Consider the following 57,208-nt stretch of genomic DNA (forward strand, 5'->3'; position numbering starts at 1 on the left):
CCGCCAAGTCAAAATCGCCGACTCCGCCAACCCCAACACCGCCAGCTACTGGATCAGCACCATCAACCTCGCCAACTGGATGGCCACCCGCGGCTACAGCCACTAACACCACCAGACACCAAGCACCAGGCACCAGGCACCAGGCACCAGGCACCAGGCACCAGGCACCAGGCACCAGGAAGCAACAGCACGGCCGCAAGCAAGGGCCGGCCCCACCGAGGGGCCGGCCCTTCGGCGTCTCCGCCCTCCACTTCGGCCCTATCCGGAGACATCGACGATTGTTACCATCCAGTACCGAGTAAGTTTCATGTCTGCTCGTACCGGAGGGATCTCGGATGTCCCGACGTACCGTCGCGGTTTTCACCGCCCTGCTCACCGCGACGGCCGTCGCGGCCGTGCCCCCGGCGGCGCCGGCCAGCGCCGCCAGCGGGACCGCCCCCAGCAAGACCACCGCCGCAGCGGTTGCGGCGGCCCCGGACTACTGCCTGGACCAGTGCAACGACATCGTGCCGCCGGGCGAGAACGGCAACGCCACGCTCGTCGACATCCTGGCCCACCAGACCCTGGGCACCCGGCCGGCGCACTCGGCCGACCAGCTCGGGCCGTACGCGAATCTGGTCTCCGCCTACTCCGGGCTGACCGACGAGCAGATCGCGAACTTCTACAACGACTCGTCGTTCGGGGTGCCGGCCGGGCAGGTCGAACGCAGCTACTCGCCGCGCGACGACGTGACGATCGTCCGCGACAAGAGCATCGGGGTCCCGCACATCACCGGTACGTCCCGGGCGGGCACCATGTTCGGCGCCGGGTACGCCGGAGCCGAGGACCGGCTGTGGGTGATGGACCTGCTGCGTCGGGTCGGCCGGGGCCAGCTCACCCCGTTCGCCGGCGGTGCCCCCGGCAACCGCGAGCTGGAACAGAGCGTCTGGCGCAGCTCGCCGTACACCGAGGCGGACCTCCAGCGGCAGGTCGACACGCTGCGCACCAAGGGTAGCCGTGGTCAGCAGCTCTACGCGGACGTCGAGCAGTACGTCGCGGGGATCAACGCCTACATCACGCACTGCATGTCCGCGCGCAACTGCCCCGGCGAGTACGTCCTCACCGGCCACCTCGACGCGATCACCAACGCCGGTGGGCCCGAGCCGTTCAAGATGACCGACCTGATCGCCACGGCCGGAGTGGTGGGTGGGCTGTTCGGCGGCGGAGGCGGTGGCGAGGTGCCCTCGGCCATCGCCCGGATCACCGCGCGGGCCCGGTACGGCGTCACGGAGGGCGACCGGATCTGGGCGGCCTTCCGCGAACGCAACGACCCGGAGGCGGTGACCACCGTCCACAACGGCCGCAGCTTCCCCTACGGCGACGCCGACGACAACGCACCTGGGGTGGCGCTGCCCGATCCCGGCACCACCGCACCCGAACCCATCGTGACGAACCCGACCGGTTCGGCCGGCACCGCCAGATCCGCCAGCAACGCCGGGACCGCCGGCACCGCCAAAACGGCCGGCACCGCCAGCACCGCCAGATCCGCCAGCACCGCCAGATCCGCCGGGACCGCCGGAGCGGCCGAACCAGCCGGTACCGCCGCGCTGGCCATCGGGCCCGAGACCGCGGTCCGGCGCGGAATGTCGAACGCCGTGGTGATCTCGGCGGCACACTCGGCCACCGGGCACCCGATCGCGGTCTTCGGTCCGCAGACCGGCTACTTCTCGCCGCAACTGCTGATGTTGCAGGAACTGCAGGGCCCGGGGGTCAGCGCCCGGGGCGTCGCCTTCGCCGGCCTCAACCTGTACGTGCTGCTCGGCCGGGGCCAGGACTACTCGTGGAGCGCGACCTCCGCCACCCAGGACATCACCGACACCTACGCCGTGCCGCTGTGCAACACCGACGGCTCGGCGCCGAGCCTCAGTTCCACCGGCTACCGCTGGCACGGCCAGTGCCTGCCGATGGAACGCCTCGTCCGCAGCAACGCCTGGAAGCCCACGGTCGCCGACGGCACCCCGGCCGGCTCGTACGATCTGGTCTCCTGGCGTACCCGGTACGGTCTGGTCGCCTACCGGGGCACCGCCGGTGGCACCCCGGTGGCGTACACCCAGCTGCGCTCGACGTACCGGCACGAGGCCGAGTCGGCGATCGGCTTCCAGGCGTTCAACGACCCGGCCGCGATGGGCACGGCGGCCGACTTCCAGGCCAGCGCCGCCAATGTCGGGTACGCGTTCAACTGGTTCTACGTCAACTCGACCGACACCGCGTACTACAACTCCGGTGACAACCCGGTCCGGCCGGCGGGTGCCAATCCGAACCTGCCGACGCGGGCGGACCCGGCGTACGAGTGGGTGGGTTGGGACCCGGACGCGAACACCGCCCAGCTCACCCCGCCGGCGCAGCACCCGCAGGCGGTCAACCAGGACTACTTCGTGAGCTGGAACAACAAGCAGGCGCCGGGCTACGGCGCGGCCGACGGCAACTACAGCTTCGGCGCCGTACACCGGGCGAACCTGCTGGACCAGCGGGTCAGGGCGGCGCTCGCCGCCGGGAAGCCCGGCCGGGCCGACGTGGTACGCCTCGTCGAGGAGGCCGCCGTGACCGACCTGCGGGCCGAGAACCTGCTACCGGAGCTGCTGCGGATCCTCGACGGGCAGCCCGGTCAGGAGGCGCGGGTGGCCCTGTTGCGCGCCTGGCGGGCCGACGGGACGCGCCGGGTGGAGACCGCACCCGGGTCACACACCTACGCCCACGCCGACGCGATCCGGCTGTTCGACGCGGCGTGGCCCCGGCTGGTCGAGGCGGCCTTCGCCGACCAGCTCGGCCCCGAGCTGTACGGCGCAATGGTCGACGTGTTGCCGGTGAACGAGTCGCCCAGCGGCGGCCAGGGCAGCGGGGCGGGGCACGCCGGCGCCCGGCACGTGGGCTCGGCCTTCCAGTACGGCTGGTGGGGTTACCTGGACAAGGACCTGCGGGCCGTGCTCGGTGACCCGGTGACCGGCGGGCTCGGTCGGACGTACTGCGGTGGTGGTGACCTCGCGACCTGCCGGAAGGACCTGGCGGCGGCGTTGGACGCGGCGGCGGCCGAACCGGCGGCCACCACCTACCCCGGCGACGACGACTGCGCGGCCGGCGACCAGTGGTGCGCGGACACCATCGTCCAGTCCCCGCTCGGCGGCATCACCCAGGACCGGATCTCCTGGCAGAACCGGCCCACGTTCCAGCAGGTGGTGTCGTTCCCCGCGCACCGGGGCGACGACATCACCAACCTGGCCCGGGGCGCGTCGGTGACCGCGAACGGCACGTTCCTCGGATTCTCCGCCGGCGCGGCGGTGGACGGGGACCGCAGCACCCGGTGGAGCAGCTGGTGGAAGGACGACCAGTCGTACACCGTCGACCTCGGTTCGAGCCGGCCGGTCGCCCGGGTGGTCCTGCGCTGGGAGTCCGCGTACGGCAGGGCGTACCGGATCGAGACCTCGACGGACGGCCGGAGCTGGCAGGCGGCGTTCAGCACGTCGACCGGAAACGGCGGCACCGATGTGGTCACCTTCCCGACGACGAACACCCGGTACGTCCGGCTGGTCGGGGTGCAGCGCGGCACGTCGTACGGCTACTCCCTGTGGGAGTTCGAGGTGTACCCGCGCTGAGCTGTAAGGAAGGGGCCCTTCTTATCGTTTTCCGTATAGGAGGGGCCCCTTCTCAACGGCCGCCGGACCGTAGACTGCCGGTGGTCGTGACTGGCGCATCGGGTGGAGCACCACCGGGGAGCGGCCCGTCGCCCGGCTGCACCGGGCGCCGCCACCACCGTCGCGCGCCTGGGCGAACCGCGATGTGCGGTGCCGACTCAGGAGCAGCCGATGACCCCTTCCACCGATGGTCGCCTGATGGCGGGCACCGACCTGGCCCACGCGATCGTGGCCGCCGCGACGGCGCGAGCCGCCGACCTCACCAGCCGCACGGGGACACGTCCGTGTCTGGCCACCGTGCTGGTCGGCGACGACCCGGCGTCCGAGACGTACGTCCGGATGAAGCGCAACCGGTGTGCGCGGGCCGGGATCGACTCGCGGCACCTTGCCCTGCCCGCCGGTGTCGGCACGGCCGAACTGGTGGATCGGATCGGCGAGTTGTCCGGGGACCCCGCGGTACACGGCATCCTGGTGCAGCATCCGGTACCGGTCGGCATCGACGAGCGGGCCGCGTTCGAGGCCATCGCCCCGGGCAAGGATGTCGACGGGGTCACCATGCACTCGTTCGGCGCGATGACGTTCGGGCGGCCCGGCTTCGTCTCCTGCACGCCCGGCGGCATCCTGCGGCTGCTCGACGCGTACGACGTCCCGTTGGCCGGCCGGCACGCGGTGGTGCTCGGCCGCAGTCCGATCCTCGGCCGGCCGGTCGGGATGCTGCTGCTGGCCCGCGACGCCACGGTGACCTACTGCCACTCGCGCACCGCCGATCTGCCCGAACTGGTTCGCCAGGCCGACCTGGTGGTGGCCGCCGTGGGTCGGCCGGCGTTCGTCCGGGGCGAGTGGCTGAAGCCGGGCGCCGTGGTGGTGGACGCCGGCTACCACCCGGGCGGGGTGGGCGACGTCGATTTCACCTCGGCCCGGCGCCGTGCCGCGCTGATCACGCCGGTGCCCGGCGGGGTCGGGCCGATGACCATCGCCCTGCTGCTGGAGCAGACGGTGGCCGCCGCCGAGGAACAGGTCGGCGCCGGCCGGCAACCCTGACCGCCGCGAACCGCGACCCCAGCGAACCGCGACCGCCGAGAACCGTGACGCCGCGAACCGTGACGCCGCGAACCGTGACGCCCGCGAACCGTGACCGCCGCTGGGGACACCCGCCTGACCGGCAACCGACGGGTGGACGGGGCCGTTCCGGGCCTGGCGACACCCGTCGGTGCCGTCAGCCGGCGGTGGCGTCCGGGTCGGCGTCGACGGCGTCGACGGTGGCGCCGGTGCGCAGCACGGCCGCCGGGTCGCCCAGCACGGTCACCCGGTACGACAGGCCGAGGTTGGACCAGATGTCCCCGCGCAGTACCAGGCAGAGCCCCACGCCCTCCCCCTCGGGGTGTTCGTAGAACTCGGCGGCCGGCTCGGCGAGCGCGCCCACCAGGCCCTGGGTGCCCTGCGCGGTGGCGGCCACCTGGAGGAGCCCGGCTGTCACCTGGACCTCGACGTCGTCGAGGGCGTCCACGTCGTACCAGTGGGTGTCCGGCAGAAACAGTTGGCTGTCGACCCCGCGCCGCTGGTAGACCGGGCCGGCCAGCCCGGTCGTCGGGTCCGGCCGGTCGCCTATCCAGGCGATCCCGGCGTAATCGGTACGCAGCCGCCGGGCGCCGGTACCGAAGTCCTCCACGACGGTGTCGATGCGGGGCTGGGCGGCGAGATGTACGTCTGCGGTGGCCACGGCGGGCACCCTAGCATCGGCGCGCACCGGTACGGGCGCACAACCGACCGGTGCCACGCCGAGATCAGCGACACAGTCGTCCCTGGTACGTCGACGTGGGGCGATCAGGGGGCGAGGAACTCCAGCCGATTGCCGTGCGGGTCGTGGGTGTGGAAGCGACGAAGCCCGGGCAGTTCGTCGTTGCCCCAGGTCACGTCGTAGCCGGCGGTCGTGAGCCGGGCGGCGAGCGCGTCCAGATCGGGCCAGAGCAGTCCGGGGTGGGCCTTTCGGGCCGGTCGGAAGTCGTCCTCGACGCCGAGGTGCAGCTCGATGTCGCCCCACCCGTCAGGTCCCTCGGGTCGGCCGGGTGCCACGAACCAACAGCCGCCGCGCGCGGCCAGCGCCGGTGGCTTCGGCTTCTCCACCAGTCCGAGGATTCCGACGAAGTACGCCCGCAGCGCCTCCTCGGAGCCGCGCGGGCAGGCGATCTGTACGTGGTGAATCATCGGTGGGCTCCCTCTGCGCCGGAATCGACCGGGACCGGACCCGCAGGCCTCCCGGCGGTTTCGCGGTCCGCGTCGGGTCGAGCCTGGCACGGGGTTGCACGAATAGCAAGACGGACGTACGGTTTTGTAGGATCGGATCCGGCCGTCGGGGTTACCTCGGGCGGTCGGCGCGGTAACGGGTAGAACAGACTGCGGAAGGACCCGGCACGCCCGCCGGGCCCCGTCGGCGGACACAGCGTGAAGGAGTACGACGTGGCGAGCCTCGACACCTTCGGTGCGAAGAGTGAGCTGCGCGTCGGAGACGCGAGCTACGAGATTTTCAAGATCAGTAAGGTGGACGGGCACGACACCCTGCCGTACAGCCTGAAGGTTCTGCTGGAGAACCTGCTGCGGACAGAGGACGGCGCCAACATCACCGCCGACCACATCCGCCAGCTCGGCGGTTGGGACCCGGACGCGGATCCGAGCGTGGAGATCCAGTTCACCCCGGCCCGGGTGCTCATGCAGGACTTCACCGGCGTGCCCTGCGTGGTCGACCTGGCCACCATGCGGGAGGCCGTCCGCGACCTCGGCGGCGACCCCACCCGGGTGAACCCGCTGGCCCCCGCCGAGCTGGTCATCGACCACTCGGTGATCGCCGACCTGTTCGGCCGGGAGGACGCCTTCGCCCGCAACGTCGAACTGGAGTACCAGCGCAACAAGGAGCGCTACCAGTTCCTGCGCTGGGGCCAGAGCGCGTTCAACGAGTTCAAGGTCGTCCCACCGGGCACCGGCATCGTCCACCAGGTCAACATCGAGTACCTGGCCCGGACGATCATGGAGCGCAACGGGCAGGCGTACCCGGACACCGTCGTGGGCACCGACTCGCACACCACCATGGTCAACGGCCTGGGCGTGCTGGGCTGGGGGGTGGGCGGCATCGAGGCCGAGGCCGCGATGCTCGGCCAGCCGGTCAGCATGCTCATCCCCCGGGTCGTGGGCTTCAAGCTCTCCGGCGAGATGCCGGCCGGCACCACCGCCACCGACCTGGTGCTGACGATCACCGAGATGCTCCGCAAGCACGGCGTGGTGGGCAAGTTCGTCGAGTTCTACGGCCCCGGTGTCGGCGCCGTCCCGCTGGCCAACCGGGCGACCATCGGCAACATGTCCCCCGAGTACGGCTCCACCGTCGCGATCTTCCCGATCGACGACGAGACCGTGAAGTACCTCCGGCTCACCGGCCGGGACGAGCGGCAGGTCGCGCTGGTCGAGGCGTACGCGAAGGAACAGGGCCTCTGGCACGACCCCGACCACGAGCCCGACTACTCCGAGCGACTCGAACTGGACCTGTCCACCATCGAACCGTCGCTGGCCGGCCCGAAGCGCCCGCAGGACCGGGTGCCGCTGGGTAACGCCAAGACGCTGTTCCGGTCGGCGCTGCCCGACTACGTCGGCGACGGCGCGGCCACCGCGACCGGGCCGGCCGACGAGGCCAGCGCCGAGTCGTTCCCGGCCAGCGACCCGCCCGCCAACGGCCAGCAGGACACCGCCGACTCCCCGCGCGAGCTGGTCACCGCCGCCGTCGGCGCCGGCGGCCGGGCCAGCAAACCGGTCCGGGTCACCGGCGAGGACGGTACGGAGTTCGAACTCGACCACGGTGCCGTGGTGATCGCCGCGATCACCTCCTGCACCAACACCTCCAACCCGCAGGTCATGATCGGCGCGGCGCTGTTGGCCCGCAACGCCGTGGAGAAGGGCCTGGCCCGCAAGCCGTGGGTCAAGACCACCCTGGCCCCCGGTTCCAAGGTGGTCATGGACTACTACGAGCGGGCCGGGCTCACGCCCTACCTGGAGAAGCTCGGCTTCTACCTGGTCGGCTACGGCTGCACCACCTGCATCGGCAACTCGGGTCCGCTGCCCGAGGCGATCTCGGCGGCCGTCAACGAGAACGACCTGACCGTGGTGTCCGTGCTGTCCGGCAACCGGAACTTCGAGGGCCGGATCAACCCGGACGTCAAGATGAACTACCTGGCGTCCCCGCCGCTGGTGGTGGCGTACGCGCTGGCCGGCACCATGGACATCGACCTGGCCAACGAGCCGATCGGGGAGGACTCCTCCGGTCAGCCGGTGTTCCTGCGGGACATCTGGCCGAGCAGCGCCGAGATCCAGGAGGTCATCGCCTCGGCGATCGGCGCCACCGGTTTCGGCCAGGCGTACTCGGACGTGTTCGCCGGGGACGAGCGCTGGCAGTCGCTGCCCACCCCGACCGGTGACACGTTCGCCTGGGAGGGTGCGTCGACGTACGTCCGGAAGCCCCCGTACTTCGAGGGCATGGCCCGTGACCCGCAGCCGGTGGTTGACATCTCCGGCGCCCGGGTGCTGGCCAAGCTGGGTGACTCGGTGACCACCGACCACATCTCGCCGGCCGGTTCGATCAAGGCCGACTCGCCGGCCGGGACGTACCTGGCCGAGCACGGCGTACCGCGGCACGAGTTCAACTCGTACGGCTCCCGCCGGGGCAACCACGAGGTGATGATCCGGGGCACGTTCGCCAACATCCGGCTGCGCAACCAGCTCGTTCCGGGGGTGGAGGGTGGGTTCACCGTCAACCACGTGACCGGCGAGCAGACCTCGATCTACGACGCCTCCGTCGCGTACGCCGAGGCCGGGGTGCCGCTGGTGGTCCTCGCCGGCAAGGAGTACGGCTCGGGCTCGTCCCGCGACTGGGCCGCCAAGGGCACCATGCTGCTCGGTGTCCGGGCGGTCATCGCCGAGTCGTACGAGCGGATCCACCGGTCGAACCTGATCGGCATGGGTGTCCTGCCGTTGCAGTACCCGGCCGACGCCACCGCCGAATCACTCGGGCTCACCGGCACCGAGACGTTCACGATCAGCGGCGTCACCGCGTTGAACGACGGCGGGATCCCGCGCACCGTGCAGGTCAGCACCGACACCGGAGTCGAGTTCGACGCGGTGGTCCGGATCGACACGCCGGGTGAGGCCGACTACTACCGGCACGGCGGCATCCTGCAGTACGTGCTGCGCAAGATGCTCGGCTGAGTCGAAAGGACGGGGCCCTTCTTATCGCTTTCCGCGTAGGAAGGGCCCCTTCTCAACGCCCGTGAACCCCCGCCGGATCGGCGGCGACCCGCCCGACACCGGCAGTCCGGCCGTCAGCGGCGGCGCTCCCTGGCCTTCATCGCGTGCTCCAGCAGCGTGATCAGCACGTCCTTGGCCGACTCACGCCGGCGGGCGTCACAGAGCAGCACCGGAACCTCGGTGTCGAGGTTGAGCGCCTGCTGCACCTCGTCGAGGGCGTACTGGGTGGCGCCGTCGAAGCAGTTGACCGCCACGATGAACGGCGTGCCCCGGCCCTCGAAGTAGTCGATCGACGGGAAGCAGTCGGCCAGCCGCCGGGTGTCGGCCAGCACCACCGCGCCGAGGGCACCCAGGGCCAACTCGTCCCAGACGAACCAGAAGCGGTCCTGGCCCGGCGTCCCGAACAGGTAGAGCACCAGCTCGTCGCTGATGGTGATCCGACCGAAGTCCATGGCCACCGTGGTGGTGGTCTTCTCCTCCACCCCGGACAGGTCGTCGATGCCGACCCCGGTCTCGGTCAGCACCTCCTCGGTACGCAGTGGCGGTGTCTCGCTGACCGAGCCGACCAGCGTGGTCTTGCCCACCCCGAAGCCGCCGGCGATGAGGATCTTGATCGCGGTGGGTAGCCCGTCGCCGGTCCGGCGGTCAGAGCGCTCGTAGTCCATTGATAACCGCCTCGAATACGCTGTCGTCGGGAAGAACGGTGGTCGAGCGCGGCTCGCGCACCCGTACCAGGTCGCGTTCGACCAGGTCGCCGAGCAGCACGCGGATCGTGCCCAACGGCAGGTTGAGATGGGCGGCGACCTCCGCCACCGACAACGGACGCTGACAGAGCCCGACGATGGCGAGGTGTTCCGGCCCCATGCCCACCTCGACGGCGGGCGCGGCCTGCGTCGCGACCACCAACGAGATCAGGTCGAACGAACCAGCGACCGGGCGGGCCCGGCCGCGGGTTACCGCGTACGGCCGCACTACGGGGCCGGCATGCTCGTCAACCCACTGTTCCACCGCCGCTTCGCCGGACTCCACCATCGCCTCACCGCTCGCCGGATGAGGATTCGGAGACTCGGTTCGGCGAGCTGAGGAACTTGCCGACCCGGGTTACCAACATGGCCATCTCGTACGCGATCAGCCCGATGTCGGCATCCTCCGTCGCGAGCACCGCGAGGCACGCGTTGCGCCCGGCCGCGGTGACGAACAGGAAGGACGACTGCATCTCGATGATCGTCTGCTGGACCTGGCCGCCGCCGAACCGCTTGCCCGCGCCACGGGCCAGGCTCTGAATCCCCGCCGCCATCGCGGACAGGTGTTCCCCGTCGTCCCGCCCGAGGCCACGCGACGAGGCCAGCAACAGCCCGTCGGTCGACAGGGCGATCGCGTGCTCGGCCTGCTTCACCCGGCCGACCAGATCGTCCAGCAACCATGCCAGGTCAACGCTTGAAGCCGTCTGCTGCACCACTCGTTGTCCTCTTTCTACCGGCTGGAAACGCCGTCGTCGTTGGCGGCGGGCGGATTGGCACCGGACGGATCCGTGTCGGTTACCGCCCGGTCGTACGGTGCCTCCGTACGGGTGGAATCCGGGGCGGCCGGGAGGTGATGGTCGCCGGCCTCCGCCCCCGGGTCGTGGGTGTGGCCGCCGTCGTCGGCGCCGTCCTCGGTCAGCCGTGCCGCGTCGGTCCGGCCCCGCCGGGTGCCCGTCTGGTAGGAGCTCATCATCCGGCGGACCTGTTCGGGCGCCCGGGTCGGCGCGTCGGCCGACTCCGGCTCGGCCTCCGGCTCCGACCGCAGGGGGGCGGCGAGGCTGGCCTGCCGGACCCGGACCGGCAGGCCCGAGGAGGTCAGTGGGTTGACCGGGGCGGCGGGGCCGGTCGGGTCGCCGGCCGGGCTGGCGGCGACCGCACCGGGACCGGCCGGGCTGACACCGGCCAGGCCCGGACCGGCCAGGCCAGTGGTCGGCGGCGCGGCGTCGGGACCACCCGCGGCGCGGAGACCCCCGGCGGGCGCGCCGGCAGCCGCCGGACCGGCGGGTGGCAGACCAGCGACCGGGAAGACGTCGGGCGTCGGACCGGCGGGCGGGGGGCCGACCGGCGGGGACCCGGCGACCGGCGAACCGATGGTCTCGGGCTGTGTTCCGCGCACCCGGTCACGCCACATCACATTCCGCAGGTGGCCGCCCGCCATCCGGCGCTGCCGGGTGGGCAGCGGCGGATCGGCCGGTACCGTCCCGGCGCTCGGGTCGGCGCTGGCCGATTGCCCGACCGGGTCCGGTGCGGCGGCGAGGTCGGCCCCGGCCGGTCGGTCGGGAGAGCCCGCCGAACCGGCACCCGGCCGGATCGGCAACTCGGTGGTCGGTTGCATCATCGCCCGGACCGCCGCCGGGTCGAGCCCGTCCGGTGCGGTCGGCCAGTCCGTCGGTCCACCGGCGGGCTGATCGGCCACGTGGGGTCGGACCGGCTCGGTGTCCCCGGACGGACGCCGTACGGTGGCCGTCGATCCACCCGCCACCGCCTCCGCGGTCCCGGTCACCATGCCGGTGCCCGCGGTCGCCCCGGCCATGCCGGCCCCACCGGCCGCCCCGGTCACGCCCGTGCCGGAGGCCGGATCCGCGGTCACGCCCGCCGGGCCGGCGGACACCCCGGTCACGTCGATGCCGGTGGTCGCGCTCGACTCCCCGGCACCGACCGGTTGCCCGGCCTGCGCGGTGCCGACGCCCTCGGACACCACCCGGACGGGCGCCGCGGCCCCGCCGTTCCGTTCGGCCACCGCCACCGATCCGGCGGACGGTACCGCGGCCGGTTCGGTCCGGCCGGCCGATCCACCCCGCGTCACGGCGGGCGGCCGGGGACGGCCACCGTCCGGCTCACCGCCGGAGCTGTCCTCTTCGTCGGCGACGAGGTTCTGCGGGACGAGCACCACCGCGGTGGTTCCGCCGTACGCGGATTCCTTGAGCTGCACCCGGACGCCGTGCCGCTCGGTCAGCCGGCTGACCACGAACAGGCCGAGTCGGCTGGCACTGGCCAGGTTGAACTCGGACTGGTCGCCGATCCGCGCGTTGGCCGCCGCCAGCTCCTCCTCGCCCATCCCGAGACCGCGGTCCTCCACCTCGATCACGTAGCCGTTGGCCACGGCCTGGCCACGGACCTCGACCGGGGTGTGCGGCGGGGAGAACGACAGGGCGTTCTCGATGAGTTCGGCCAGCAGGTGGATCACGTCGCCGACGGCCCGGCCGGCCAGCGTCACCGATCCGAACGGCAGGACGGTCACCCGGGTGTAGTCCTCGACCTCGGCGACCGCGCCGCGCACCACGTCCACCATCGGGACGTTGCGCCGCCAGGCCCGGCCCGGGGTGGAACCCGACAACACGATGAGGTTCTCGGCGTTGCGCCGCATCCGGGTGGCGAGGTGGTCGACCCGGAACAGGTCCTCCAGTTCCTCGGCCTCGGCCTCCCGGCGCTCCATCGCGTCCAGCAGCGTGAGCTGCCGGTGTACCAGCGCCTGCGTCCGGCGGGCCAGGCTGAGGAAGATCTCCCGGACGTTGCGGCGCAGTTCGGCCTGCTCCACGGCGGTACGGATGGCGGTCTCCTGCACCGCGTTGAACGCCTGGCCCACCTGCCCGATCTCGTCCGAGCCGAATTCCAGGGGTGGCGCCTCGGTGGCCACGTCGACCTGGTCACCGCGACCGAGCCGCTCGACCAGGGCGGGCAGCCGCTCGTTGGCCAGCCGCCAGGCCGCCTCGCGCAGCCGTTCGAGCTGTTGCACCAGGGCCCGCGCGGTGGTGACGGAGATGACGACGGAGGCGATGACCGCGATCAGGCCGAGGCCGGCGGCCAGGATCATCCGGACCACCACCCAGATGGCGACCGGCTGGGCCCGGTCGACGACCGCGTCACCGTTGCTCAGGATCACCCGTTGCAGGTCGTCGAACGCGGCGTCGGTGGCGGTACGCCAGTCGGAGGCACTGACCGGAAGGGCGTTGCCGGGACGACCGTTCGCGATGGTCCGGTCCTCGAAGCTGCGGAACCGGCCGAACGCCGGGCCCCGGAACATCTGCTCGAACCTGTCCCGGTCCCCTCCCGACAGCCGGGTCATCGCCTCGTTCGCCAGGAACCGCTGGGCGCCGACGAGTTGGGTGAAGGAGGCGTACTCGCTCTCGGTGAAGCCATCCCCGCCAACGGCCCCGACGACCAGCGCGTCCTCCTCGGAGGCCAGTTCCCGAACCCGCTGCATCTGGGTCAGCGCGGTGGCGGTGTCGGAGATCGACTCGTCATCGAGACCACCCAGCTTGTCGTACACCCGGAAGATCGATTCGATGGCGGCGGTGAAGTCCCGCGTGGTGTCGGCCCGGTCGATGATCCGGCTGTCCACCGACCGGCGGGTGTTCGCCAGCGCGTCCAGCCGGCTCACCGCCGTGTCGATCCGGTCGGTCAGCTCGTCGTCGGCCGCCAGCTCGGCGCGCCAGCTGTGGACGGAGCCGGCGAAGTCCGTGGCCAGTCGCTCGGTCTCCTGCCGCTTCGCGTCGAGGTCCGCCTTCTGCTGCCCGCCGGCCCGGGCCAGGTACGCGACGGAAAGGCGGCGTTCGGCCTGCAATTCTGTCAACAACGGCTCACTGGGCTCGGCGACCTTGCTGTCCAAGGTCTGAACCCAGAGCAGGTTGAGCCCTTCCCGAAGGGTGACCCAGGCAGCGAATGCCCACAGCGCCGCGAGAGAGGCGAGCAAGGCGACAATCTTGGTACGCAGGCGGTAGCTGCGGGAAGCCATTACACCGTCCCTGAACGGGTCGTCACGAGCGTGAGCGGATTTGGGCGGCGCGGAGCGCATCGACCTCCGCGGCACGCTAGCAGTGTCCTGAGCGCCAACTCAAGCGCTCCTGATCATTCGATCATCACGGGGAGTGGGATCTCCATCACCCTCCACCCTGGACGGTCGGGCCAGATGCGTGGCGGCCAGAATCGCGGACCGGACGATGGCGGCGGGATAGTAGAGGTCTTTGTCGTGCCAGAGGGGCGGACCGTCCGAACCCGCCCCGTTTCGGCTCAGGAAAGACAACCCGCCGCGTACCGCGTCGTCCGCTTCGGAATTGATCACGGTCGTCCCAACCAGCAGGACGCGGATGGCGTAAGCGGTTTCCTCGGCGGTGGCGGTTCCGATACCCCAACCGCCGTCCGCGCCAACGGTTTCCAGCACCCAGGAAACCGCCCGCGCCACCGACTCCGCGGTGGCCGGACCGGGGGCGGACCCGACCAGCGCGAGCACGGCGCAGCAGGTCGCGTAGTACGGGGAGGCGTGCCAGCGGTCCAACCAGGAGCCGTCCGGCCGCTGCTGCCCGATCAGCCACCGCGACACCCCACGGATCGCGTCGGCGTACCGCCGCTGACCCGGTGCCCCGAACCGGTGATGCCAACCGAGTGCGTCCAGCACGTGCGCGTTGGTGGTGACCGAGGCGCCGTCCTCGCCGGGCCAGGTGCAGAAGTGGTCGCCGAGGTCGTACCGCCAGAGGCTGTCCGGCGGCACGGGCCGGCCGAGCAGTGCCAACGCGTGCAGGACGACGGCCGTCGTGTCCGCGTCGGTCGGCAGCCCCGGCCCGGTCGCCGCGCCCTCCGGCCCGAGGGCCGCGGCCAGCTCGTCGGCCAACCGGCCGGGCACCTCGACGGGTACGCCGGCGCCGGCCAGCGTGGACAGCACCCAGGCCCGCTCGAACACGGTGATCGGGGTGGCGCAGGGGGCCAGCTCGCCGTGTCGACGCCGGACCTCGTCGAGGTAACCGAGGGCACGGCGGTCCGCGTCCTCCGGCTCACCGATCCAGGCCGCGGTCGCGGCGGGTGACGCACCGACGGCGCCGGGTCCACGCGGCCGGACCCCGGCCGCTCGGCGGGCTCCGTCGCCCAGCACCTCCAGGGCGTGCAGGAGCTTGTCCGGCAACGGCCGGCCGGCGGCGTGCAGCCGGCGCACGTACTCCAGGCGGGCGGTCGTCAGACCGGCCGGCAACGGGAGCGGCCGGGCTGCCCGCCAGGCTTCCAGGGCACCGACCGGCCGGTCCGGCAGCCGCGCCAGCCGGTCCTCGATCCGGGCCACCAGCGCCGGGGCGATCAGATCCACCGCCGGGGTGTCCGGAAGCGACCAGTCGGCCACGGCCGTGAGAAGCCGTAGGCCGCGCTCCACTGCCCGGGCCAGCGTCGCCACCGGGACCGACACGGACGACGGATGCGACCACCGTCCGTCCGGGTCGGCCAGGGCGGTCGCCAGCAGGGCGTCGGTCGCGCTGAGCGTCGGCACCAGACCGTACCCGCCGGGCTGGCCCCAGCCGCCGTCCGGGCGCTGCCGGGCCAGCAGCCACCGCACCCGCTCGTCGTGACCGGGGAGCCACGGTGCCAGCGCCACCAGTCGGGCGGTCTCGTAGACCGACGGGGAGACCTCCCCCCACGGGTTCCGCTCCAGGCCGGTCAGCAGATCCCGGGCGGCGGCGACCACGCCGGCCGAACCCACCGCGCTGGCCGGATCCGTCGCACCGACCTGAGCCACCGTACCGGCCGAACCCACCGCGCTTGCCGGATCCACCGCGCCGACCGGGCCCGTCGCACTGATCGAACCCGCCGCCGAACCGGTCACCGCTCGCCCCAGAAGTCGCTGAGCCGGTAGAAGCCGGTGCTGAAGCCGAGCTGCCGGGTCAGGTAGGCCGCCTCGGCCGGATGGCTGACGCGCAGCCCCGCCAGCTCGGCCCGGCACTGGTCGACGAGTTCGTCAAGGTGCTCGCGGACCCCGGCCCGGTCACCCATGATCATGATGGAGTTCAGATCACCCCACCGGGCGTCCCGGTCGTACGTGCCGAGGTCGTTGACCAGCCGTAGCGCCCGCTGCACCGTGCCGCTCGCCGCGACCAGCGCGGGAAGGTCGTCGGCGAGCGTGGCGTCCCCGACCCGGATCCAGTACGAGACGTTCACCAGGGTGCAGGCCAGATTGTCCGCGTTCGCCAGGTAGTCGGCCATCGTCGGTGGCGTGGACGTTCCGGGCGGCGCGGTCTTCCAGGACCACTCCCGGGCCATCGCGGTCAACACCTTGGCCAGTTCGGCCCGCCAGTACGGCCGGGCCCGTGCGAAGGCGGGGCACGCCGCCAGTTCGTCCCGCTGTTCGGCCAGCAACTGCCCGAGGTCGTCGTCGGGAGCGGGCCGGCCACCGTCGGCGACCGCGAGGCAGCGGATCGCCAGCCGGTCTATCTCGTCCCGGGTGGTGGCGACGTGGTCGACCAGCCAGTCCAGCGCGAAGCCCCACAGCACGCAGCGGTTGGTGAACCGCAGCTCGGCCTCGGTGGCGTCCGGCGCCCCGAACCCGATGGCCAGGGCGATGGCGCCGAAGAGCGTGTCGTCGAACGGCCGGGCCGGGAAGAGCGCCGGTCGGGCGGCGGCGTACCGGGCCAGGTCGTGTTTACCCCGGGCGGCCAGGGCGCAGACGCGGCCCTGCTCGACCGCCGTCGAAATGTCGATCGCGGTGTCCGTCGGCATGGCGGTCAACCTCGGGCTGGCTGACGGTGGGCCTCGAGCGTCATCATGATCCGCTCCTTCGGCCGCAGCGACGCCGCCAGCTGCTTGTGCGGCATGCCCGGCTCGTGCGGCCGGAACCGGAAGCGGCTCAGCAGGGTGGCGATGATCAGCGGTGCCTCCAGCTGGAAGAGATACATCCCGATGCACTGGTGCACCCCGCCGCCGAACGGGAAGTACGCCCACCGGTGCGCCCGTTTCGGCGCGTCGGGCGCGAACCGCTCCGGGTCGAACACCTGCGGGCGATCCCAGAACTCGGACAGGTGCTGTGTCACGTACGGGCTCATCAGCATCGTGCTGCCGGCGGTGACCCGTACCCCGTTGATCACGTCGTCGCGGACGGCCGTACGCGGGACCAACCAGCCGGACGGGTAGTGCCGGACCAGCTCGTCCACCACCATCCGGGTGTACCGCAGCTCGCCGAGCTGTTCGTTGGTGATCGGCTTGCCGGCGACCACCACCCGGTCGATCTCGGCGTAGAGCCGGTCGGCGATGTCCGGCCGCTGGTGCAGCAGCGGCCACAGCCAGGCCAGCACCACGTACGTGGTCTCGGTGGTGGTGGCGAACGTCGCCACCACGTCGTCCCGGACCGGCTGTTCCGGGAGCGGTTGGCCGTGTTCGTCGGTTGCCCGGGCGAGGGTGGCCAGCACGTCGTCCCGCCCGTCCGGATGCGCGCGGGTGTGGCGGATGACCGGCAGCACCAGGTCGTCGATGGCGGCCACGGCACCACGGAAGGCCCGGTCGCCGGGCATCGGCACCGAGTCGGGGATGAACGGCGCGAGGATCCGCCAGCGCACCGAGCGGGCGATGACGTCCTGGTGTCGCACGATGCGCATGGCCTGGTCGATCGGGATCCGGTCGCCGAAGAGCACCCGGTTGATCGCCATGCAGACCATCCGGGACACCTCCCGGACCACGTCGACCTGCTGTCCCCCGGCGAGGTCGTCGGCCGCCTCGTTGAGCGCCTCGCTCATGCCGTCCACGAGCGAGGCGATCCGCTTCGCCGTGAACATCGGCTGGAGCCGATGCCGACTCGCGGCCCACGGCGTCCCCTCGCTCAATATGCCCTCTCCGAACAAACGTTCGAGTGCGCGCCACATGAGCGAGTCGCCGCCGCGGATGTAGTTCCCGGGATTGTCCCGCAGCACGTGCTGGACATGCGTCGGATGACTGATCAGATAGGGCCGGATGGCACCGAAGTTGAGTCGCACCAACTCCTCGCCCGCGTCGTCGGCGACCTCGACCAGCCGGTCGAGCAGATCCCGGTCACGACCCGGAAGCAGGCGTCGCAGCGGTACGAGCCGCGGGACACGAGCCGACTCCGGACCGCCGTCAGCCATGGCAGACCTGCACGGGTAACACCATCCCTGAGTATCGGAACAGTAATCGACAGTTATGATCCCGAGAAGCATTCCATTCCCGACGCTGAATTTCTAGAGCGGGGCATGTGAAATCAAAAGCATCGGGTCACCGTCCCGTCACGATTGCGCGCGCGACCGACCGCCCTGTGCGAGGCTCTGACCTATGGACGACAAGACGATCATGAGTCGGATCAACGAGCTGGTGGACGAGGAGCATCGCCTGCGTGGCCAGGCCCAGACCGGCGAGCTGTCCGGCGACGAGGAACGGGAGCGGCTCCGCCACCTGGAGGAGTCCCTCGACCAGTGCTGGGACCTGCTCCGTCGCCGGCGCGCGGCGCGGGCTGCCGGACAGGACCCGGAGACCGCCGGCGCGCGCAGCGTCGACGAGGTCGAGAAGTACCTGCAGTGACCGCCGGTCGGGCCGGCGCCACGCCCACCGGCTGAGCGTCGGCTCGATCAGCTGTCGACCCGGCCGAGCGCCCACCCGGTGGTCAGCCGGCCAGCACCTCCGCCACCGCCGGGATGACCCCGTCGGCGACCCGCGTCGGCGCGAAGCGCCGCTCCAGCCAGCTCCGCCCACGGTGCAGCCACACGCTCGGCAGGCCCATCGCCGCGGCGGCGCCGATGTCCGCCTCCGGACCGTCGCCCACGACCCACGCCTCCCGCAGGTGCATCCGGGACCGCTGCGCGGCCATCGCGAAGATCCGCGGATTGGGCTTGCTGACCCCGACCTCCTCGGAGATCACCCAGTCCGCCACGTACCGGTCCAGACCGGTATTGCGGATCTTGCGCTCCTCCCGCTGCACGGTGCCGTTGGTGACCACCACCGGGGCCCAGCCCGCGGTCGCCATGACCCGCAACGCGCAGGCGACCAGCGGATCCAGCCGGGTCCGCTCGATCACCTCGTCGTGCAGCGACTCCACCAGGTCGATGGACGGGATCCGCAGCCGGTACCGGGACCGCAGCGCGTCGGCGAGGTCCCAGCGATCGGTGAGCCCGTCCGCGTCCATCGACAACAGCCAGTCGATGTCCCCGTCGGGCGCGCCGACCCGGTCCAGAAACGCCCTGCCCCAGTCCCGGAACGCGCCGGTGCGGTCCAGCAGCGTGTTGTCCAGGTCGAGGAGCAGCAACGGCACGCGGGAACATTACGTGACCTCGACCACCCCGCGACAGTCCGGTCAGTGGGAAAACCGCACCATGCGCACGGCGCCGGCCCCGGCCGCCCGACCCGGAAGCGCCAGCCACCCGACCAGTGACCACCCAACCGCCCAACCGGTGATCACCCGGCCATCCCGACCGGCGGCCGCCTCAGCACCCAGACGGTGACCAACCGGTCACCCTCGACCGGTGACCATCCGCTCTCAGCCGGTCAGCACGGTCCGCGCGCCGCCCTGGTGCGGCAGCCGGTCGGCGAGCATGCTGTGCGCGGCGCGGACCGTGCTGATCACCTCCGGCCGCAGGGTGGCCACCACCACCGCCTCCCCCCGGTCGCCGGCCCGGCTCAGCGGTCGACCCTCCGGGTCGTACACCGCCGCCCCACCGTTGAACCGCCACGGCGCGGCACCGCCCACGGCATTGGCGAAGACCACGTACATCGTGTTGTCCAGGGCACGGGCCGCGTAGTAGAGATCCCGGCGATGCTCCGAGCCCGCAAGGTATCCGCTGGGGCACAGGTAGCCGTGCGCCCCGTCCACCGCCGCCGCCCGGCCGTGCTCGGGGAAGCAACCGTCGTAACAGACACCGAGGCCGAACCGCCAGCCGTCGACCAGCAGCGTCGCGCCCCGGTCACCGGGGACGAACAGCTCGTTCTCGTCGGGACCCCACAGATGCTGCTTGTCGTACCCGACCCGGACACCGCCGGAGGGATCCAGCACCAGCGCCGAACAGGTCCGCCGGCCGTCGACCCGGCGGACGGCGGCGCCGACCAGCACCACCGCGCCGCGCTCGACCGCGGCCCGCCGTACCGGGTCCAGGCGGGCGTCGTCGACCCGGTCCCCCGCCCCGGCCACCACGTCGGTGCCGGCCGGGTCGGCCCGCAGCGCCGGTGGGTGGTACGCCGGCAGGAACAGCTCGGGCAGCACCACCAGTCGGGCGCCGTCGTCGGCCGCGGCCTCCACCAGCCGGGCCGCGGTCGCGACGTTGCGGACCAGATCCCCGGGTACGGCCTCCGCCTGCACCGCGGCCACGGTCAGCGGGCCGGTCGGTTCCTCCAGCGCTCCCATCCCGGCATGGTAACGACCATCGGGCAGTGGTCCAGCTAACCAAGCCGTACGTACGGCTTGCTGGTGCCCGGTCGACCTGGCACGCTGGGGTGGTGCCCAGAGTAAGCCAGCACCAGTTGGACGCGCGCCGACAGGAGATCCTGGCGGCCGCTCGCGGCTGCTTCGCCCGGCACGGGTACGAAGGGGCCACGGTCCGCCGGCTGGAGGAGGCGACCGGATTGTCCCGAGGGGCGATCTTCCACCACTTCCGGGACAAGGACTCACTGTTCCTGGCCGTCGCCGAGGACGACGCGGCCGAGATGGCGGCCACGGTCGCCCGCAACGGTCTCGTCCAGGTGATGCGCGACCTGCTGGACCGGGCCACCAGCCCGGACACCGCCGGCTGGCTCGGCAGCCAACTGGAGGTGTCCCGTCGACTGCGCACCGACCCCGAGTTCGCCAAGCGCTGGGCCGAGCGGTCGGCGGCGATCTCCCAGGCCACCCGGGACCGGCTGCGGCGACAGCGGGACGCCGGGGTGCTCCGCGACGACGTACCCATCGAGGTGCTGACCCAGTTCCTGGAACTGGCCTATGACGGCCTGGTGCTGCACCTGGCCATGGGCCGCCCGGGCGGGGAACTGGCCCGGGTGCTCGACCTGGTCGAGGAGGCAGTCCGCCGGTCGTGACCGGACCGGCTCCCGGGCTGCTGACCGGCCGGTTTCCCTCCGCCGCCGACGCCGTCCAGTCGGCCCGTGGGGCCGGTACGCCCGATCAGTCGGATCCGTCTGGCCGGTGGGCCCGGATCAGGAAGCGCTGGGCGTGCGCCCGGAACGGGCCGTTCCGGGCGATGTGCTGGTGCAGGTCGGCCAGCCGCGGCCGATAGCGTTCGACGCTGAAGTCGGGCACCGTCCAGACCACCTTGCGCAGGAAGCACACCACCGCGCCGATGTCGTTGAACGTCGTCCGCAACGACTCGTGCCGCACGTCGTCGACGACCAACCCGGCCGCCTCGGCGGCCCGCGCGGCTCGCTGCGGGCTCCGGGCGTCGCTGATCGGGCGCGGGCCGGTCAGGAACTCGGCCAGTTCCCGGTTTGAGCCGGAGCCGATCTGCTGCGACAGGTACCGGCCGCCGGGCCGCAGGATGCGGGCGATCTCGGTCCAGAGCACCACGCTGGGGTGCCGGCTCACCACGAGGTCGAAGCCGGCGTCCGGAAACGGCAACGGGGCGTCCTCGGCCACCTCGACCACCAGCACCCCGCGCGGCTCCAGATTGCGCCGAGCCACCGGAACGTTACGTGGCCAGCCCTCGGTGGCGACCGTGGTCGGGGCGAGCCGGGGCACCTCGGCCAGCACCTCGCCCCCGCCGGTCTGGATGTCCACGGCGGACCCGGCCCGGGCCATCTCGGCCCACAACAGCCGGTGGTATCCCCAGGACGGGCGTTCCTCGGTGGCCCGACCGGCGAACCAGGAGAAGTCCCAGCCGTCCACCTCGGCGGATTCGCCCTCGCGGACCAGATCGTCGAAGCGCGGTTGGCCGTTCACGGAAGCCAACGTTCCAAAGCGTTCCCACCAGCACAAGCGAAATTCCCGGTGCGCGTGCTGCCACGCAGCGGACCGAACCCGGCCGGCTGCCGTCGCCACAATCGGCGATCACGGTGTGTCGGCGCCGGGAACCACCATCGGACCCGGGCTGGGTACCCGACCGGGCCGTCGATGGGGCAGGATCGCGGCATGGATCTCGGACTGGCCGACCGGACGTACGTCCTCACCGGAGCTTCCCGGGGCCTCGGCTTCGCCACCGCACGCTGCCTGGTCGAGGACGGCGCCCGGGTGGTCGTCTCGGCCCGCGACCCACGGGCGGTGTCCGACGCCGTACGCCGGCTCGGTCCCGAACGGGCGCACGGCGTACCGGCCGACCTCGCCGACCCGGAAGCACCGGACCGGCTCGTGGCGGCGGCCCGGGAACGCTTCGGCGGGCTCGACGGCGCGCTGGTCTCGGTCGGCGGGCCACCACCGGGCACCGCGGCCGGGGTCACCGACGAGCAGTGGCGGGCGGCGTTCGAAACGGTGTTCCTCGGCGCTGTGCGGTTCGCCCGGACCGTGCTCGCGGAGCTGCCGGCCGGCGGCGCGCTCGGCTTCGTCCTGTCCACCTCGGCCCGGTCTCCCCTGCCCGGCCTCGGCGTCTCCAACGGCCTGCGGCCGGGGCTCGCCGGGGTGGCCAAGGACATGGCCGACGAGTACGGGCCACGCGGTGTCCGCGTCTTCGGCCTGCTGCCCGGACGGGTGCTCACCGACCGCAACCGCGAGCTGTTCGCCGCCACGGGGGACGCCGACCGGGCCCGAGCGGAGGCCGAGGCGACCATCCCGCTGCGTCGGGTCGCCGAGCCGGAGGAGTTCGGTCGGGTGGCCGCCTTCGTGCTCTCCCCGGCGGCGAGCTATCTGACCGGGCTGACCATTCCGGTCGATGGCGGCGCCCTGCGCTCCCTGTGACACCGTAGGCTCGTCGGCCATGGGAGCCATCCGTCCGGTCACACTGCTGTTGTGCGCCATCTCCTGCCTGATTCTCGTGACCGCCGTCGTCGCGGTGACCGTGGCGCTGATCCGTCGCCGCCGCCGGTAGGTAAGGAAGGGCACCCTGTTATCGCTTTTCGTACAGCAGGGGCCCCCGGTCAACGCATCGCCGCCCGACCGACGGGGACGCGCCATCCGACCGCCCGGGGGACGCGCCATCCGGCCGGCCCCGGGGTCGCGCCATCCGGCCAGCCCGGGGTCGCGCCATCCGGCCAGCCCGGGGTCGCGCCATCCGGCCAGCCCGGGGTCGCGCCATCCGGCCGGGCGGGCCGGCGTGACGTGGGACGCCGTGCGGTCGGAAGCTGGATGGGCGACAGTGGATGGCATGCCCCATGCTGTCGCCACGCCCCGTCCCACCCGAGCCGAGGTCGAAGCCGCCGCCGGTCGCACCATCCCGGACATCGTCGCGCCCGGCCTGCGGGTGCTGTTCTGTGGGATCAATCCCGGCCTCTACTCCGGCGCCACCGGGCGGCACTTCGCCCGGCCCGGCAACCGGTTCTGGCCGGCGTTGCACCGGGGCGGATTCACCCCGCGTGAGCTGCGGCCCTGGGAGCCCGAGGAGTTGCTGGCCCGTGGTCTGGGGATCACCAACCTGGTGGCCCGGGCCACCGCCAGGGCGGACGAGTTGCGGACCGAGGAACTCATCGCCGGGGCCGCCGAGCTGACCGCGAAGGTCCAGCGGTACGCGCCGGCCTGGGTGGCCGTGGTCGGCGTGACCGCGTACCGGATCGGCTTCCGACGGCGGACCGCGACCCTCGGCGAGCAGCCGGAACGGATCGGTCCGGCGCGCCTGTGGGTGCTGCCCAACCCGAGCGGTCTGAACGCGCACTTCCAGCTCGACGCCCTGGGTGCCCAGTTCGCCGCCCTACGGGAGGCCGCAGAACGGTGACCATCAGCCGAGCGTGGTGAGACCTTGGAATTCTGCTGCCCCGCACGGGGTGGCGGAATTCCAAGATCTGCTCGGGGCCCAAGATCTGCTCCAGGCCCGAGCGGCCCGGAGCAGCGAGGATCAGCCGGGTGGGCCCGGGGCGCCCTCGACGGGTCCGAGCAGCGCGGCCGGGTCACCGGGATACCGGCCCGCCCGCTCCAGCAGCATCGCCCCGAAGACCCCGTTGGCGCGGTGGCAGTCCAGGCAGAGGAAGTTGTCGTCCAGCCGCCGACCGTGGCAGTACTCGCACCGACCACGGTCCCGCGGATCGTGGTACGCGGCGAGCGCGGCGATCAGCGCCCGGGCCACCGGCGCGCTCATCTCCAGGCGTACCGCCCGGTCGCCGGTCCGGACCTCGACGGCGCCGAGCGATTCGGCGGCGGGGTCGAAGGCGTCGATCTCGGCGACGAACCCCCGCAGCGCGGTGAGGACATCGTCCAGCTTCTCTCGGGCCATGCCTCACCGTACGCCGCCTGGCCCGTGTCTCCGGTTGCCACCCCGACGCGGTACCAGCCCGACACCGTCACCGTGGTCTCGCCGCCACCACCTGCCACGACAGCCCGGCCGAGGGCCGACCGACAACGCGCCGGCCGGTTGACCGACCGAGAGGATCTCAGAGGCCCCCGGAGGGGCAGTGGAAATCCAAGATCTCGACAGGCCAACCGGCCGCGGACCGGAGCCGGTTGGTCAGTTGGCGGCGGCCGGCGGCAGTGCCTCGTCGGCGACGACGTACTCGTGCATCGGGATGGTGGTCACCGACTCCTGCACGTCCGCCACCAACGGCGCCGGGGAATCCGCGACCGCGAACTGGGTGCGGTACAGCTCCGCGTAGAGACCCCCGACGGCCACCAGTTCCTCGTGCCGGCCCCGCTCGACGATCCGGCCGTCGTCCAGGACCAGGATCTGGTCGGCCTCCCGCACGGTGGACAACCGGTGCGCGATGACCAGGGCGGTACGACCCGACAACGCCACCGACAGCGCCCGCTGCACCGCCGCCTCGGACTCGGAGTCCAGGTGCGCGGTCGCCTCGTCGAGCACCACGATCGAGGGCGCCTTGAGCAGCAGACGCGCGATGGCGATGCGCTGCTTCTCCCCGCCGGAGAACCGGTAGCCCCGTTCCCCGACCACCGTCTCCAGCCCGTCGGGCAGCGAACGGACCAGGTCGGCGATCTGCGCGCCACGCAGCGCCGCCCACAACTCGTCGTCGGTGGCCTCCGGCTTGGCGTACCGAAGATTCTCCGCCAGGGTTTCGTGGAACAGGTGGGAGTCCTGGGTCACCACCCCGATCTCGTCCCGCAGCGAGGCGAGGGTGGCGTCCCGGACGTCGACCCCGCCGACCCGCACCGATCCGTCGGTCACGTCGTACACCCGGGACAGCAGCATCGAGGTGGTGGACTTGCCGGCACCTGACGGGCCGACCAGGGCCACCATCTGGCCCGGCTCGACGGTGAACGAGACGCCCTTGAGAACCGGCTCGTTGACCTGGCGGTCCAGCGCGGCGACGTCCTCCAACGAGGCCAACGAGACCTCCGCCGCGCTGGGGTAGCGGAACCGGACATCCCGGAACTCCACCCGGCCCTCGCCGCGGGGCACCGGTACGGCGTCCGGCTTCTCGGCGATCGACGGCTGAAGATCGAGCACCTCGAAGACCCGGTCGAAGGAGACCAGCGCGCTCATCACGTCCACCCGGACGTTCGACAGCGCGGTGAGCGGGCCGTAGAGCCGGGTCAGCAGCAGGGCCAGCGTGACCACGGTGCCGGCGCTGACCGCGCCGGTGACCGCCAGCCAGCCGCCCAGCCCGTAGGTGAGGGCCTGCGCCAGCGAGGCCACCAGCAGCATCGCCACGAAGAACGTGCGCGAGTACATCGCGGACTGGATGCCGATGTCCCGGACCCGCTCGGCCCGGCCGGCGAACCGGGCGGCCTCCACGTCCGGCCGGCCGAAGAGCTTCACCAGCAGCGCGCCGGACACCCCGAACCGCTCGGTCATCGTCGCGTTCATCTTGGCGTCGAGGTTGTACGACTCGCGGGTGATCTCGGCGAGCCGGCGCCCGACCCGGCGGGCCGGAATGATGAAGATCGGCAGCAGGATCAGCGACAGGAGCGTGATCTGCCAGGACAGGCTGAACATCACCCCGGCGGTCAGTACGAGCTGGATGATGTTGCTGACCACCCCGGACAGGGTGCTGGTGAACGCCCGCTGCGCGCCCAGGACGTCGTTGTTGAGCCGGCTGACCAGGGCACCGGTCTGGGTCCGGGTGAAGAACTGCAGCGGCATCCGCTGGACGTGGTCGTACACCTGGGTCCGCAGGTCGAGGATGATCCCCTCACCGATGCGCGCCGAATACCACCGCTGGGCCAGGGAGAAGAGCGCGTCGACGATGGCCAGTGCGGCGATCACCAGCGCCAGCCGGACCACTGTGGCGCCGGCCGTGCCACCACCCTTGGTGATCGCGTTGATCACCCAACCGGCCAGCACCGGGGTGGCGACCCCGATCACGGCCGAGATGACCACGGTGACCAGGAAGACGATGACGTCCCGCCGGTAGGGCTGGGCGAAGTCGATGATCCGGCGTCCGGTGTCCCGGTTGAGCCGGTGCCCGGTGACCTCGTCCTTGCTCCGTATCGACCGCAGCATCGACCAGCCGCCGCCTGCCATCGGGTGGGTCACCCGTCACCTCCGTGTCGCGCCGCCGCACCGGGGTGAGTCTCCCCGATGCCTACGACAACCCGGCGGTCAACCCGGCTCTTCCCGATGGTCCCTAGGACTCGCCCTCACCTGCCATGCTCCGGACGCACCCACCCGCCGTGTTCCCGGCGCGGCCGGTGACCATCCGCACGGCGGGCTGTCACTCCCCCGTACCCGCGAGGTCGCGCAGCCGGCGTACCTGGGCCTCGCGTTCGGCCCGCTGCTGGTCGGCGGGTGACCGCCGGGCGGCGCCGGCCAGCAGCGCCTTGATCTCGATGACCGCGTCCCGGCTGCCGGCCAGCAGCGCGGCGGTCAGGTCGGCGGTCGCGGAGTCCAGCTCGGCCGCCGGCACGACCAGGGTGGCCAACCCCAACCGGTACGCCTCGGCGGCGTCCAGCCGACGCCCGGTGGCGCAGATCTCCAGCGCCCGGGAATACCCGACGAGGTCGACCAGCCGCCCGGTGCCGGCCAGGTCGGGCACCAGGCCCAGGGTGACCTCGGCCATCGACAACAGCGCGTTGTCGGCCAGCACCCGCAGGTCACACGCCAGGGCGAGCTGGAACCCGGCGCCGATGGCGTGCCCCTGCACGGCGGCGATGGAGACGATGTCCGGCCGGTGCAACCAGGTGAAACCGGCCTGGAACTCGGCGATCCGGTCGGCCGCCGCGGCGGGGGGCAGGCCCACCAGCTCCGCGAAGGAGCCCTCGCCGTCGCCGCGGGCGACCGCGAGGTCGAGTCCGGCCGAGAAGGCACGCCCCTCGGCACGCACCACCACGACGCGCACCTCCGCCGGCAGGTCGCGGTCGAAATCCCGCAGCGTCTGCCACATCGCCGGGGTCTGCGCGTTGAGGACGTCGGGCCGGGACAACGTCACCGTCGCCACCGGCCCGTCGCGGTCCAGCCGTACGCCGGCGGTCGTACGCACCGGGGTCACCGGTGACCGGCCGTGGGTACGGACCAGGCGATAGGGCGGGTCACGCCTTCTTGCGTCGGCGGGCGCCGCCGCGCTGCCGCAGTTGCACGCCGGATTCGGTGAGCACCCGGTGGATGAACCCGTAGGACCGGCCGGTCGAGGCCGCGAGGGCGCGGATGCTCTCACCCGAGGTGTACCGCTTGACCAGGTCCTTGGCGAGCGTCTGCCGCTCGGTCCCGACGATCCGGCGACCCTTCTCAGTGCTGGTGGCTGTGCCGGTGGCTGCCATGTTGATTCCTCACGTCCCAGACTGTGCGGTTCGATACGGTCCCACCTATTAGACCGCCTCGGACGATCATGCGCCAGATATCAACTCTTCGCCAACCGACACGCACGACAGTGTCGCAATCCCGATAGCCTGACCTGCGAACATGTCAGGCAGTGAGCAGGCGCTTCCAACTACGGGCGGTGAACCTCAGGCAAGTTCCACCAATTCGAGCAGGTCATCGCTCCAGGCGTCCTCGTCACCGTCCGGAAGCAGGATCGCACGGTCCGGCTTCAACGCCAGTACCGCGCCCGGATCGTGGGTCACCAGCACGATCGCCCCGGGGTACCGGGCGATGGCGTCCAACACCTGCTCCCGGCTGACCGGGTCGAGGTTGTTTGTCGGTTCGTCCAGCAACAGCACGTTGGCGCCGGAACAGACCAGGGTGGCCAGCGCCAGCCGGGTCTTCTCGCCACCGGAGAGCACCCCGGCCGGCTTGTCCACGTCCTCCCCGGAGAACAGGAACGCGCCGAGGATCTTGCGCAGGTCGGTGTCCGTCTGCTCCAGGGCCGCGCTGCGCATGTTCTCCAGCACGGTCCGGCCGATGTCCAGGGTCTCGTGCTCCTGGGCGTAGTAGCCCAGCCGGAGGCCGTGCCCCGGCCGTACCTCACCGGTGTCCGGTTCCAGCAGGCCGCCCAGCATCCGCAGCAGGGTGGTCTTGCCCGCGCCGTTGAGGCCCAGGATGGCCACCCGGGAACCGCGGTCCACCGCCACGTCGACGTCGGTGAAGATCTCCAACGACCCGTACGACTTGGACAGGCCGGTGGCGGTCAACGGGGTCTTGCCGCAGGCCGCCGGGCTGGGGAAGCGGACCTTGGCCACCTTGTCGGCGACCCTGACCTCATCCAACCCGGAGATCAGCTTCTCCGCCCGCCGGGCCATGTTCTGCGCGGCCACCGTCTTGGTCGCCTTGGCCCGCATCTTGTCGGCCTGCGCCATCAGCGCGCCGGCCTTCTTCTCGGCGTTGGCCCGCTCCCGCCGACGGCGCCGCTCGTCGGTCTCCCGCTGCGCCAGGTACGCCTTCCAACCCAGGTTGTAGACGTCGACCACCGACCGGGTGGCGTCCAGGAACCACACCTTGTTGACCACGGACTCCAGCAGCGAGCCGTCGTGACTGATCACGATGAGCCCGCCCTTGTGGTTGGCCAGGAAGCCCCGCAGCCAGGTGATCGAGTCGGCGTCGAGGTGGTTCGTGGGCTCGTCCAGCAGCAGGATGCCCCCGCCGTTCTCACCGGCGTCCCGGAACAGGATCCGGGCCAGTTCGATCCGGCGCCGCTGACCGCCGGAGAGGGTGCCGATGGTCTGCGCCAGCGCCCGGTCCGGTAGGCCCAGGTTGGCGCAGATCCGCGCGGCCTCCGCCTCGGCCGCGTACCCGCCCAGTGAGGCGAACTGGTCCTCCAGGGCGCCGTACCGGCGGACCAGTCGGTCCTCCGGGCCTTCGGCGAGCTGCTCCTCGAGCTGCTTCATCTGGGCCATCAGCACGTCCAGGCCGCGCGCCGAGAGGACCCGGTCCCGGCCGGTAACCCCAAGATCACCGGTACGTGGGTCCTGCGGCAGGTAGCCGATGGCGCTGCGCCGGTCGACCTGACCGGCGTACGGCTGGCCCTCGCCGGCCAGCACCTTGAGCGTGGTGGTCTTGCCGGCACCGTTGCGGCCGACCAGGCCGATCCGGTCACCGGGCTGCACCCGCAGGGTGGCCTCGGACAGCAGAATGCGGGAGCCGGCTCGCAACTCCAGGCCGGTGGCAGTGATCATGTCGACAGACTCGCTCTCGAGAGGAAGGGCTGACTCACGGGCACGGGTGAGCGCCGGCGGGGATCGGTCCGCACGCCGGCGCGGGGCGGGTCAGCCTTCGCAGAGCAGCACGCGCTCCAGTGTACCGGGCTTCCCCGGAGCGCGACCGGAGCCGGGTCTGGCGGGAACGGGCAGCGGCCTTGAAACACCGCCACCCGGCCGGAACCCGAACCGGATTACCCGGCAAGATCATCGGGTAACGTCCGGGAACGTCCGGCATCGTCCGGCGCTGATCCGTTGACACGTGCTGACTTTTGGAATGATCGGGGTTTCGATGGAGCTGAACGAGAACGCGGAGATCGACACCAGTCAGGTCGAAGACAGGCGCGGCTCGGGTGGCGGGGGTGGCGGTGGTGGCGGCATGGGCATCCCCATCCCGATTCCCGGCGGCGGCGGACGGGGCGGCCTGATCGGGATCATCATCGCCGTGCTGGTCGCCCTGGTCGGCGGCGGCTTCGGGGTCAGCCAGCTCGGCGGTGGCGGCAGTGATCAACCCGCCGACAACAGCAGCCTGGACCAGCGGTGCAGCGCGCCGGACGCCAAGCAGCAGCAGGACTGCCGCAACACCCTCTACATCAACTCGATCCAGGACTACTGGAAGACAGCCATGCCGGAGGCGTTCGACAAGGAGTACCAGAAGGTCACCACCATCTTCTTCAGCAACAACGTCAACACCGGATGCGGCCAGGCGGACTCCGGGGTCGGGCCGTTCTACTGCCCCTCGGACAAGCACGTCTACATCGATCTGGCCTTCTACGACACCCTTGAGCAGGAGTTCGGGGTCAAGGGCGAGTTCCCCCAGCCGTACGTGCTGGCCCACGAGTACGGCCACCACGTGCAGGACCTGCTCGGCACCAACGCCAAGGCGGAGCAGGGCGGCGCGCAGGGCCCGAACTCCGGGTCCGTGCGGCTGGAGTTGCAGGCGGACTGCTACGCGGGCGCCTGGGCGCACCACGCCACCGAGACCAAGACCAAGAGCGGCAAGGCGATCTTCAAGTCGATCGACCAGCAGGACATCAAGGACGCGGTGAACACCGCAGGCGCGATCGGTGACGACGCCATCCAGCAGAAGGCCGGCCGGGGCAACGACCCGAGTTCGTACACCCACGGCACCTCGGCCCAGCGGCAGAAGTGGTTCGAGCAGGGCTACGACAGCGGCGACCCGCGCAGGTGCGACACCTTCAGCGGCAGCATCTAGGCAGTTCCGCAGCGATCATCGGCGGTGTCGGGCGGGATCGGGTCCTTCCGGTCCCACCCGACCCGTTCACCCGCGCAACGCGGACCGGTCCGCCGTCACGACGCGGACCGGCCCGACCATGCGTCGTCGCGACGCGGACCAGCCCGACCGTCCGTCGTCGCAGCGCGGACCGGCCCGGCCGCGACTACGGTGAAGTGGCAGAGCCGATGCCAGACGAGAGGACTTCCGATGTCCAATCCCCCGCTGCCCGAGGACGCGGTCGCGATGCTGCGCAAGCCGAACCCGGCCGTCATCACGACGCTGCGTCCGGACGGACAACCGGTGTCCACCGCCACCTGGTACCTGTGGGACGACGGCCGGATCCTGGTCAACATGGACGAGGGCCGGAAGCGGTTGAGCCACCTCCGCAAGGACCCCCGGGTGACGCTCACGGTGCTCGACGACGGCAACTGGTACACCCACGTCAGCGTCATCGGCAGGGTCACCGAGATGCGCGACGACGAGGACCTGGCGGACATCGACCGGTTGTCCCGACACTACGGCGGCCAGGACTACCCGCGCCGCGATCGGGCCCGGGTGAGCGCCTGGATCGAGATCGACCGCTGGCACGGCTGGGGCGCCTTCAAGGACAGCAACCAACTCGGTTGAGCCGCAAGGAAGGGCCCCTTCTTATCGCTTTCGGTATAGCAGGGGCCCCTTGTTAACCACCCGAGGCCGGCTCGCGGACCAGGATCCGGACGGCCCGGGCGGCGGCGACCGCCTCCACCAGAACGGCATGGCGCGGTTCGGCGACCGTCAGGAACCGATCGGTCAGCAGCGCCGTCAACGGCACCAGTCGGCGATCGGCCAGTACGGTGTCGACGGCCCGTCGGTCTCCCCCGCCGACCAGCGCGGCCAGTCGAGAGACCTCCGGCAGCAGCAACCGGACGGCCAGTTCGACGGCGTCCCCGGCCGCCGCCCGGGCCTGGTTGTCGCGGCGCCTCGCGAACCGCTGCTGGGACCAGCCACCCGCGGCGGTGCGGCCCTGGACGTACCGGCTGTCCACCTTCGAAACGACCAGCCGGTCTCCTTCGGCCACCCCCATGGCCACGGCGCCCTTGCGGGCCAGCAGCAGCCCGAGCCGCCGGGGTACCGCCGCGGCGGACAGGAAGCCGGCGAGATCCGTGGCCGGCGGCGCGCCGGGCGGGGTGTCCAGCCGGGCCGTGGCGCCGTCCGGGGCGATCAACAGCAATCCGGCGGGATCCACCGTGACCTCCGCCGGGCCGCCGTGCCGGGCCGCGAAGTTCTCCAGCCAACGGGCCAGCCGGCCTGGATCGACGTCCACCCAGCGGCCACCGCCGGCAGCGGGCCGACTCATCCGGCACGCACCGATCGAGATCTTGGATTGTTCGGACCCCTCCGCGGGCCGAAATATTCCAAGATCTCTACGGCAGGCCTTTGGCTCGGGCTCATCGCCCTGACCGTACGACATTGCGGGGTGGGCGGCGGGGGTCGGGCGGCCGGGGGCGCCGACGAGGGGAACAGACCCGCAGGTCAGGAACGTCGGAGTGGGATGGCAGGATGCCCGGCATGTCGCAACCGGGGTCCGCGCTGGCCGAGACGGTGCTGGCCCGGTTGGTCGAGACGTACCGGCCGGCAGCCGATCTGGAACGGGCGGCCGCGATGTCCGCGTACATGCGGGGGTTGTTTCCCTTTCTCGGCATCCCGGCGCCGGCCCAGCGGACCCTGAGCCGCGCGGTGCTGGCCGGCCTGCCCCGGCCCGACGAGCCGGACCTGCGGGCGGTGGCGACCGGTTGCTGGGACCTGCCGGAACGGGAGTACCAGTACTTCGCCGCCGGATACCTGCGTCGGTACGTCGGGACGGCCTCGGCCGGTTTTCTGGCGACCGCACGGACGCTGGTCACCACGCGGTCGTGGTGGGACACCGTGGACCCCCTCGCGGTCCACCTGGTCGGTCCGCTGGTCCGCCGGCATCCTGAACTGGGCACCGCCATGGACACCTGGATCGGCGACGAGAACCCGTGGGTGGTCCGCACCGCGCTCCTGCACCAGCTCATGTACAAGGAATCCACCGACGAGGGGCGGCTGTTCCGGTACTGCTCGGCCCAGGGGCTGCATCCGGACTTCTTCGTCCGCAAGGCCGTCGGGTGGGCCTTGCGGGAGTACGCGAAGACGGCGCCGGACACGGTACGCCGGTACCTCGCGGCCAGCCGTTCCCGGCTGGCACCCCTCGCCCTCCGGGAGGCGGCCAGGAACCTCCCCGGACCGCGTTGATCATGATTTCGGCCGGCTCGTCGACTGGTCCACCGGCCTGAGGGGCAGCGACACGGATCGGGCCGGCGAAGGGCAGCCGACCGGACCGGCTCGGGGGTTGGCGAAGGGGTGGCCGCGCGGGTCGGGTCAGGCGCGGACCAGCACCGACACGGCCAGCCCGGCGATCAGCACGCTGGACAGCAGGGCCGTGACCAGCCGTCCGGTGCGTCCGGCCAGGGTCCGGCCGACCAGCGAACCCCCGCCGGCGATCAGCAGTTGCCAGCTCGCCGAGGCGAGGAAGGCACCCGTCACGAACAGCACGGCCGGACCGGCGCCCGACCCGGTGGCCGGTTGGCGGCCCACGACCAGGGCCGCGAAGTAGACGATGGTCATGGGGTTGAGCAGGGTCAGCGCCAGCACCGCCGCGAACGCCCGACCGGGAGTCGCCAGCGCCTCGCCGCGATCTGGTCGGGCCGGATCACGGTGCCGGGCCAGCGCCCGCCAGGCGCCGTGGCCGGCAAGCGCCAGCAGTACCACGGCGGCGACCCAGCGCAGTGGACCGGCCACCGGGGCGAGCACCCGGGCCAGTGCCACCCCGCCGCCAACCGCCGCCGTCGCGTACAGGCCGTCCGCGGTGGCCACACCGAGCGCCGCCGCCGCGCCGACCGCCAGGGAGACGCGGGCGCTCAGGCCCAGAATCAGGACCGCGATGGCACCGACCGGGACGGCCACGCCGTACCCGGCGACCACCCCGGCCAGGAAGGCCGCGGTCACGATCGTGGGTGCGGGACCGGGCCGGACGCCGGAACGTTCCGCTGTCGTCCGACCGGAAGCGCCGGTGGGACGGTGCGGACGAGATCCGGGTACGACGCGGTCACCGGATCATTCTCGGCGACCGCGCCGAACCACGTCGACCGATTATCAGACGTTGAAGCCGAGGGATCGGAGCTGGTCGCGGCCCTCGTCGGTGATCTTGTCGGGTCCCCACGGCGGCAGCCAGACCCAGTTGATCCGGAAGTCGTCGACCAGTCCGCCACCCGGCCCCTTGGTCAGCGCGTCCCGGGTCTGGTCCTCGATGACGTCGGTCAACGGGCAGGCCGCCGAGGTGAGGGTCATGTCCAGCGTCGCCACGTTGTCCTCGCCGACGTGGATGCCGTACACCAGGCCGAGGTCGACGACGTTGATCCCCAGTTCGGGGTCGACGACGTCCTTCATGGCCTCCTCGATCTCCGCGACCGCGGCCTTGCTGACACCCGCCTGGGCGCCGGCCGAGGCGGCGGCGTCCGACACCGCGTCGCTCAGCCCGCCGCCCGCCGACGCGGCATCCGCCGTCGCAGCGCCCGTCGGCTCAGCACCGACCGCCGGCTCATCATGGATCTTCGTCTCGTCGCTCATGCCGTCACCTCCGGGCTCACGCCCACACCGGCGCGCGCCGTGGCATCCTTGAACGCCATCCACGGCAGCAGCGCGCATTTGACCCGGGCCGGATAGCGGGCCACGCCCGCGAACGCCACCCCGTCACCCAGTACGTCCTCGTCCGGCGTGACCTGACCGCGCCCGGACATCAGTTCCACGAACGCCGCGTGCACCGCGAACGCCCGCTCGGTCTTCTGCCCGGTCAGCAGCTCGTGCAGCACGCTGGCCGACGCCTGACTGATCGAGCAACCCAGCCCGTCGTACGAGATGTCGGCCAGCCGGTCGCCGTCGGTCGCCACCCGCACGGTCACCTCGTCGCCGCAGGTCGGGTTGACGTGGTGCGCCTCGGCGACCCGCAGGCCCGGGTCGGGCGCCGCACGCAGCCCCCGACCGTGCGGGTGCTTGTAGTGGTCCAGGATGATCTCCTGGTACAGCTCGTCCATCCGCATCAGCCGAACACCTTCCGTGCCTGTTCCAGCCCCCGCACCAGGGCGTCGATCTCCCTGGTGGTGGTGTACAGGTAGAACGACGCGCGGGTCATCGCCGGCACGCCGAACCGGACGCACGTCGGGCGTGCGCAGTGGTGACCCACCCGGACCTGCACGCCCTGCGAGTCGAGCACCTGACCGACGTCGTGCGGGTGGATGTCGCCGAGCGCGAAGGAGATCGTGCCGCCCCGGCCGACCGGCACCGCCGGACCGAAGATCCGCAGGTCCGGCACGGTGGCGAGAGCATCCAGCGCGTACGCGGTGAGCTCCTTCTCGTGCCACTGCACGGCCCGCATCCCGATCCCGGACAGGTAGTCCACGGCCGCGCCCAGCGCGACCGCCTCGGCGATCGGCGGCGTGCCGGCCTCGAACCGGGCCGGCGGGGCCGCGAACGTGGATCGTGCCATGGTGACCGTCTCGATCATCGAGCCGCCGCTGAGCACCGGTGGCATCGCCGCCAGCAGCTCGGACCGGCCCCACAGCACGCCGATCCCGGTCGGCCCGCACATCTTGTGACCGGTGAAGACGATGAAGTCGGCGTCGTAGTCGACCACGTCCATCGGCAGCTGCGGCACCGACTGCGAGCAGTCCAGCAGCAGCAACGCGCCCACCTGCCGGACCCGCTGGGTGATCCGGGAGGTGGCGTTGATCGTGCCGAGGACGTTGGACATGTGCACCAGTGAGACGATCTTCGTCCGCTCGGTGACCAGCTCTTCGAGGTTCGACTCGTCGAGTCGACCGTTGTCGGTGAGCCCGAACCAGCGCAGCGTGGCACCGGTCCGCTCGCAGAGCAGCTGCCAGGGCACGATGTTGGCGTGGTGCTCCATCTCGGAGATCACCACCTCGTCGCCGGGGCCGAGCCGGAACCGCGGATCGGCGTCCGCCCGGGCGGCGCCCGCCGCACCGGTCGAGGTGTTCGAGAAGGCGTACGCGACCAGGTTGATCGCCTCGGTGGAGTTCTTGGTGAACACCACCTCGTCCGGGCTCGGCGCGTTGATGAACGCCGCGACCTTGGCCCGGGCTCCCTCGTACGCCTCGGTGGCCTCGGTTCCGAGCGTGTGTACCGAACGGGAGACGTTCGCGTTGCGCCGTTCGTAGTGCTCCCGCAACACGTCGAGGACCTGTCGCGGCTTCTGCGATGTGGCGGCGCTGTCCAGATAGGTCAGCGGGTGCCCGTTGACCTCCCGGTCCAGGATCGGGAAGTCGGCCCGGATCCGGTCCACGTCGAAGCGTGGCACGTCGTCGTACTGCGGCATGCCCGGCGGGATCGCGATGGTGGTCATGCGGTCACCTCGATGCGCTCGCTCATGCCGGCTCCTCGCCCGATCATGTCCGGCGTCCTCCGCCCTCGACTGGCTCAGCCGCGCGCCGTGCCGGCGCCGGCAACGTACCGCTCGTAGCCCTCTTCCTCGAGCTTGTCGGCCAGCTCCGGGCCACCCTGCTCGACGATCCGGCCGGCCACGAAGACGTGCACGAAGTCCGGCTTGATGTAGCGCAGGATCCGCGTGTAGTGGGTGATCAGCAGCAGGCCGGTCTCGCCGGTCTCGCGAACCCGGTTCACACCCTGGCTGACCACCCGCAGCGCGTCCACGTCGAGGCCGGAGTCGGTCTCGTCGAGGATCGCCATCTTCGGCTTGAGCAGTTCGAGCTGCACGATCTCGTGCCGCTTCTTCTCGCCACCGGAGAAGCCCTCGTTCACGTTGCGCTGGGCGAAGGCCGGGTCCATCTGCAACCGCTCCATGGCGCCGCGCAGCTCGCCGGCCCAGGTGCGCAGCTTCGGCGCCGTGCCGTCGATCGCGGTCTTGGCGGTACGCAGGAAGTTGGCCACCGAGACACCCGGCACCTCCACCGGGTACTGCATGGCCAGGAAGAGCCCGGCGCGGGCCCGCTCGTCCACGGACATGGCCAGCACGTCCACACCGTCCAGCAGGACGGATCCGCTGGTGATCTCGTACTTGGGGTGACCGGCGATCGAGTACGCCAGGGTGGACTTGCCGGAGCCGTTCGGGCCCATGATGGCGTGGGTCTCCCCGGACCGCACGGTCAGGTCGACACCGTGCAGGATCGGCTTCAGCTCCCCGTCGGGCAGCTTGACCGACACCTGCAGGTCGCGGATCTCCAGGGTGCTCATTATCGGGTCACTCCATTACTCGGCGTGAGGCTGACGTACAGGTCGCCGTCACGGACGTCGACGGGATAGACGGGGACGGGTTCGGTGGCGGGCAGCCCGGTCGGCTCGCCGGTGCGCAGGTCGAAGCGGGAGCCGTGCAGCCAGCACTCCAGCGTGCAGCCGTCGACCTCACCCTCCGAGAGCGGGACGGCGGCGTGCGAGCACTCGTCGTACACGGCGTAGAAGTTGTCGTCGTCGGCGTGCACGACGGCGATCTCGGTGCCGTCCACCTCGGCGCGGATCGCCGTACCCTTCGGCACGTCGTCCACGGCGCAGATCCGGATCGGTTCGGTCATCAGGCCCCCACGCCGGTGAGCCGGGCCTCGATGGCGTCGCCCAGTCGCTCGCGCAGGTCCTCGACCGGAATCTTGTTGATCAGCTCGGCGAAGAAGCCGCGGACCACCAGCCGGCGCGCCTCGGCCTCCGGGATACCCCGGGCCATCAGGTAGAACAGCTGCTCGTCGTCGAACCGGCCGGTGGCGCTGGCGTGTCCCGCCCCGGCCACCTCACCGGTCTCGATCTCCAGGTTGGGCACCGAGTCGGCCCGCGCGCCGTCGGTGAGCAGCAGGTTCCGGTTGATCTCGTACGTGTCGGTGCCGGTGGCCTCCGCCCGGATCAGCACGTCGCCCACCCAGACCGTGTGCGCGTCGGTGCCCTGGAGGGCGCCGCGGTAGCCGACGTAGCTGCGGCAGTCGGGCGCGGTGTGGTCGACGAGCTGGCGGTGTTCGAGGTGCTGACCGCCGTCGGCGAAGTACAGGCCGTAGAGTTCCGCCTCGCCGCCCCGGCCGGTGTACTCCACGCTGGTGTACTGCCGGACCAGCTCACCACCGAGCGACACCTGGATGTGGACGACCTTGGCGTCGCGGCCCAGCCGCACCTTGAGGTGCTGCGCCTGCACCGCGTCGGGCGCCCAGTCGGCCACCGTGACCAGCACCAGCTTGGCCCCGTCGGCGACGGCCACCTCGACGTTGTCGGCGAGCGTCACCGAACCGGTGTGCTCCAGCACCAGGGTGGCCTCGGCGAACCGACCGACCTCGACGTAGGTGTGCCCGTACGCCACGCCCTCGGCACCGCCGCCGACCACCCGCACCACGGCCGGACCCGTCGGCACGGCGTCGGCGCTGACCGAGACCAGCAGGGACTGCTCGGCGCCGCCGTAGGCCAGCGCGCTGATCCGGTCGAACGGGGTAAGCACGCTGCCCACCCGCGCGTCGTCGTGCGGCACGGTGGAGACCGTCACGCCGGGGGGAAGCTGCCCGTACTCGTACTTGACCAGGCCGGTGGCCACGGGCGTACCGGTGGCCAGCCCGCGCAGCCGCTTCAGCGGGGTGAACCGCCAGTCCTCCTCCAGCCCGGTGAGGGCCGGGAAGTCCGACACGTCGTACGAGCGGAGCGCCTGCGACTTGGTCTTCGGCGGCGCGAATGCCTGCGTACTCATCTCATCCTGTCTCTGCTGCCCAACAATGCGTGTGTCGCCGCCTCGGGCGGTCCCGGCGGACGGACCCGGGTGTCGCCGCACCGGCGGGTGGCCGGGGGAACCGGACCCGGCTGGTCGCCGCCGGGGCGAGCCCCGACGGCGGTTCGTCGGCGCTCAGCCGACCGCGCCCTCCATCTGCAGCTCGATCAGGCGGTTGAGCTCCAGCGCGTACTCCATCGGGAGTTCCTTGGCGATCGGCTCGATGAAACCGCGCACGATCATCGCCATCGCCTCGTCCTCGCTCAGACCCCGGCTCATCAGGTAGAAGAGCTGGTCCTCGCTGACCTTGGAGACGGTGGCCTCGTGGCCCATCGACACGTCGTCCTCGCGGATGTCCACGTACGGGTAGGTGTCCGACCGGGAGATCGCGTCGACCAGCAGCGCGTCGCACTTCACGGTGCTGCGGCTGTTGTTCGAGCCCTCCAGCACCTGCACGAGACCGCGGTACGAGGTCCGGCCGCCGCCCCGGGCGATCGACTTGGAGACGATCGTGCTGGACGTGTGCGGCGCGGCGTGGACCATCTTCGCGCCGGCGTCCTGGTGCTGCCCCTCGCCGGCCATGGCCACCGAGAGCACCTCGCCCTTGGCGTGCTCGCCGGTCATGTAGACCGCCGGGTACTTCATGGTCACCTTGGAGCCGATGTTGCCGTCGATCCACTCCATGGTCGCGCCCTCGTGGCACACGGCGCGCTTGGTGACCAGGTTGTAGACGTTGTTCGACCAGTTCTGGATGGTCGTGTAGCGGCACCGGGCGTTCTTCTTGACGATGATCTCCACGACCGCGCTGTGCAGCGAGTCGGACGAGTAGATCGGCGCGGTGCAGCCCTCGACGTAGTGCACGTACGCGCCCTCGTCGACGATGATCAGCGTCCGCTCGAACTGGCCCATGTTCTCGGTGTTGATCCGGAAGTACGCCTGGAGCGGGATCTCCACGTTCACGCCCTTGGGGACGTAGATGAACGACCCGCCGGACCAGACCGAGGTGTTCAGCGCGGCGAACTTGTTGTCGCCGACCGGGATCACCGTGCCGAAGTACTCCTTGAAGATGTCCTCGTGCTCCTTGAGCGCGGTGTCCGTGTCCAGGAAGAGCACGCCCTGCTCCTCAAGGTCCTCACGGATCTTGTGGTAGACCACCTCGGACTCGTACTGAGCCGCGACGCCGGCGATCAGCCGCTGCTTCTCGGCCTCGGGGATGCCCAGCCGGTCGTAGGTGTTCTTGATCTCCTCGGGCAGGTCCTCCCAACTGGCGGCCTGCTTCTCGGTGGAGCGCACGAAGTACTTGATGTTGTCGAAGTCGATCCCGGTGAGGTCGGCACCCCAGGACGGCATCGGCTTGCGGCCGAACAACCGCAGCCCCTTGAGCCGCAGGTCGAGCATCCAGGCCGGCTCGTTCTTCTTGGCGGAGATGTCCCGCACCACCGCCTCGTTGAGGCCGCGCTGGGCGGAGGCGCCCGCGATGTCGGAGTCGGCCCAGCCGTACTCGTACCGACCCAGAGCGGCGAGGTGCTCCTCCTGGGAGACGGGCTGGACGATCTGCTCGGTCATCTATCTGTCCTCACAGTGGTGACGGTGTTTCCGGTCTGCTGGTCCGCCGCGCCGGTCGGCGTCGACGAGGATCCGCGGCGCTGGGCCTGGGCCGGGATGTGCGTGGTGCACACCCCGTCGCCGTGCGCGATGGTCGCCAACCGCTGCACGTGCGTGCCGACCAGGCGGGAGATGACCGCCGTCTCGGCCTCGCAGAGCTGCGGGAACTCGGCGGCGACGTGCGCCACCGGGCAGTGGTGCTGGCACAGCTGTCCACCGCTGGCGATGGTGGAGGCATTGGCAGCGTAGCCCTCGGCGGTGAGCGCCCCGGCCAGGGCCTCCGCCCGGGCCAACGGGTCGTCGCCGGCGCCGGCCAGCGCCACGCGGCACCGCGTCTCCAGCGCGGCCACCTGCTCGTTGGCGAAGTCGTCAACGGCGGCCGAGCCGCCGTGGCGGGCGATCCAGCGCAGCGCCGCGGTGGCCATGCCGTCGTACGTGTGGGTGCCGCAGCGGACCCGTCCGGCGTCGGTGAGCAGGAAGACCTTGGCGGGCCGACCACGTCGGCGACCGTCCCGGGCCGGCTGCTCGCGGGCCTCCACGTCGCCGTCGGCCTGCATCGCGTCCAGGTGCCGGCGGATGGCCGCCGGGCTCAATCCGAGCTCGGTGCCCAGTTGGGCGGCGGTGGCCGCGCCCCGCGCCAGCAGCAGCCGGGTGACGCGGTCCCGGGTCCGGCCGTCGGTGGCGGGCACGGCGGCACCGGCGGCCGAACCGGCCACCACGTGCTCGGAAAGCACCGCCACGTTTTTCACAACGCCAACGTTACGTAATTGGTCGGAGGGTCGCAAACCCGGGTCCCGGTGATCCGGGCCACCGGCCGCCGAAACGGACGGTGACCCTTCAGTACGATGGGCGCCGTGAGCCGATCTGGCCCCTTGAGCAGCGCGTCGACCCTTCGCGGGCTGGCGCTGGCCGCAGTGGTGGCAAACGTGGTCCTCGTCGTCACCGGGGGCGCGGTCCGGTTGACCGACTCCGGCCTCGGCTGCCCGACCTGGCCACGATGCACCGAGGACTCCTACCGGACCACGCCCGAAATGGGCGTTCACGGCATGATCGAGTTCGGTAACCGGTTGCTGTTCTTCGTGATCGGCGCGATCGCGGTGGCCGGCCTGGTGATGGCGCTACGCCAGCGGCCCCGGCCGCGCGGGCTGGTGCCACTGGCCGTGGCGGCCGGACTCGGCATTCCGGCCCAGGCGGTGGTGGGTGGCCTCACCGTGCTGACCGGGCTCAACCCCTGGGTGGTCGGGCTGCACTTCCTGGCCTCGATGGCCGTGCTGGCCGGGGCGTACGCCTTCTGGCGACGCGCCGCCGAGCCGGCCGGGCCCACGCCGGCCGCCAGGCCGGTGGGGTCGGTCGCAGAGGTGACGCCGGCCGGGATGGTGACGTCCGCCACGCTGGTGACACCGGCTGGGGCGGTGGCACCCGGAGCGGCCACACCGGTCGTACCGGCCCCGCTACGGGTCCTGACCGGGCTGGTCACCGCGGTGAGCGCGGTGGTGCTGGTGATCGGCACGTTCGTCACCGGCAGTGGACCGCACTCCGGCGACCACGGGGCGGCGCGCAACGGGCTGGACCCGGCGGCGATCGCCCAGCTGCACACCGACGTGGTCTGCCTGCTGATCGGCCTGTCGGTGGCGCTGTGGTTCGCGCTGCGGGCAGTCGGTGCGCGGCGCGCCAGCCGGGCCGCCCTCGTACTGGTCGGTGTGGAGTTGGGCCAGGGGTTGATCGGCTTCGTCCAGTACCTCACCCATCTGCCGATTCTGCTGGTCGGCGCCCACATGCTGGGGTCCGCCCTGGTCTGGCTGGCCACCCTCGACGCGCTCCGGGTCACCCGCGAGCGCCGCCCGCTGCCGACCGACCCGTCCGACGATCACGCCATCGACCGGTCCGTCGACCAGCCGGGTGATGGGCTTCACCGCGAGGTCCGGACGGTGCTGTCGCGGTAAGCCCCTGATCGCCGAGGCCCAGCGGGCCGGCGCACGGCGGGGACAAACGAGAGCGACCCGGGGGCAACGCCCCGGGTCGGCTGGTACTCGGTCAAATATCTCAGCGAGCCATGGTATTTCAGCGAGCCATGGTGCGGCGGGCCATCGAACGCCAGAGGTCGTTGCTCGGGCGCATCTGGTCCATCAGCTCGCGCTCCCACTCGTTCTCCACTGCGACGCCCGCGGTGGCACACGCCTGCCGGGCCACATCGGTGTCGTCGGCGAACTGGTCGCCCCACGCCCCGTCGGAGCCCACCACAACGATCCGAGCCCCCCGCTTGCCGACGTACTCGACGACCGCCCGCGCACCGCCATGCTCGGCGGCGAACGCCTTGAGCCAGGCCGCCAACCCGGAAGGGGCCGGCCCGGTCTTCTCGGTCGTCAGCGTCGTATCGGAACCATCTGCCATGACCGAAGGGTAAGCAGACAACGGCTCACGTGCGGGCAACTTATCGACAATATGTGACGCCAATTACCAGCGCGTTTAAGATCCTCAAGAGTCGATTCGACCCGTTTCTATGGTTTCGGACCGATGATCCCGGCCGGCAAACCGGGTGAAACCAGGCAGGTTACGGGGAGAGTCGGTCCTAAATCCATCGGTGACCGTAAAAGCGGCACTCCCGGGAAATCAGACGAGAGCATCCACGGCGGCAGCCACGAACAGAACCACCAGATAGGTGTTGGACCAGTGGAAAAGCCGCATCGGCTTGACCGCGTCACCCCGGCTGGCCCGAGCCGCCAGCCGGTGCGCCTCGGACAGGAAGACCGCCCCCACCACGAGGGCCGGTACGGCGTAGACCGGGCCGATGCCGGGCATCAGCGGCCAGACGGCCAGCGAGGCGAGCACGGTCAACCAGGAGAAGAGCAGGATCTCGGCGTTGAGCCGGCGGGTCGAGGCCACCACCGGCAGCATCGGGATGCCGGCGCGGGCGTAGTCGACCTTGTACTTGATGCCCAGCGCGTAGAAGTGCGGGAGCTGCCAGAAGAAGACCACGGCGAACAGCGCCCAGGCCCCCGGGCTCGGCGACCCGGTCACCGCGACCCAGCCGATCAGCACCGGCGCCGCCCCGCAGAACCCGCCCCAGAACGTGTTCTGGGTGGTGGTCCGCTTCAGCCACATCGTGTAGACGAGGTCGTAGTAGGCGATGGAGGCGAGCGTCAGCAGCGTCGCGGTCCAGTTGGTGAAGGTCGCCATCAGGACCGTGGACAGCACGGCCAGGACGAGACCGAAGACCAGCGCGTTGCGCGGGGACACCGTGTGCGACGGCAGCGGCCGGCGCTTGGTCCGACGCATCACCTGGTCGATGTCGCGGTCGATGTAGCAGTTGATCACGCTGGCCGCGCTGGCCGCCAGCGTCCCGCCGAGCAGCACCACCCCGACCAGCCACAGCGACGGCAGGCCGCCGGCCGCGAGCATCATCGGCGGCACGGTGGTCACCAGCAACTGCTCGACGATGCGCGGCTTGGTCAGCATGACGTACGCGCGCACCACGGCCCGCCAGTCACGCCGGGGCGCCGCACCGGTCGCCGCGTCCGCCGGGGCCGGAGACCCGGCCGCGGGGGAGCCGGGGCGTTCGGTGATCATGCTCACGGAATGCCACCTTCCGGCATCGGCATGGAAGATCGAATCGGCAGCCGAGGCGGTTCCGCGTCCGCTTACCGAGACAACAGGGTACGCGGCGTCACGGGGCCCACCCGGCCGACCCGGCAACGGTGCGGCCGATCACACCTGTTCGGGTGGCGGCAACCCGCGTAGCGCAGCCGCCCGCCGGGTAGACAACGCCGGTGGGCAACCACAGTCAGACAACGGCGAGCGTCGAGGCGCTGGCCGGGCAGACAACGACAGGTGTCGAGCCAACGGCACCGATTCGTAACGCGCGGTTACCCGTAGATCCCTGCTCCCGCGTTCATCCGCGCTCGATAGGGTCATCATTGAGGGTTCCGCCCACCTGCTGAGGAGCACAACCATCGTGGCTGAAAACCGACGCGAGCCAAGCCCGCTGAACTGGTCCGACCTCGACCGCCGGGCCGTCGACACCGTACGCGTACTGGCGATGGACGCCGTGGAGAAGGCCGGCAACGGTCATCCCGGCACCGCGATGAGCCTGGCCCCGGCCGCGTACCTGCTCTTCAACCGCCTGATGCGGCACGACCCCACGGATCCGGACTGGGCCGGTCGGGACCGCTTCGTGCTGTCCGCGGGACACAGCAGCCTCACCCTGTACATCCAGCTCTACCTCTCCGGGTACGGGCTCAGCCTGGCGGACCTGAAGTCGCTGCGGCAGTGGGGTTCACTCACCCCCGGGCACCCGGAGCACGGGCACACCGCCGGGGTGGAGACCACCACCGGCCCGCTCGGCCAGGGCGTGGGCAACGCGGTCGGGATGGCGATGGCCGCCCGCCGCGAGCGCGGGCTGTTCGACCCGGACGCCGCACCCGGTGAGTCGATCTTCGATCACCACATCTGGTGCATCGCCTCGGACGGCGACATGGAGGAGGGCATCAGCCACGAGGCCGCCGCGCTGGCCGGACACCAGAAGCTGGGCAACCTCGTCCTGATCTACGACGACAACGAGATCTCCATCGAGGACGACACCCGGATCGCCAAGAGCGAGGACGTGGCCGCCCGGTACGCCGCGTACGGCTGGCACGTGCAGACCGTCGACTGGCGCCGCGGCGACGCCGACCAGGGCGACTACCACGAGGACGTCGAGTCGCTCTACCGCGCCCTCGCCGCGGCCCGGGCGGAGACCGACCGGCCCTCCTTCATCGCGCTGCGCACCATCATCGCCTGGCCCGCCCCCAACAAGCAGAACACCGGCAAGTCGCACGGTTCGGCGCTGGGCGCCGACGAGGTGGCCGCCACCAAGAAGCTGCTCGGGTTCGACCCGGCACAGACCTTCGCGGTGGACGAGAAGGTGCTGGCGCACGCGCGTGAGGTGGTCGAGCGCGGTCGCGGGGCCCACGCCGAGTGGGACCGCGCGTTCGCGGCCTGGGCCGGGTCGGCCGGCGACCGCAAAGCGCTGTACGACCGGATGCGCACCCGGACCCTGCCGGACGGCTGGACCGACGCGCTGCCGGAGTTCCCCGCCGACGCCAAGGGCCTCGCCACCCGGGCCGCGTCCGGGAAGGTGCTGGAGGCCCTGGCGCCGGTGCTGCCCGAGTTGTGGGGCGGCTCGGCCGACCTGGCGGAGAGCAACAACACCACGATGAAGGGCGAGCGGTCGTTCATCCCGGCCGAGTACGCCACGAAGGAGTTCCCCGGCGACGAGTACGGTCGCACGCTGCACTTCGGCATTCGTGAGCACGCGATGGGCGCGGCCCTCAACGGCATCGTCCTGCACGGCGGCACCCGCCCGTACGGCGGCACGTTCCTGGTGTTCAGCGACTACATGCGACCGTCGGTGCGGCTCGCCGCGCTGATGAAGCTGCCGGTGGTCTACGTCTGGACGCACGACTCGATCGGCCTGGGCGAGGACGGCCCCACCCACCAGCCGATCGAGCACCTGACCGCGCTGCGCGCCATCCCCGGCCTGGACGTGGTCCGCCCGGCCGACGCCAACGAGACCGCCTGGGCCTGGCGGATGGCCCTGGAGCACACCGACCGGCCGACCGCGCTGGCGCTGAGCCGGCAGCCGCTGCCCACGGTGGACCGCTCGACGCTGGCCGCCGCCGAGGGCGTGGCCAAGGGCGGGTACGTGCTGGCCGACGCCACGGGAGGTCAGCCGAGCGTGATCCTCATCGGCACCGGCTCCGAGGTGCAGCTGTGTCTGACCGCCCGGGAGCGGCTGGAGGCCGAGGGCACGCCCACCCGGGTGGTGTCGATGCCCTGCCAGGAGTGGTTCCGGGCGCAGGACGAGGCGTACCGGGAGTCGGTGCTGCCGCGCGGGGTGAAGGCCCGGGTCAGCGTCGAGGCCGGTGTCGCGATGTCCTGGCGTGATCTGGTCGGTGACTGCGGCGAGAGCGTGGCCATCGAGCACTATGGGGCCAGCGCCCCGCACACCGTTCTGTTCGAGCAGTTCGGTTTCACCCCGGACCGGGTCGTGGCGGCGGCGCACGCGTCGCTGGCCCGGGTCGGCACGATCACCGGCAACACCACCGGCAACTGAGGGAGCGAGGTCAGCGATGACGGACAGGTTGGGCGAACTCACCGCCGCGGGCGTGGCGGTCTGGCTTGACGATCTTTCCCGGGTACGCCTGAGTTCCGGCGGACTGGACCGGCTGCGCCGGGAGAAGCACCTGGTCGGGGTGACCACGAACCCGACCATCTTCGCGAAGGCGCTCAGCGACGCCGACGAGTACAACGGTCAGCTGCGCGAGCTGGCCACCCGCGGGGTGTCGGTCGAGGAGGCCGTCCGGATGCTCACCGCGTACGACGTCCGGTGGGCCTGCGACGTGATGCGCCCGGCGTACGACGCCAGCGCCGGCGTCGACGGTCGGGTCTCGCTGGAGGTCGACCCCCGGCTGGCGTACGAGACCGAGAAGACGGTCGCCGAGGCGAAGGCGCTGTGGTGGCTGGTGGACCGGCCGAACCTCTACATCAAGATCCCGGCCACCGAGGCCGGCCTGCCGGCGATCACCGCGGCGCTGGCGGAGGGGATCAGCGTGAACGTGACGCTGATCTTCGGGCTGGACCGCTACTCGGCCGTGATGGAGGCGTTCCTGGCCGGGCTGGAGCAGGCGAAGGCCAACGGGCACGACCTGTCCACGATCGGCTCGGTCGCGTCGTTCTTCGTCTCCCGGGTGGACACCGAGGTGGACAAGCGGCTGGACCGGGTAGCCGACAAGGCCGCCGACACCGAAGGTAAAGAGCGCGCTCTGGGGCTCAAGGGACGCGCCGCCGTGGCGAACGCCCGGCTGGCCTACCAGCGCTACGCCGAGGTGTTCGCCTCGGACCGCTGGCGGGCCCTCGCCGACGCCGGCGCCCACCCGCAGCGCCCGCTGTGGGCCTCCACGTCGACGAAGAATCCCGACTACCGGGACGTCATCTACGTCGAGGAGCTGATCGCACCGGGTACCGTCAACACCATGCCGGAAGCGGTGATCGACTCGTACGCCGACCACGGCGAGACGGGTGGCGACACCGTGACCGGGGCGTACGACGACGCTCAGCGGGTGATCGACGCCCTCGGCGCGGTCGGCATCGACTTCGACGACGTGATCGCCACCCTGGAACGGGAGGGTGTCGAGAAGTTCGAGGCGAGCTGGCAGGAGCTGCTGGACGGCGTCCGCAAGTCGCTGGAGGCGGCGGCGCAGGGACAGAACCAGCCGAACGAGGCGGCCCGGGGCAACGCCGACGCCGCCGAGCGGGCCGGCGGCAACGCGTGACCGACCTGCTCGCGGGTCCGGTGGTGGCCGGCGGCGGGCTGACCGTCCACGGCGCGGCGGCGGCCGGCTCGGCCGCCGCCGTCCGCGCCGATCTGGTCGCGGCCGGGGTGCCACACCGGCTGGCCGAGCACGACCCCACGCTGTGGGGTGCGGGGGCCGAGGACGAGGCCAAGATCCGGCTGGGCTGGCTGGACACGTTCCGGCGCAGCCGGGAGCTGCTCCCCCAGCTCGCGGAGCTCTGCGCCGAGCTGGGCGATCTCGACCACGTGGTGCTGGCCGGCATGGGCGGCTCGTCGCTGGCGCCGGAGGTCATCGCCCGCACCACCGGGCGGCCGCTGACCGTGCTGGACACCACCGACCCGGGTCGGGTACGGGCCGCGCTCGGCGACCGGCTCGACCGGACCGTGGTGGTGGTGGCCAGCAAGTCGGGTTCGACGGTGGAGACCGACAGCCATCGGCGGGCCTACTGGCAGGCGTTCCTCGACGCCGGGCTGACCGAGGCGGAGGCCGGTCGGCACTTCGTGATGGTCACCGATCCCGGCTCGCCGCTGGCCGAGGTCGCCGCCGAGATGGGCGCGGTGGTCATCCCGGCCGACCCGGAGGTCGGTGGCCGCTACTCGGCGCTGACCGCCTTCGGGCTGGTCCCGACGGCGCTGGCCGGGGTGGAGGTGGCCGAGCTGCTGGACCAGGCCGAGGCGCTGGCCGGTTCGCTGGCCGGTGCGGAGGACAACCCGGGCCTGGCCCTGGGCGCGGCGCTGGGTGCGGCCGTCCGGGACGGGCGGGACAAGGTGGCGCTGGTCCCGGACGGCACCGGGATCGACGGACTGGGCGGCTGGGTGGAACAGCTCATCGCCGAGTCGACCGGTAAGAACGGCACCGGCCTGCTGCCGGTGGACATCACCGCGCCGCGTGGTCCGGGTTGCACCGGCCCGGATGTGCTGACCGTGAGTTACGGCGGCGCCCTGCGGGCCGGCGAGGTCCCGGGCGGTGGGGCCCACCTCGACGTGGCCGTCAACGGCCCGCTCGGTGCGCACTTCCTGGCCTGGGAGTACGCGACCGCGGTGGCTGCCGTGTCGCTCGGGGTCAACCCGTTCGACCAGCCGGACGTCGCGGCCGCCAAGGAGAACACCAGCCGGCTGCTGACCTCCGGTCCCCCGACCGAGGTGCCGACGTTCACCGAGGGCGCCATCGAGGTGTACGTGCCGCGCGACCAGGCGACCCCGGGCGACCCGACGGGCGGTTCCAGTGACCTCGCCGGAACGCTGGCGGCGTTCCTGGCGGGGATCGCCGACGGTGGCTACCTCGCCGTGCTCGCCTACCTGGACCGGGTCGCCGACGCCGACGCCGCCCAGTTGCGCCCACTGCTGGCCGCCGCCACCCAGCGGTCGGTCACGTTCGGCTGGGGACCCCGGTATCTGCACTCCTGTGGCCAGTTTCACAAGGGCGGCCCGCCGGTGGGGTCGTACCTCCAGCTCACCGGCGTGGTCAACGCGGACCTGCCGGTCCCGGGCCGGCCGTTCAGCTTCGGGGAGCTGCAGGCCGCCCAAGCCGCCGGGGACCGGGCGGCGCTGGCCGGCCGGGGCCGGCCGATGTTACGTCTACACCTGACCGACCGGGCGGCTGGCGTGGCCCAGCTGCTCGACGCCGTCCGTAATCTGCGGAGTTGAGAATGAGCCACAGGGCGACAGAGCAAGGAGGAGGCGTGAATCCTCTGCGCGACCCGCAGGACCGGCGCCTGCCGCGGATTCCGGAGCCGTGCGCTCTGGTGATCTTCGGGGTGACCGGAGACCTGGCCCGCAAGAAACTGCTGCCCGCCGTGTACGACCTGGCCAACCGCGGGCTGCTCCCGCCCGGTTTCGTCGTGCTCGGCTTCGCCCGCCGCGACTGGGGAGACGGCGACTTCGAGTCGCTGGCCCACGAGTCGGCCCGCAACCATGCCCGGACACCGTGGCGGGAGGAGGTGTGGGCACGGCTCGCCGGCAACATCAAGTTCGTCGGTGGGTCGTTCGACGACGACGCCGCCTTCGACCGGCTCGCCCAGACCCTGGACGAGCTGCGTGACAGCCACGGCATCCACGGCAACGCCGCGTTCTACTTCTCCATCCCCCCGGCCGCCTTCCCGGTGGTGCTCAAGCAGCTCGCCCGGACCGGCATGGCCGACAACGACAAGTGCGGCGGCTGGCGCCGGGTCGTGGTGGAGAAGCCGTTCGGCAAGGACCTGCAGTCCGCCAAGGAGCTGAACGACCTGGTGGACGACGTCTTCACCCGGGAGGACGTGTTCCGCATCGACCACTACCTGGGCAAGGAAACCGTCCAGAACATCATGGCGCTGCGGTTCGCGAACAATCTCTTCGAGCCGCTGTGGAACTCCAAGTACGTCGACTCGGTGCAGATCACCATGGCCGAGGACGTCGGGATCAGCAGCCGTGCCGGGTTCTACGACTCGGCCGGCGCCGCCCGGGACGTGTTGCAGAACCACCTGCTCCAACTGCTCGCCCTGGTCGCCATGGAGGAGCCGACGAGCTTCGACTCCAGCGAGATCCGGGCCGAGAAGCTCAAGGTGCTCAAGGCGATCAAGCTGCCGGCCGACCCGCACTCCGAGACCGTCCGGGGGCAGTACCTGGCCGGTTGGGTGGGCGGCGAGCGGGCCGTCGGGTACCACGAGGAGGAGGGGGTGCCGGCCGACTCCACCACCGAGACGTACGTGGCGGTGAAGCTGGCCATCCAGAACCGGCGCTGGGCCGAGGTGCCGTTCTACATCCGGGCCGGCAAGCGGCTGCCCCGGCGGGTCACCGAGGTCGCCATCATGTTCAAGAAGGCGCCGCACCTGCCGTTCAACCCGGAGGACATGGAGATGCTGGGCAACAACCAGCTGGTCATCCGGGTCCAGCCGGACGAGGGCGTGGTGCTCAAGTTCGGTTCCAAGGTCCCCGGCACCACCATGGAGGTCCGGGACATCGCGATGGACTTCCAGTACGGCGAGGCGTTCACCGAGTCCAGCCCCGAGGCGTACGAGCGGCTGGTGCTGGACGTGCTGATCGGCGACCGGACGCTGTTCCCGGACGCGGCCGAGGTCGAGCAGAGCTGGCAGGTCGTCGACCCGCTGGAGGAGTCGTGGCAGGGCACCAAGCCGGAGCCCTACCGGGCCGGCGAGTGGGGTCCGCGTGCCGCCGACGAGATGCTGGCCCGGGAGGGCCGGGCGTGGCGGCGGGCGTGAACGCGGGCGTGAGCGAGCCGAACGAGCAAACCTGGAGGACCCATTGATCGGCCTGTGGGACACCACCGGCAACGAGGTGGTCAAGGCGCTGGCCGCCGAGCGGCGCAGTGCCGGCGGGGTGGCCAGCGGGATGGCGTTGACCCTGATCGTCGTCGTGGACGAGAAGCGGGTCCGGGAGGCCGAGGCGGCCGCCACGGTCGCCGCCGCCGCGCACCCGTGCCGGCTGCTGGTCGTGGTGCGTTCGGACGTGGACCGGGACCGTAACCGGTTGGACGCCGAGATCGTGGTGGGTGGCCGGCTCGGTCCGTGCGAGGCCGTGGTGATGCGGATGTACGGCCGACTCGCGCTGCACGCCGAGTCGGTGGTCATGCCGTTGCTGGTGCCCGACGTACCGGTGGTGACCTGGTGGCACGGTGAGCCGCCGGAGCGGATCGCCAACGACTATCTGGGGGTGGTGGCGGACCGCCGGATCACCGACGCCGCCCAGGCGAAGGATCCGATCGCCGCGCTGCACCAGCGGGCCGAGGACTACGCGCCGGGCGACAGTGACCTGGCGTGGACCCGGATCACCCCGTGGCGCACGCTGGTGGCCGGCGCCTTCGACACCCGGGCGGCCGAGGTGACCGAGGCGAACCTGGTGGCACCGCCGAGCGACCCGACCGCGGCGCTGATGTCCGGCTGGTTGCAGGCCCGGCTCGGCATCAGGCCCGTCTGGCACCGGACCGACGAGTTTCCCCGGATGCGTTCGGTGCAGCTGCTCTGCGCCAACGGCGACCAGCTGGAGCTGGTCCGGGACGACTCGATCGCCACGTTCCACCGGACCGGCCAGCACGACCGGCAGTTGCCGCTGGTCCGCCGCCCGCTCGGTGACGAGCTCGCCGAGGAGCTGCGCCGGTTGGACGCCGACCAGGTGTACGCCGAGGCGCTGTGCGCGGTGACCGGGATACCGGGTCTGGATCGCCGGCCCCGGCAGCGGGTACACATCTGGAAGGATCCGGCGACCGCCGAGCGGGCCGAGGCGGGGATCAGCGCACACCCGGGTCCGAGCAGCGAGCCGGCCCCATGACCGAAACCAGTGTGGTGGTCCACGCCGACCAGGACGTGCTGGCCCAGGCGGTGGCGGCGCGGCTCATCGTGGCCCTCATCGACGCCCAGGCGGACCGGGGTGAGGCCGGTGTCGTGCTGACCGGCGGCCGGATCGCCTCGGCGGTGTACCGGGCGATCCGGGAGCTGCCGGCGCGGGACGCCGTCGACTGGCACCGGGTGGACGTGTGGTGGGGCGACGAGCGGTTCGTACCGGCCGACTCCCCCGACCGTAATGACGTGGCGGCCCGCGCCGCCCTGCTGGACGCGCTGCCGCTGGACCCGGCCCGGATCCATCCGATGCCGGCCGCGGACGGACCGGCCGGTGACGATCCGGAGGCGGCCGCCGCCGCGTACGCCGCGGAACTGGCCGCCGCGGCCCGACCCGGCACGGCCGCCCTGCCCCACTTCGACGTGCTGCTGCTCGGCGTGGGCGAGGACGGGCACGTGGCCTCGGTCTTCCCCGAGCATCCCGTGGCATACGAGACCCGGCCGGTCAGCGCGGTACGGGGCAGCCCCAAACCGCCGCCGGTGCGGATCAGCCTCACCCTGCCGGCGATCAACACCGCCGACGAGGTCTGGCTGATCGCCGCCGGCTCGGACAAGGCCCGGTCGGTCGGCATGGCGCTGTCCGGGGCCGGGCCGGTGCAGTTGCCGGCCGCCGGGGTCCAGGGTCTGAGCCGTACCCGGTGGTTGCTGGATCGTTCGGCCGCGGCCGAGGTGAAGCCCCGGTTCCGCAGCCTGCGATGAACCTCGACCGGCCGGGTGGGGTCCCCACCCGGCCGGTCTCAGCGGGTGGGCAGGGATTCCGGCTGGCGATCGTCTGTGGCGTCGTCGGGGCGCGGCCCCAGGATCCCGTCGAGGCGACGGTGCAGGGCCACGATCTCCGCGCGTAGCGCCCGGATGTCCTCGGCGGTCGCCGGGGCGGGCTGGTCGCGGTCGGCAACCTTCGCCACGATCCAGGTGGCCAGGGACCCGGTTACGAAACCGATCAGGCCGATGCCGCCGATCATCAGCCCCAACGCGACGAACCGGCCCTCGGTGGTCACCGGGTAGTGGTCGCCGTAGCCGACCGTGGTGATGGTCACCACAGCCCACCACAGCGCCTCCGGATAGTCGGTGATGTTCGCCCCGGTCGCGCCGCGCTCGGCGTCCAGCACCGCCAGCGCCGCCACGACGACCAACAACACGGTGGTGGCGGTCACATAGGCGGCCAACCGGCCCCGGACCCAACTCTCGGTACGCCGGGTGAGGGTGAGCACCACCGTGACCAGCCGGACCGCCCGCAACGGGCGGAGGAACGGCAGGAGCAGCACCGCCAGGTCGAACAGGTTGCCCCGCAGGAAGCGCCGCCGGTCGGTGGCCAGGCCCAGCCGGGTCAGGAAGTCGAGCCAGAACAGCAGCCAGATGACGATGGTGGCGATCTCGCACGATCCGGCCCAGCCTGGGCCAAGATCCGGCCGCAGGATGGGGATCGCGTAGGCGGCGAGGAAGACCAGCGACAGCACGGTCAACGGCAGCCCGCTCAGCCGGCCCCAACGCTCGACAAGCTCATGACGGTCGACTCCGTCGGGGCGGTCGGCTCGGTCGGAACGGTCGTCCGTGGTCCGCATGATCCGTCACCGCCACCTGTGTCCGCGCTCGTCCCGGTCACGTCCCCGCTGGCACTGTACGTGCTCGGGATGTCGGATCGGGAACGGAGCCGGCCCGGGAACGCCGAACCGCGCGCGACCCGTGGGGTCACGCGCGGTTCGGGCGCTACGCCAGCGTCGGCGGAGCCGGTCAGGACGCTCCGGCGCCGGCCGCCATCTGGAGCTTCAGCCAGAGGCCCAGCCCGACGATGCAGGCGAGCCAGACGATCCCCACCAGAATGGTGTACCGGTCGAGGTTCTTCTCGGCGATCGACGAACCGGCCAGGCTGGAGCTGACGCCGCCGCCGAACATGCTCGACAGGCCACCGCCCTTGCCCCGGTGCAGCAGGATGAACATCGTCAGCAGCACACTGGTGATCAGCAACAGCACAACCATCGTGTACGCGAACCAGATCGGCATGGTTCCGCCTCAGTCCTCTCATTCCGATCCTCGCCCGGGCATCGACCACGTAGCGGCACCGACCAGCGGGCGGGCCCGTCAAGGATAGCGACCCTCAGCGGGCGATGTGCTCCGGGAACCGGCAGATGTTCACGAATTCCTCGGCGTCGATGCTCGCACCGCCCACCAAGCCCCCGTCCACGTCCGGCTGGGCCATGATCGCGGCCACATTGTTCGCCTTGACCGAGCCGCCGTACAGCACCCGTACCCGGTCCGCGGTGGCCTGGTCGAACAGCTCGGCGATCCGCGCGCGGACCGCCCCGCAGACCTCCTGCGCGTCCTCCGGCGTCGCGGTCTTGCCGGTGCCGATCGCCCACACCGGCTCGTAGGCCACGACCACCTGGGTCACCTGCTCGGCGGTGAGGCCGTTCAACGCCGCCTCGAGCTGGCCGCAGCAGTGCGGGATGTGCCGCAGCTCCTCGCGGATCTCCAGACCCTCCCCAACGCAGAGGATCGGGGTGAGGCCGTTCGCCAGTGCCGCCGCCACCTTGGCGTTGACCAGGGCGTCGTCCTCGTTGTGGTAGGTGCGTCGCTCCGAGTGCCCGACCACGACGTACGAGCAGCCCAGCTTGGCCAGCATCGCCCCCGAGATGTCCCCGGTGTACGCCCCGGACTGGTACGGCGAGAGATCCTGGCCGCCGTACCCGAGCTGGAGCTTGTCGCCCTCGATCGCCGTCTGCACGGTACGCAGATCGGTGAACGGGGGCAGGACCACCGTCTCGACGGCGGTGAGCTGCTGCTCGGTGAGGCTGGCCGCCAGCTTCTGCACCAGCAGGTTGGCCTCGAAATGGTTCAGGTTCATCTTCCAGTTTCCGGCCATCAACGGCCGGCGTGGCTCCGCCATCACTGCTCCAGGGCTTCGACGCCGGGGAGGGGCTTGCCCTCCAGGTACTCCAGCGAGGCGCCGCCACCGGTGGAGATGTGGTCGAACGCCGAATCGTCCAGGCCCAGCGCGCGCACGGCGGCCGCGGAGTCCCCGCCGCCGACCACGGTGAAGCCCTTGATCCCGGCGATGGCCTCGGCCACCCCGCGGGTCCCGGCCGCGAAGGCCGGCATCTCGAACACGCCCATCGGGCCGTTCCAGAACACCGTACGGGCCTGTTCGATCTCGGCCGCGAAGGCCGCCACGGTACGCGGGCCGACGTCCAGACCGACCCGGTCGTGCGGGATCGCCTCGGCCGACACGGTGTCATGCGTGGCGTCCGGCGCGAACGCGGCGGCAGCCACCACGTCCAGCGGCAGCAGGATCTTGCCCTGCGCCCGCTCCAGCAGCTCCCGACAGGTGTCCAGCATCTCCTCCTGGAGCAGCGAGGTACCCACCTGGTGGCCCTGGGCCTTCAGGAAGGTGAAGCACATCCCGCCGCCGATGAGCAGCCGGTCGACCTTCGGCAACAGCGCCTCGATCACCGCCAGCTTGTCGGACACCTTGGACCCGCCCAGCACCACCACGTACGGCCGTTCGGGGTCACCGGTGAGCCGGGACAGCACCTCCACCTCGCGCAGCACCAGCCGGCCGGCGAAGTGCGGCAGCCGGGCCGGTACGTCGTACACGCTGGCGTGCTTGCGGTGCACGGCGCCGAAGGCGTCGTCGACGTACGCCTCGCCGAACGCGGCGAGCTGGTCCGCGAAGGCACCCCGCTCGCCGGCGTCCTTGCTGGTCTCGCCCGGGTTGAACCGCAGGTTCTCCAGCAGCACCACCTCACCGCCGGCCACCGTGGACACGGCCGCCTGGGCGGACTCACCCACGGTGTCCTCGGCGAACGTCACCGGCGAGCCGAGCAGCTCACCGAGTCGCCGGGCCACCGGGGCGAGGCTGAACTGCGGGTCGGGCGAGCCCTTGGGCCGGCCCAGGTGTGAGCAGACCACGATGGCGGCACCGGCGTCCCGCAGCGCGGTCAGGGTGGGCAGCACCGCCCGGATCCGGCCGTCATCACTGATGGCGCCCGACTGCTTGTCGAGCGGGACGTTCAGGTCGGCGCGCACCAGCACACGCCGACCTGAGACCCCCTCGGCGAGCAGGTCGTCGAGGTTCTTGATCGTCACAGCGAGGAACCCACCAGCTTGACCAGGTCGACCAGACGGTTGGAGTAGCCCCACTCGTTGTCGTACCAGCCGACGACCTTGACCTGGTTGCCGATGACCTTGGTCAGCGGCGCGTCGTAGATGCAGGACGCCGGGTCGGTCACGATGTCGGACGAGACGATCGGCTCGTCCGAGTAGGTGAGGATGCCCTTCAGCGGGCCGTCCGCGGCGGCCCGGTAGGCCGCGTTGATCTCCTCGATCGAGGCGCTCCGGGCCAGGTCGACCGTCAGGTCGGTGGCCGAGCCGGTCGGCACCGGCACCCGCAGCGCGTAGCCGTCCAGCTTGCCCTTCAGCTCCGGCAGCACCAGGCCGATCGCCTTGGCCGCGCCGGTGGAGGTCGGCACGACGTTCAGCGCGGCGGCACGGGCCCGGCGGAGGTCCTTGTGCGGGCCGTCCTGGAGGTTCTGGTCCTGCGTGTAGGCGTGGATCGTGGTCATCAGACCACGCTCGATGCCGAACGTGTCGTGCAGCACCTTGGCCAGCGGAGCCAGGCAGTTGGTGGTGCAGGAGGCGTTCGAGATGATGGCGTGCTTGGCCGGGTCGTAGCTGTCCTGGTTAACACCCATCACCAGCGTGACGTCGTCGTTCTTCGCAGGCGCCGAGATGATGACCTTCTTGGCCCCGGCGTCCAGGTGCGCCTTGGCCTTCTCGCCGTCGGTGAAGAACCCGGTGGACTCGATCACGACGTCGGCGCCCAGGTCACCCCAGGGCAGCTTGCCCGGGTCGCGCTCCGAGAGCACCTTGACGTGCTGGCCGCCCACGGTGATCTCGTCGGCGGTCGCCTTGACCTCCTCGGAGAGGCGGCCGAGGATGCTGTCGTACTTGAGCAGGTGCGCCAGCGTTGCGTTGTCGGTCAGGTCGTTCGCGCCGACGATCTGAATGTCGGCGCCCGAGGCCAACGCGGCCCGGAAGAAGTTGCGGCCGATCCGGCCGAAGCCGTTGATGCCAACCCGGATGGTCACAGGTCCCATCTCCTCGCAATCTGGTCCGCCAGCGTCGACCCTCGCCGGTCGCGGCACACCGCCGCCCGGTGGGACCCGTCGCTGCTGGTCATCTCAGCCGCCTCGCCGCGGTCGGAGTGACCGGACCGCCCGAGGCGGTACGTATGGCGAGGAAGCCCACGTGTCGGCCTCGTCGCCGTACGCTGCGACCATATCGGAGCACAGGCCGACGCGTTGCGGTGGGGCACAATCCGTACCCGTCGGCGTTTTGTGGGACCGGGGCCCGTCGGGCTCAGACCACCAGCATGTCGGGGGTGACCGCCGCCTCGGTGTCCGGGATGCCGAGGTCCCGGGCCCGCTTGTCGGCCAGCGCCAGCAGCCGGCGGATCCGCCCGGCGATCGCGTCCTTGGTCAGCGGCGGGTCGGCGAGCGCACCCAACTCCTCCAGGGAGGCCTGCCGGTGCTCCAGCCGGAGCTGACCGGCCGAGGTGAGGTGGTTCGGCGCGTCGTCCGCCAGGATCTCCAGCGCCCGGGTCACCCGGGCCGCGGCGGCCACCGCGGCTCGGGCCGAGCGCCGCAGGTTCGCGTCGTCGAAGTTGGCCAGCCGGTTCGCGGTGGCCCGCACCTCCCGGCG

General features: G+C 71.5%; 52 protein-coding genes and 1 pseudogene (1 of these 53 cut by a window edge). 18 read left to right on the plus strand and 35 right to left on the minus strand.

The features are described from left to right. The 3 genes and pseudogenes from ACXN5W_RS15135 to ACXN5W_RS15145 all read left to right on the plus strand — a co-directional run. Positions 1–106 (plus strand): annotated as a pseudogene (locus tag ACXN5W_RS15135) (C39 family peptidase); the annotation flags it as partial. Between the two features lie 229 nt (positions 107–335). Then, positions 336–3,629: a penicillin acylase family protein gene (locus tag ACXN5W_RS15140; protein WP_473158915.1), complete on the plus strand. Its 3,294-nt coding sequence runs from the start codon at positions 336–338 to the stop codon at positions 3,627–3,629. A 210-nt stretch (positions 3,630–3,839) separates the two neighbouring features. Further along, positions 3,840–4,709 (plus strand): bifunctional 5,10-methylenetetrahydrofolate dehydrogenase/5,10-methenyltetrahydrofolate cyclohydrolase, encoded by an 870-nt coding sequence (locus tag ACXN5W_RS15145; protein WP_473158916.1) that lies wholly within the window; start codon positions 3,840–3,842, stop codon positions 4,707–4,709. Between the two features lie 175 nt (positions 4,710–4,884). Here the strand turns inward: ACXN5W_RS15145 and ACXN5W_RS15150 are convergent, their stop codons facing one another. Then, on the minus strand, positions 4,885–5,388 hold the full coding sequence (locus ACXN5W_RS15150; RefSeq protein WP_473158917.1) for a hypothetical protein: 504 nt from the start codon (positions 5,386–5,388) through the stop codon (positions 4,885–4,887). A gap of 104 nt (positions 5,389–5,492) precedes the next feature. Next, positions 5,493–5,873 carry a VOC family protein gene (locus tag ACXN5W_RS15155; RefSeq protein WP_473158918.1) on the minus strand — a complete coding sequence of 127 codons (381 nt, stop codon included), beginning with the start codon at positions 5,871–5,873 and terminating at the stop codon, positions 5,493–5,495. 237 nt (positions 5,874–6,110) lie between these two features. On the opposite strand from ACXN5W_RS15155, the gene acnA reads away from it, so the two are divergent. Beyond that, positions 6,111–8,912: an aconitate hydratase AcnA gene (gene acnA / locus ACXN5W_RS15160; protein ID WP_473158919.1), complete on the plus strand. Its 2,802-nt coding sequence runs from the start codon at positions 6,111–6,113 to the stop codon at positions 8,910–8,912. 113 nt (positions 8,913–9,025) lie between these two features. On the opposite strand, the gene ACXN5W_RS15165 is transcribed toward acnA, so the two are convergent. The 7 genes from ACXN5W_RS15165 to ACXN5W_RS15195 all read right to left on the minus strand — a co-directional run bounded on the left by ACXN5W_RS15165 (position 9,026) and on the right by ACXN5W_RS15195 (position 17,823). Further along, positions 9,026–9,616: a GTP-binding protein gene (locus ACXN5W_RS15165; protein WP_473158920.1), complete on the minus strand. Its 591-nt coding sequence runs from the start codon at positions 9,614–9,616 to the stop codon at positions 9,026–9,028. Next, positions 9,597–9,983, minus strand: coding sequence for a DUF742 domain-containing protein (locus tag ACXN5W_RS15170; protein WP_473158921.1), 387 nt, complete (start codon positions 9,981–9,983; stop codon positions 9,597–9,599). Before ACXN5W_RS15170 ends, ACXN5W_RS15165 begins: the two co-directional genes overlap by 20 nt. 4 nt (positions 9,984–9,987) lie before the next feature. Then, on the minus strand, positions 9,988–10,410 hold the full coding sequence (locus ACXN5W_RS15175; RefSeq protein WP_473158922.1) for a roadblock/LC7 domain-containing protein: 423 nt from the start codon (positions 10,408–10,410) through the stop codon (positions 9,988–9,990). 14 nt (positions 10,411–10,424) lie between these two features. Continuing rightward, entirely contained in the window at positions 10,425–13,709 is a 3,285-nt protein-coding gene (locus ACXN5W_RS15180; RefSeq protein WP_473158923.1) for a sensor histidine kinase, read from the minus strand. A gap of 99 nt (positions 13,710–13,808) precedes the next feature. Further along, positions 13,809–15,506, minus strand: a complete 1,698-nt coding sequence (locus tag ACXN5W_RS15185) for a prenyltransferase/squalene oxidase repeat-containing protein (RefSeq protein ID WP_473158924.1) — start codon at positions 15,504–15,506, stop codon at positions 13,809–13,811. Between the two features lie 47 nt (positions 15,507–15,553). Continuing rightward, on the minus strand, positions 15,554–16,447 hold the full coding sequence (locus ACXN5W_RS15190) for a terpene synthase family protein (protein WP_473158925.1): 894 nt from the start codon (positions 16,445–16,447) through the stop codon (positions 15,554–15,556). A gap of 5 nt (positions 16,448–16,452) precedes the next feature. Then, positions 16,453–17,823, minus strand: a complete 1,371-nt coding sequence (locus ACXN5W_RS15195) for a cytochrome P450 (protein WP_473158926.1) — start codon at positions 17,821–17,823, stop codon at positions 16,453–16,455. A 184-nt stretch (positions 17,824–18,007) separates the two neighbouring features. On the opposite strand from ACXN5W_RS15195, the gene ACXN5W_RS15200 reads away from it, so the two are divergent. Beyond that, entirely contained in the window at positions 18,008–18,253 is a 246-nt protein-coding gene (locus tag ACXN5W_RS15200; RefSeq protein WP_473158927.1) for a DUF2630 family protein, read from the plus strand. Positions 18,254–18,335: 82 nt separating this feature from the next. On the opposite strand, the gene ACXN5W_RS15205 is transcribed toward ACXN5W_RS15200, so the two are convergent. Both ACXN5W_RS15205 and ACXN5W_RS15210 read right to left on the minus strand, forming a co-directional pair. Next, positions 18,336–18,980 (minus strand): HAD family hydrolase, encoded by a 645-nt coding sequence (locus ACXN5W_RS15205; protein WP_473158928.1) that lies wholly within the window; start codon positions 18,978–18,980, stop codon positions 18,336–18,338. Positions 18,981–19,205: 225 nt separating this feature from the next. Beyond that, positions 19,206–20,066, minus strand: a complete 861-nt coding sequence (locus tag ACXN5W_RS15210; RefSeq protein ID WP_473158929.1) for a carbon-nitrogen hydrolase family protein — start codon at positions 20,064–20,066, stop codon at positions 19,206–19,208. 92 nt (positions 20,067–20,158) lie between these two features. On the opposite strand from ACXN5W_RS15210, the gene ACXN5W_RS15215 reads away from it, so the two are divergent. Next, on the plus strand, positions 20,159–20,731 hold the full coding sequence (locus ACXN5W_RS15215) for a TetR/AcrR family transcriptional regulator (RefSeq protein ID WP_473158930.1): 573 nt from the start codon (positions 20,159–20,161) through the stop codon (positions 20,729–20,731). Between the two features lie 85 nt (positions 20,732–20,816). Here ACXN5W_RS15215 and ACXN5W_RS15220 read toward each other — a convergent pair whose 3' ends face one another. Beyond that, the gene (locus tag ACXN5W_RS15220; RefSeq protein ID WP_473158931.1) at positions 20,817–21,587 is read right to left on the minus strand and encodes a class I SAM-dependent methyltransferase; all 771 of its coding nucleotides are present in this window, start codon (positions 21,585–21,587) and stop codon (positions 20,817–20,819) included. Positions 21,588–21,776: 189 nt separating this feature from the next. On the opposite strand from ACXN5W_RS15220, the gene ACXN5W_RS15225 reads away from it, so the two are divergent. Next, entirely contained in the window at positions 21,777–22,535 is a 759-nt protein-coding gene (locus ACXN5W_RS15225; protein ID WP_473158932.1) for an SDR family oxidoreductase, read from the plus strand. A gap of 406 nt (positions 22,536–22,941) precedes the next feature. Next, positions 22,942–23,505 (plus strand): G/U mismatch-specific DNA glycosylase, encoded by a 564-nt coding sequence (gene mug / locus ACXN5W_RS15230; RefSeq protein WP_473158933.1) that lies wholly within the window; start codon positions 22,942–22,944, stop codon positions 23,503–23,505. 120 nt (positions 23,506–23,625) lie between these two features. On the opposite strand, the gene ACXN5W_RS15235 is transcribed toward mug, so the two are convergent. From ACXN5W_RS15235 to ACXN5W_RS15255, 5 genes are all read right to left on the minus strand, one after another. Further along, positions 23,626–24,000, minus strand: a complete 375-nt coding sequence (locus tag ACXN5W_RS15235; protein WP_473158934.1) for a hypothetical protein — start codon at positions 23,998–24,000, stop codon at positions 23,626–23,628. A 231-nt stretch (positions 24,001–24,231) separates the two neighbouring features. Then, a complete protein-coding gene (locus ACXN5W_RS15240) occupies positions 24,232–26,202 on the minus strand; it encodes an ABC transporter ATP-binding protein (RefSeq protein WP_473158992.1) in 1,971 nt (656 codons plus the stop codon). A gap of 190 nt (positions 26,203–26,392) precedes the next feature. Beyond that, on the minus strand, positions 26,393–27,157 hold the full coding sequence (locus ACXN5W_RS15245; RefSeq protein WP_473158935.1) for an enoyl-CoA hydratase/isomerase family protein: 765 nt from the start codon (positions 27,155–27,157) through the stop codon (positions 26,393–26,395). A 49-nt stretch (positions 27,158–27,206) separates the two neighbouring features. Further along, positions 27,207–27,434 (minus strand): helix-turn-helix domain-containing protein, encoded by a 228-nt coding sequence (locus ACXN5W_RS15250; RefSeq protein WP_095566055.1) that lies wholly within the window; start codon positions 27,432–27,434, stop codon positions 27,207–27,209. Between the two features lie 186 nt (positions 27,435–27,620). Continuing rightward, on the minus strand, positions 27,621–29,225 hold the full coding sequence (locus ACXN5W_RS15255; protein ID WP_473158936.1) for an ABC-F family ATP-binding cassette domain-containing protein: 1,605 nt from the start codon (positions 29,223–29,225) through the stop codon (positions 27,621–27,623). A 313-nt stretch (positions 29,226–29,538) separates the two neighbouring features. Between ACXN5W_RS15255 and ypfJ the strand changes: the two genes are divergently transcribed. Both ypfJ and ACXN5W_RS15265 read left to right on the plus strand, forming a co-directional pair. Next, positions 29,539–30,462, plus strand: coding sequence for a KPN_02809 family neutral zinc metallopeptidase (ypfJ, locus tag ACXN5W_RS15260; RefSeq protein WP_473158937.1), 924 nt, complete (start codon positions 29,539–29,541; stop codon positions 30,460–30,462). A gap of 228 nt (positions 30,463–30,690) precedes the next feature. Continuing rightward, positions 30,691–31,110, plus strand: coding sequence for a PPOX class F420-dependent oxidoreductase (locus ACXN5W_RS15265; RefSeq protein ID WP_473158938.1), 420 nt, complete (start codon positions 30,691–30,693; stop codon positions 31,108–31,110). Between the two features lie 52 nt (positions 31,111–31,162). Here the strand turns inward: ACXN5W_RS15265 and ACXN5W_RS15270 are convergent, their stop codons facing one another. Further along, a complete protein-coding gene (locus tag ACXN5W_RS15270) occupies positions 31,163–31,819 on the minus strand; it encodes an acVLRF1 family peptidyl-tRNA hydrolase (protein ID WP_473158939.1) in 657 nt (218 codons plus the stop codon). Between the two features lie 212 nt (positions 31,820–32,031). Here ACXN5W_RS15270 and ACXN5W_RS15275 point away from each other — a divergent pair, with 212 nt between their 5' ends. Then, the gene (locus tag ACXN5W_RS15275; protein ID WP_473158940.1) at positions 32,032–32,736 is read left to right on the plus strand and encodes a DNA alkylation repair protein; all 705 of its coding nucleotides are present in this window, start codon (positions 32,032–32,034) and stop codon (positions 32,734–32,736) included. A 126-nt stretch (positions 32,737–32,862) separates the two neighbouring features. On the opposite strand, the gene ACXN5W_RS15280 is transcribed toward ACXN5W_RS15275, so the two are convergent. From ACXN5W_RS15280 to ACXN5W_RS15320, 9 genes are all read right to left on the minus strand, one after another. Continuing rightward, a complete protein-coding gene (locus tag ACXN5W_RS15280; protein WP_473158941.1) occupies positions 32,863–33,489 on the minus strand; it encodes a LysE family transporter in 627 nt (208 codons plus the stop codon). A gap of 147 nt (positions 33,490–33,636) precedes the next feature. Continuing rightward, positions 33,637–34,110, minus strand: a complete 474-nt coding sequence (locus tag ACXN5W_RS15285; protein ID WP_473158942.1) for a metal-sulfur cluster assembly factor — start codon at positions 34,108–34,110, stop codon at positions 33,637–33,639. Next, entirely contained in the window at positions 34,107–34,580 is a 474-nt protein-coding gene (gene sufU, locus ACXN5W_RS15290; protein ID WP_473158943.1) for a Fe-S cluster assembly sulfur transfer protein SufU, read from the minus strand. Before sufU ends, ACXN5W_RS15285 begins: the two co-directional genes overlap by 4 nt. Next, complete coding sequence (locus ACXN5W_RS15295; protein WP_473158944.1) at positions 34,580–35,902, minus strand: cysteine desulfurase; 1,323 nt, start codon at positions 35,900–35,902, stop codon at positions 34,580–34,582. Before ACXN5W_RS15295 ends, sufU begins: the two co-directional genes overlap by 1 nt. Positions 35,903–35,976: 74 nt before the next feature. After that, positions 35,977–36,750 (minus strand): Fe-S cluster assembly ATPase SufC, encoded by a 774-nt coding sequence (sufC, locus tag ACXN5W_RS15300; protein WP_473158945.1) that lies wholly within the window; start codon positions 36,748–36,750, stop codon positions 35,977–35,979. After that, positions 36,750–37,085, minus strand: a complete 336-nt coding sequence (locus ACXN5W_RS15305; RefSeq protein WP_473158946.1) for a non-heme iron oxygenase ferredoxin subunit — start codon at positions 37,083–37,085, stop codon at positions 36,750–36,752. Before ACXN5W_RS15305 ends, sufC begins: the two co-directional genes overlap by 1 nt. Beyond that, positions 37,085–38,227 (minus strand): Fe-S cluster assembly protein SufD, encoded by a 1,143-nt coding sequence (gene sufD, locus ACXN5W_RS15310; protein ID WP_473158947.1) that lies wholly within the window; start codon positions 38,225–38,227, stop codon positions 37,085–37,087. Before sufD ends, ACXN5W_RS15305 begins: the two co-directional genes overlap by 1 nt. A gap of 153 nt (positions 38,228–38,380) precedes the next feature. Beyond that, complete coding sequence (gene sufB / locus ACXN5W_RS15315) at positions 38,381–39,811, minus strand: Fe-S cluster assembly protein SufB (protein WP_473158948.1); 1,431 nt, start codon at positions 39,809–39,811, stop codon at positions 38,381–38,383. Beyond that, positions 39,808–40,599 (minus strand): helix-turn-helix transcriptional regulator, encoded by a 792-nt coding sequence (locus tag ACXN5W_RS15320; protein WP_473158949.1) that lies wholly within the window; start codon positions 40,597–40,599, stop codon positions 39,808–39,810. The genes sufB and ACXN5W_RS15320 overlap by 4 nt, the downstream gene beginning before the upstream one ends. Positions 40,600–40,704: 105 nt before the next feature. Here ACXN5W_RS15320 and ACXN5W_RS15325 point away from each other — a divergent pair, with 105 nt between their 5' ends. Beyond that, positions 40,705–41,793, plus strand: coding sequence for a COX15/CtaA family protein (locus tag ACXN5W_RS15325; RefSeq protein WP_473158950.1), 1,089 nt, complete (start codon positions 40,705–40,707; stop codon positions 41,791–41,793). A gap of 118 nt (positions 41,794–41,911) precedes the next feature. Here the strand turns inward: ACXN5W_RS15325 and ACXN5W_RS15330 are convergent, their stop codons facing one another. Both ACXN5W_RS15330 and ACXN5W_RS15335 read right to left on the minus strand, forming a co-directional pair. Then, positions 41,912–42,241, minus strand: coding sequence for a hypothetical protein (locus ACXN5W_RS15330; RefSeq protein ID WP_473158951.1), 330 nt, complete (start codon positions 42,239–42,241; stop codon positions 41,912–41,914). A gap of 219 nt (positions 42,242–42,460) precedes the next feature. Beyond that, positions 42,461–43,423 (minus strand): heme o synthase, encoded by a 963-nt coding sequence (locus tag ACXN5W_RS15335; protein WP_473158952.1) that lies wholly within the window; start codon positions 43,421–43,423, stop codon positions 42,461–42,463. Between the two features lie 379 nt (positions 43,424–43,802). Between ACXN5W_RS15335 and tkt the strand changes: the two genes are divergently transcribed. From tkt to pgl, 6 genes are read left to right on the plus strand one after another with little or no spacing between them, the layout of a single operon-like run. Beyond that, positions 43,803–45,941, plus strand: a complete 2,139-nt coding sequence (tkt, locus tag ACXN5W_RS15340) for a transketolase (protein WP_473158953.1) — start codon at positions 43,803–43,805, stop codon at positions 45,939–45,941. Positions 45,942–45,957: 16 nt separating this feature from the next. Further along, complete coding sequence (gene tal, locus ACXN5W_RS15345) at positions 45,958–47,160, plus strand: transaldolase (RefSeq protein WP_473158954.1); 1,203 nt, start codon at positions 45,958–45,960, stop codon at positions 47,158–47,160. Further along, positions 47,157–48,827 (plus strand): glucose-6-phosphate isomerase, encoded by a 1,671-nt coding sequence (locus ACXN5W_RS15350; RefSeq protein ID WP_473158955.1) that lies wholly within the window; start codon positions 47,157–47,159, stop codon positions 48,825–48,827. The genes tal and ACXN5W_RS15350 overlap by 4 nt, the downstream gene beginning before the upstream one ends. A 2-nt stretch (positions 48,828–48,829) precedes the next feature. Then, positions 48,830–50,377: a glucose-6-phosphate dehydrogenase gene (gene zwf / locus ACXN5W_RS15355; RefSeq protein ID WP_473158956.1), complete on the plus strand. Its 1,548-nt coding sequence runs from the start codon at positions 48,830–48,832 to the stop codon at positions 50,375–50,377. 43 nt (positions 50,378–50,420) lie between these two features. Then, positions 50,421–51,443: a glucose-6-phosphate dehydrogenase assembly protein OpcA gene (locus ACXN5W_RS15360; RefSeq protein ID WP_473158957.1), complete on the plus strand. Its 1,023-nt coding sequence runs from the start codon at positions 50,421–50,423 to the stop codon at positions 51,441–51,443. Next, on the plus strand, positions 51,440–52,210 hold the full coding sequence (pgl, locus tag ACXN5W_RS15365; protein WP_473158958.1) for a 6-phosphogluconolactonase: 771 nt from the start codon (positions 51,440–51,442) through the stop codon (positions 52,208–52,210). Before ACXN5W_RS15360 ends, pgl begins: the two co-directional genes overlap by 4 nt. A 38-nt stretch (positions 52,211–52,248) precedes the next feature. Here the strand turns inward: pgl and ACXN5W_RS15370 are convergent, their stop codons facing one another. The 6 genes from ACXN5W_RS15370 to whiA form a co-directional block, all read right to left on the minus strand. Further along, on the minus strand, positions 52,249–53,073 hold the full coding sequence (locus tag ACXN5W_RS15370) for a potassium channel family protein (protein WP_473158959.1): 825 nt from the start codon (positions 53,071–53,073) through the stop codon (positions 52,249–52,251). Positions 53,074–53,242: 169 nt separating this feature from the next. Next, positions 53,243–53,512 (minus strand): preprotein translocase subunit SecG, encoded by a 270-nt coding sequence (gene secG, locus ACXN5W_RS15375; RefSeq protein ID WP_473158960.1) that lies wholly within the window; start codon positions 53,510–53,512, stop codon positions 53,243–53,245. Between the two features lie 94 nt (positions 53,513–53,606). Further along, a complete protein-coding gene (gene tpiA, locus ACXN5W_RS15380) occupies positions 53,607–54,395 on the minus strand; it encodes a triose-phosphate isomerase (protein WP_473158961.1) in 789 nt (262 codons plus the stop codon). Then, the gene (locus tag ACXN5W_RS15385; protein WP_473158962.1) at positions 54,395–55,594 is read right to left on the minus strand and encodes a phosphoglycerate kinase; all 1,200 of its coding nucleotides are present in this window, start codon (positions 55,592–55,594) and stop codon (positions 54,395–54,397) included. The genes tpiA and ACXN5W_RS15385 overlap by 1 nt, the downstream gene beginning before the upstream one ends. Then, positions 55,591–56,595 carry a type I glyceraldehyde-3-phosphate dehydrogenase gene (gene gap, locus ACXN5W_RS15390; protein ID WP_473158963.1) on the minus strand — a complete coding sequence of 335 codons (1,005 nt, stop codon included), beginning with the start codon at positions 56,593–56,595 and terminating at the stop codon, positions 55,591–55,593. Before gap ends, ACXN5W_RS15385 begins: the two co-directional genes overlap by 4 nt. 271 nt (positions 56,596–56,866) lie before the next feature. Next, positions 56,867–57,208, minus strand: the final stretch of a protein-coding gene (gene whiA / locus ACXN5W_RS15395; protein WP_473158964.1) for a DNA-binding protein WhiA. Its footprint extends 639 nt past the window's final position; the window shows 342 of its 981 coding nt (coding positions 640–981); the start codon falls outside the window, past its right edge; the stop codon is at positions 56,867–56,869.

This window comes from Plantactinospora sp. A48, from assembly GCF_055793945.1.

Coding starts and splice junctions, on each gene's coding strand:
- ACXN5W_RS15140 (WP_473158915.1), top strand. CDS start 336: ATGTCCCGACGTACCGTCGCGGTTTTCACCGCCCTGCTCACCGCGACG.
- ACXN5W_RS15145 (WP_473158916.1), top strand. CDS start 3,840: ATGACCCCTTCCACCGATGGTCGCCTGATGGCGGGCACCGACCTGGCC.
- ACXN5W_RS15155 (WP_473158918.1), bottom strand. CDS start 5,873: ATGATTCACCACGTACAGATCGCCTGCCCGCGCGGCTCCGAGGAGGCG.
- ACXN5W_RS15165 (WP_473158920.1), bottom strand. CDS start 9,616: ATGGACTACGAGCGCTCTGACCGCCGGACCGGCGACGGGCTACCCACC.
- ACXN5W_RS15170 (WP_473158921.1), bottom strand. CDS start 9,983: ATGGTGGAGTCCGGCGAAGCGGCGGTGGAACAGTGGGTTGACGAGCAT.
- ACXN5W_RS15180 (WP_473158923.1), bottom strand. CDS start 13,709: ATGGCTTCCCGCAGCTACCGCCTGCGTACCAAGATTGTCGCCTTGCTC.
- ACXN5W_RS15190 (WP_473158925.1), bottom strand. CDS start 16,447: ATGCCGACGGACACCGCGATCGACATTTCGACGGCGGTCGAGCAGGGC.
- ACXN5W_RS15195 (WP_473158926.1), bottom strand. CDS start 17,823: ATGGCTGACGGCGGTCCGGAGTCGGCTCGTGTCCCGCGGCTCGTACCG.
- ACXN5W_RS15200 (WP_473158927.1), top strand. CDS start 18,008: ATGGACGACAAGACGATCATGAGTCGGATCAACGAGCTGGTGGACGAG.
- ACXN5W_RS15210 (WP_473158929.1), bottom strand. CDS start 20,066: ATGGGAGCGCTGGAGGAACCGACCGGCCCGCTGACCGTGGCCGCGGTG.
- ACXN5W_RS15225 (WP_473158932.1), top strand. CDS start 21,777: ATGGATCTCGGACTGGCCGACCGGACGTACGTCCTCACCGGAGCTTCC.
- mug (WP_473158933.1), top strand. CDS start 22,942: ATGCCCCATGCTGTCGCCACGCCCCGTCCCACCCGAGCCGAGGTCGAA.
- ACXN5W_RS15235 (WP_473158934.1), bottom strand. CDS start 24,000: ATGGCCCGAGAGAAGCTGGACGATGTCCTCACCGCGCTGCGGGGGTTC.
- ACXN5W_RS15240 (WP_473158992.1), bottom strand. CDS start 26,202: ATGGCAGGCGGCGGCTGGTCGATGCTGCGGTCGATACGGAGCAAGGAC.
- ACXN5W_RS15250 (WP_095566055.1), bottom strand. CDS start 27,434: ATGGCAGCCACCGGCACAGCCACCAGCACTGAGAAGGGTCGCCGGATC.
- ACXN5W_RS15255 (WP_473158936.1), bottom strand. CDS start 29,225: ATGATCACTGCCACCGGCCTGGAGTTGCGAGCCGGCTCCCGCATTCTG.
- ypfJ (WP_473158937.1), top strand. CDS start 29,539: ATGGAGCTGAACGAGAACGCGGAGATCGACACCAGTCAGGTCGAAGAC.
- ACXN5W_RS15265 (WP_473158938.1), top strand. CDS start 30,691: ATGTCCAATCCCCCGCTGCCCGAGGACGCGGTCGCGATGCTGCGCAAG.
- ACXN5W_RS15270 (WP_473158939.1), bottom strand. CDS start 31,819: ATGAGTCGGCCCGCTGCCGGCGGTGGCCGCTGGGTGGACGTCGATCCA.
- ACXN5W_RS15275 (WP_473158940.1), top strand. CDS start 32,032: ATGTCGCAACCGGGGTCCGCGCTGGCCGAGACGGTGCTGGCCCGGTTG.
- ACXN5W_RS15285 (WP_473158942.1), bottom strand. CDS start 34,110: ATGAGCGACGAGACGAAGATCCATGATGAGCCGGCGGTCGGTGCTGAG.
- sufU (WP_473158943.1), bottom strand. CDS start 34,580: ATGCGGATGGACGAGCTGTACCAGGAGATCATCCTGGACCACTACAAG.
- ACXN5W_RS15295 (WP_473158944.1), bottom strand. CDS start 35,902: ATGACCACCATCGCGATCCCGCCGGGCATGCCGCAGTACGACGACGTG.
- sufC (WP_473158945.1), bottom strand. CDS start 36,750: ATGAGCACCCTGGAGATCCGCGACCTGCAGGTGTCGGTCAAGCTGCCC.
- ACXN5W_RS15305 (WP_473158946.1), bottom strand. CDS start 37,085: ATGACCGAACCGATCCGGATCTGCGCCGTGGACGACGTGCCGAAGGGT.
- sufD (WP_473158947.1), bottom strand. CDS start 38,227: ATGAGTACGCAGGCATTCGCGCCGCCGAAGACCAAGTCGCAGGCGCTC.
- sufB (WP_473158948.1), bottom strand. CDS start 39,811: ATGACCGAGCAGATCGTCCAGCCCGTCTCCCAGGAGGAGCACCTCGCC.
- ACXN5W_RS15330 (WP_473158951.1), bottom strand. CDS start 42,241: ATGGCAGATGGTTCCGATACGACGCTGACGACCGAGAAGACCGGGCCG.
- tal (WP_473158954.1), top strand. CDS start 45,958: ATGACGGACAGGTTGGGCGAACTCACCGCCGCGGGCGTGGCGGTCTGG.
- zwf (WP_473158956.1), top strand. CDS start 48,830: ATGAGCCACAGGGCGACAGAGCAAGGAGGAGGCGTGAATCCTCTGCGC.
- pgl (WP_473158958.1), top strand. CDS start 51,440: ATGACCGAAACCAGTGTGGTGGTCCACGCCGACCAGGACGTGCTGGCC.
- ACXN5W_RS15370 (WP_473158959.1), bottom strand. CDS start 53,073: ATGCGGACCACGGACGACCGTTCCGACCGAGCCGACCGCCCCGACGGA.
- secG (WP_473158960.1), bottom strand. CDS start 53,512: ATGCCGATCTGGTTCGCGTACACGATGGTTGTGCTGTTGCTGATCACC.
- tpiA (WP_473158961.1), bottom strand. CDS start 54,395: ATGGCGGAGCCACGCCGGCCGTTGATGGCCGGAAACTGGAAGATGAAC.